The organism is Fretibacterium sp. (assembly GCF_057312375.1).
The window spans coordinates 55,226-95,916 of record NZ_DBHLDX010000002.1 but is presented as its reverse complement, the minus strand read 5'-3'; the positions used below and the strand labels follow the sequence as shown (position 1 = coordinate 95,916).

General features: G+C 65.3%; 31 protein-coding genes. 4 read left to right on the top strand and 27 right to left on the bottom strand.

The window, feature by feature from the left end; all coding sequences use genetic code 11:
• Window positions 1-211 (bottom strand): hypothetical protein (locus ACO41U_RS01020; protein ID WP_485941110.1); only part of this gene is annotated, 211 nt, incomplete at its 3' end.
• A 242-nt stretch (window positions 212-453) separates the two neighbouring features.
• On the bottom strand, window positions 454-873 hold the full coding sequence (locus ACO41U_RS01015) for a hypothetical protein (protein WP_485941109.1): 420 nt from the start codon (window positions 871-873) through the stop codon (window positions 454-456).
• A 301-nt stretch (window positions 874-1,174) separates the two neighbouring features.
• On the opposite strand from ACO41U_RS01015, the gene ACO41U_RS01010 reads away from it, so the two are divergent.
• Window positions 1,175-3,772, top strand: a complete 2,598-nt coding sequence (locus tag ACO41U_RS01010; protein WP_485941108.1) for a winged helix-turn-helix domain-containing protein — start codon at window positions 1,175-1,177, stop codon at window positions 3,770-3,772.
• 30 nt (window positions 3,773-3,802) lie between these two features.
• Here ACO41U_RS01010 and ACO41U_RS01005 read toward each other — a convergent pair whose 3' ends face one another.
• The 6 genes from ACO41U_RS01005 to dapF form a co-directional block, all read right to left on the bottom strand.
• Window positions 3,803-4,108 (bottom strand): FtsB family cell division protein, encoded by a 306-nt coding sequence (locus ACO41U_RS01005; RefSeq protein ID WP_298777546.1) that lies wholly within the window; start codon window positions 4,106-4,108, stop codon window positions 3,803-3,805.
• A gap of 4 nt (window positions 4,109-4,112) precedes the next feature.
• Window positions 4,113-5,831, bottom strand: a complete 1,719-nt coding sequence (gene argS, locus ACO41U_RS01000) for an arginine--tRNA ligase (protein WP_485941107.1) — start codon at window positions 5,829-5,831, stop codon at window positions 4,113-4,115.
• Window positions 5,832-5,851: 20 nt separating this feature from the next.
• On the bottom strand, window positions 5,852-7,741 hold the full coding sequence (locus ACO41U_RS00995) for a hypothetical protein (RefSeq protein ID WP_485941106.1): 1,890 nt from the start codon (window positions 7,739-7,741) through the stop codon (window positions 5,852-5,854).
• Window positions 7,742-7,744: 3 nt separating this feature from the next.
• A complete protein-coding gene (secA, locus tag ACO41U_RS00990; RefSeq protein WP_485941105.1) occupies window positions 7,745-10,588 on the bottom strand; it encodes a preprotein translocase subunit SecA in 2,844 nt (947 codons plus the stop codon).
• A gap of 131 nt (window positions 10,589-10,719) precedes the next feature.
• Window positions 10,720-11,595: a YitT family protein gene (locus tag ACO41U_RS00985; protein WP_485941104.1), complete on the bottom strand. Its 876-nt coding sequence runs from the start codon at window positions 11,593-11,595 to the stop codon at window positions 10,720-10,722.
• 23 nt (window positions 11,596-11,618) lie between these two features.
• A complete protein-coding gene (gene dapF, locus ACO41U_RS00980) occupies window positions 11,619-12,482 on the bottom strand; it encodes a diaminopimelate epimerase (RefSeq protein ID WP_485941103.1) in 864 nt (287 codons plus the stop codon).
• A gap of 253 nt (window positions 12,483-12,735) precedes the next feature.
• On the opposite strand from dapF, the gene gyrB reads away from it, so the two are divergent.
• Window positions 12,736-14,670: a DNA topoisomerase (ATP-hydrolyzing) subunit B gene (gyrB, locus tag ACO41U_RS00975; RefSeq protein WP_485941102.1), complete on the top strand. Its 1,935-nt coding sequence runs from the start codon at window positions 12,736-12,738 to the stop codon at window positions 14,668-14,670.
• A 118-nt stretch (window positions 14,671-14,788) separates the two neighbouring features.
• On the opposite strand, the gene ACO41U_RS00970 is transcribed toward gyrB, so the two are convergent.
• The 19 genes from ACO41U_RS00970 to mraZ form a co-directional block, all read right to left on the bottom strand.
• On the bottom strand, window positions 14,789-15,757 hold the full coding sequence (locus ACO41U_RS00970; RefSeq protein WP_485941101.1) for a Gfo/Idh/MocA family oxidoreductase: 969 nt from the start codon (window positions 15,755-15,757) through the stop codon (window positions 14,789-14,791).
• A gap of 155 nt (window positions 15,758-15,912) precedes the next feature.
• Window positions 15,913-16,695: a purine nucleoside phosphorylase YfiH/LACC1 family protein gene (locus tag ACO41U_RS00965; RefSeq protein WP_485941100.1), complete on the bottom strand. Its 783-nt coding sequence runs from the start codon at window positions 16,693-16,695 to the stop codon at window positions 15,913-15,915.
• Window positions 16,688-18,040: a bifunctional folylpolyglutamate synthase/dihydrofolate synthase gene (locus tag ACO41U_RS00960; RefSeq protein WP_485941099.1), complete on the bottom strand. Its 1,353-nt coding sequence runs from the start codon at window positions 18,038-18,040 to the stop codon at window positions 16,688-16,690. The genes ACO41U_RS00965 and ACO41U_RS00960 overlap by 8 nt, the downstream gene beginning before the upstream one ends.
• 88 nt (window positions 18,041-18,128) lie before the next feature.
• A complete protein-coding gene (locus ACO41U_RS00955; RefSeq protein WP_485941098.1) occupies window positions 18,129-18,959 on the bottom strand; it encodes an SPOR domain-containing protein in 831 nt (276 codons plus the stop codon).
• A gap of 30 nt (window positions 18,960-18,989) precedes the next feature.
• Window positions 18,990-20,207 carry a cell division protein FtsZ gene (gene ftsZ / locus ACO41U_RS00950; RefSeq protein ID WP_298782059.1) on the bottom strand — a complete coding sequence of 406 codons (1,218 nt, stop codon included), beginning with the start codon at window positions 20,205-20,207 and terminating at the stop codon, window positions 18,990-18,992.
• A gap of 372 nt (window positions 20,208-20,579) precedes the next feature.
• A complete protein-coding gene (gene ftsA, locus ACO41U_RS00945; RefSeq protein WP_298782061.1) occupies window positions 20,580-21,854 on the bottom strand; it encodes a cell division protein FtsA in 1,275 nt (424 codons plus the stop codon).
• Entirely contained in the window at window positions 21,855-22,616 is a 762-nt protein-coding gene (locus ACO41U_RS00940; protein ID WP_485941097.1) for a hypothetical protein, read from the bottom strand. It lies immediately after the preceding gene.
• 35 nt (window positions 22,617-22,651) lie between these two features.
• Window positions 22,652-23,575, bottom strand: coding sequence for a UDP-N-acetylmuramate dehydrogenase (gene murB / locus ACO41U_RS00935; protein WP_298782065.1), 924 nt, complete (start codon window positions 23,573-23,575; stop codon window positions 22,652-22,654).
• A 122-nt stretch (window positions 23,576-23,697) separates the two neighbouring features.
• Window positions 23,698-25,095, bottom strand: coding sequence for a UDP-N-acetylmuramate--L-alanine ligase (murC, locus tag ACO41U_RS00930; protein WP_485941096.1), 1,398 nt, complete (start codon window positions 25,093-25,095; stop codon window positions 23,698-23,700).
• Window positions 25,096-25,144: 49 nt separating this feature from the next.
• A complete protein-coding gene (locus tag ACO41U_RS00925; RefSeq protein ID WP_485941095.1) occupies window positions 25,145-26,203 on the bottom strand; it encodes a UDP-N-acetylglucosamine--N-acetylmuramyl-(pentapeptide) pyrophosphoryl-undecaprenol N-acetylglucosamine transferase in 1,059 nt (352 codons plus the stop codon).
• Window positions 26,204-26,219: 16 nt separating this feature from the next.
• Entirely contained in the window at window positions 26,220-27,386 is a 1,167-nt protein-coding gene (locus ACO41U_RS00920) for an FtsW/RodA/SpoVE family cell cycle protein (protein ID WP_298782071.1), read from the bottom strand.
• Window positions 27,383-28,768, bottom strand: coding sequence for a UDP-N-acetylmuramoyl-L-alanine--D-glutamate ligase (gene murD, locus ACO41U_RS00915; RefSeq protein WP_485941094.1), 1,386 nt, complete (start codon window positions 28,766-28,768; stop codon window positions 27,383-27,385). Before murD ends, ACO41U_RS00920 begins: the two co-directional genes overlap by 4 nt.
• Window positions 28,769-28,888: 120 nt before the next feature.
• Window positions 28,889-29,833, bottom strand: coding sequence for an MraY family glycosyltransferase (locus ACO41U_RS00910; RefSeq protein WP_298782076.1), 945 nt, complete (start codon window positions 29,831-29,833; stop codon window positions 28,889-28,891).
• Window positions 29,830-31,236, bottom strand: coding sequence for a UDP-N-acetylmuramoyl-tripeptide--D-alanyl-D-alanine ligase (locus tag ACO41U_RS00905; RefSeq protein ID WP_485941093.1), 1,407 nt, complete (start codon window positions 31,234-31,236; stop codon window positions 29,830-29,832). The genes ACO41U_RS00910 and ACO41U_RS00905 overlap by 4 nt, the downstream gene beginning before the upstream one ends.
• A 16-nt stretch (window positions 31,237-31,252) precedes the next feature.
• Complete coding sequence (locus ACO41U_RS00900) at window positions 31,253-32,731, bottom strand: UDP-N-acetylmuramoyl-L-alanyl-D-glutamate--2,6-diaminopimelate ligase (RefSeq protein ID WP_485941092.1); 1,479 nt, start codon at window positions 32,729-32,731, stop codon at window positions 31,253-31,255.
• Entirely contained in the window at window positions 32,728-34,401 is a 1,674-nt protein-coding gene (locus tag ACO41U_RS00895; protein WP_298782082.1) for a peptidoglycan D,D-transpeptidase FtsI family protein, read from the bottom strand. The genes ACO41U_RS00900 and ACO41U_RS00895 overlap by 4 nt, the downstream gene beginning before the upstream one ends.
• Window positions 34,402-34,447: 46 nt before the next feature.
• On the bottom strand, window positions 34,448-34,834 hold the full coding sequence (locus ACO41U_RS00890) for a hypothetical protein (RefSeq protein WP_298782084.1): 387 nt from the start codon (window positions 34,832-34,834) through the stop codon (window positions 34,448-34,450).
• Window positions 34,835-34,973: 139 nt separating this feature from the next.
• A complete protein-coding gene (rsmH, locus tag ACO41U_RS00885) occupies window positions 34,974-35,879 on the bottom strand; it encodes a 16S rRNA (cytosine(1402)-N(4))-methyltransferase RsmH (RefSeq protein WP_485941091.1) in 906 nt (301 codons plus the stop codon).
• A complete protein-coding gene (mraZ, locus tag ACO41U_RS00880; protein WP_485941111.1) occupies window positions 35,866-36,294 on the bottom strand; it encodes a division/cell wall cluster transcriptional repressor MraZ in 429 nt (142 codons plus the stop codon). Before mraZ ends, rsmH begins: the two co-directional genes overlap by 14 nt.
• 275 nt (window positions 36,295-36,569) lie before the next feature.
• Between mraZ and ACO41U_RS00875 the strand changes: the two genes are divergently transcribed.
• Window positions 36,570-38,222 carry a Na/Pi cotransporter family protein gene (locus ACO41U_RS00875; protein WP_485941090.1) on the top strand — a complete coding sequence of 551 codons (1,653 nt, stop codon included), beginning with the start codon at window positions 36,570-36,572 and terminating at the stop codon, window positions 38,220-38,222.
• A gap of 3 nt (window positions 38,223-38,225) precedes the next feature.
• Window positions 38,226-40,508 (top strand): penicillin-binding protein 1C, encoded by a 2,283-nt coding sequence (gene pbpC / locus ACO41U_RS00870; RefSeq protein WP_485941089.1) that lies wholly within the window; start codon window positions 38,226-38,228, stop codon window positions 40,506-40,508.
• Window positions 40,509-40,691 lie beyond the last annotated feature (183 nt).

The window sequence follows — 40,691 nt, the reverse complement described above, 5'->3', positions numbered from 1 at the left end:
ACCGGAACTTGCCGTCGTTCGCCTTCATGAACTTCAAGAACGATTCCTTCACGATGCCGCGCGAGCCGGTCGTCTCCATCACGATGTCGTCGATCTTCCCCAGCGGCTTGCCGTTGATCAGGACGGACGCCGCCGCGTCCGACGGCGCGCCGTGGAGCAAGACGATCCCCGCCATCCCCGCGCACAGGGCGCAGGCCCGCGCCAGAGGCAAAATCCTTCCGAGGCCAGTTTCTTTCGAGCCCCCGGGCCTTCGCATTTCCCGTGAACTGAACAATCTCCGCACCTTCCCCCACCTCAACTTCATAAAAGATAACGGCAGGTACAGCGCAAACCGCACGCCATACCTGCCAAGAGCCCCATCCAAACGTTACGGCTTCAAAGCCCGTCCACAATATGCCGGGGACATCCTTTAAATTTCAGACGGCCCCAGATGGAACGTCCCCCTGCTAAGGGTTACTTTTCCTGTATGGAGTCGATGAGGGCCTCCAACTTGGGGTTCTGCCCCGTGATGACGAGCATCAGGTACTTATCGTCCTCCGTGCTCAGGATCGCCTTGCTCTCCACGCCGGCCTCGTTCTTGAAGGTGAACGTATACACGTCGTCCTCGAGGACCGGCTCCGACCCCTTCAACGCCTGCGCGAAGCCCGCAGCCAGGTCCTTGGGCTCCTTTCCCTCCCGATCCTCCATCGTGATGCTCAACGCCGCGGACTTGTCGTTGGCCACGACCGCCACGGTTGCACCGTCCTGCGTCGCAGTCCAGTCGTCCGGGACATCCACGGTGAAGTCCTTAAAATCCTGCACGGCCGCGAAGGCCGCAGCGGAGAACGCGAGGACCGCCAACACCGACAAAACACCGATACGCTTGCTCCACATTCACAAAAACTCCCTTCCCCATAGCGAGGTTGAATAGACAGGGGGTCGATCCCCTTATCCAGAGTATTCTATGCCCCACCCGGATAGGGGTCCATGACCTGAGGTCAGGATTTTGAGGTAAAAAAGCGGCTTTCTTTTGAAAAAGAAAAAGTTTTTGGTTGGGCATCCAGTTCAAAGAGCCATCCCCGGTTTCCTGCGCGCTCTTGTATAATTGTGAGCATAAGAAACCTTTGCAGGAGAGGTACTCCATCTTCAAGAGGGCTTCCATGCCTTTGAAGACCGAATTTTAAGGAGGACGCTCATGTCCGAGGAACATTTTCTTCCGCCCTGTGCAGGGAAGGGGGTCCTGCCCCGCGCGAGGGTGAACGCGATTCTGGAATCCGCAAAGGAGCGAGGAGGGCAGTGGATCTACGTGGGGGCTCCGGGCGGATTCGGAAAGAGCCTTGCCGTTTCGCAGTGGCTGGCCCCGCAGCGCAACAAGCACGCCTGGATCACGCTGGACCCCTACGACAACAACGAGGGCCGTTTCGTCCGCAAGTTCCTTGGGGGCCTCGCCTTCGCCCAGAGGGCGAACCGAAGGCTGGCCCGGGCCGCAGAGCGGGTACGGCCCCCCTTCCTGGACTCCCTGTTCGACGCTCTGGACCTGCTCCTCCCCAACGAAAAAAAGTACGTCCTGGTCCTGGACGACCTCCACCACCTGCGGGACGGGGCGGTACTGCGGGCGTTGCCCCTGCTCCGAAAACGCCTCCCCGCCGGCTTCACCGTCTGCCTCCTGAGCCGGAACGAGCCCCCGGACGTCTTCCTGGACGCCATCCTGAAGGGCGGCATGACCGTCCTGGACGCCCGCGACCTGGCCTTCGACGAGGAGGAACTGCGCAGGCTCCTGCTGCGAAACGGTCTCTCCCCCAGCCAGGCCCTCGACCTCCTGAGGCGGACCGCGGGCTGGCCCATAGCGGTGGAGGCCCTTTTGATGGGGCGTGGAGCGCCGGGAGAGGCTGGAGGAAACAAAGAAATTTCCCCCCACGAAACGCTGCACGGGGAAGAGCTGCTGCGCCGCTACCTGGACGTCCACGTCTGGAGCGGTTGGGACGCCCAGGTTCAAGACTTCCTGATGCAGGCCTCCCTGCCCGACCTGCTGGACGGGCAGCTGTGTCGCCGCCTGACGGGACGTCAGGACAGTGCCGAAATCCTCGAATCCTTGTCCCGGAACCTGGCCTTCGTCTCCAGCCTGGGAAACGGGCGCTACCGTCTGCACGACCTCTTTCGTGACTTCCTGAGGGAGAAGCTCGCCGAAAACTGCCGTGTCGAGGAAATTCACGCTCTGGAAAAAAAGGTGGCCGACGCGCTCTTTGAGGAGGAGGACTATTACGCCGCCGCGGCGCACTACATCCGATGTTCCGATTCCAGGGGACTGTCCGCCTGCTGCGCGGCCTTTCGGCGGATCGCCGCCTTCAGTTCGATCGAGGATCGCATCGCGTTCTTCAAGGAATGCGTGATCGGCGGACGTGAGGCCCTTTTTGAGGGGAACCTTCCCATCATGGCCCAATGCGCGTTCGTGTACTACGTGGAGGGGGATGCCCGGAAGTTCCTCCGGCTTATGGATAAGATCGAACGAGAGCTGGAACGGCGAAGCCAGAAGGGCGATTCCTGCGAGAAGGCGGACAGGGACGCGTTTCAGTTTTTCTGGGTGCTTCGGGCCCTGGACTTCCGAAGGCCTATCGACCGCTATACGGACGATTTCCTGGCGGGACGAAAGGACCTGGAACCCTTCCTGGCCGATGGACCGTTCTGGGTGGGGACCTTCACCGCGGCCATGCCCGTGCTGCACCGGTCCTTGATGGACCAGTCGGACCTGGCGCGGGGCCGCAGCCTCTACGCCCAGGCCGCAAGAAGGCGAAAGGCCTTTACCTCCCTTTTGGGAAATGAGCACCTGGTCGTGCTGGAGTGCCAGCTTGCCGGGATACTCTACGAGAGCAGCCGTCTCCCTGAGGCCTGCTTCCGGGCTCTGAGGGCCCAGGAGATGATGGAAACGACGCCCTGCAGGGCGGAGGTGCGGTTCGCCGCCGACCTGATCCTGTCGGCCATCCTGAAGGGGATGGGGCGGACGGATGAGGCCGCCAGGATCGAGGCGGAAACGGAACGGCGCATCGAGAGGGAAGGCCTCCTGTCCCTGCGTTCCAGCCTCAGGGCCTGGCGCTATGCCTCCCGCATCGCCGGCGGAGATGAGACGGCGGCGCGGGAGTGGCTGGATTCCTACGCTGCACCCCTGTCCGACAGTTTGCCCCTGTATCGGATGCACCAGCATTTCGTCACAGCCCGGGCGCTGCTCGCCATCCGTGAGGATGCCCTGGCCGTGCTGTTCGGGGAGAAACTGCTGAAGCTGGGGATGAGTTTTCGGCGCCGACTGGACATGATCGAGGCCTCTTTGTTGCTCTCGATCGCTTACAGGAACCTGGGAAACCGCAGGGAAAGCCTCTCCTGCATCAGGAGGGCGCTCAAGATCGCGGCGCTCTGCAATTTCTCGAGGCTCTTCATCGACGACGCGCCCGTCCTCGCCCCGATCCTGGACGCCCTGCTGCGGACTCTCAAAACGCGCAAGGCACTCTGGATCGACTTCGCGGTCCGGGTCCGGGCGGCCATGGCCGGGACCGATACGGCGCCTCTGCCTCCATCGAAAGTGGAGGCAGAGGCGGTCCCTGCCCTGAGCGACAGGCAGGTTCGGATTCTGGAACTTCTTGAAAAGAACGCGAGCTACGGGGAGATTGCGAAGGCCCTGGGGATTGCCCACAGCACGGCAAAATACCACGTCCTGAGGCTTTACCGCGCCCTGGGCGTTTCAAGCGCCGCCGGGGCCCTCGCCCGCGCAGACCGCATGCGAGAGGACGACCCCAGCCTGTGACGCGGTGCTCCGGGACAGGCAGAGGACGCCTCAGGGCAGATCGCCGGACGGAACGCCGGGGCTCGCCAGCAGGATGACGCGCTCGCCCGAGGTCACAAGGTTGTACTGCTCGCGGGCCAGGTGCTCGATCCCCTCCCGCGTCTTGTAGAAGGACACCTTCTCCTCGTAGTTTCTGACGTTTTCCTTCTTCTTCTGAAGGAGGTCCTCCCGCTCGTCGATCGCGCTCCGGATCTGCTCGATCCGGCTCACTTCAAAGGCGTAGTGCGTCACCATGATCAGCGCCAGGACGCCAAGCAACGCGATCAGGGCGATCCGCCTCAGCGGGGGCATCGCCATGGCGCTACATCCGTTCCGGAGCGCTGACCCCAAGCAGGCCCAGGCAGGTGGCGAGGACGATGCGCACCGCCTCCGCCAGGCGCAGGCGGCCGTGCTCAACCTTCGCGCTCTCTCCCAGGATGCGGTTCGTGTTGTAGAAGGAGTGGAACGCCCCCGCCAGGTTCAGCGCGTAGGCCGCCACCATGTGGGGCGCCAGGTCCGCTGAGGCCCCGGCCATCTCCACCGGGAAGACCGCTAGCGTTTCGGCCAGGGCCCGCGCATCCTTGTTGTCAAACAGCAGGTCGGGAAGGGGCGTCCCGTCCCGTCGCAACTCCGCCGCATCGCCGCCGCGCCCCTCCCACTCCCGAAGGATGCTCGATATGCGGGCATGGGCGTACTGGAGGTAGTAGACGGGGTTGTCGCTGCTCTGCTTCTTCGCCAGGCTCAGGTCGAAGTCCAGCTGGCTGTCGCTGCGCCGCATGAGGAAGAAGAAGCGCGTCGCGTCCACCCCGACCTCGTCCAGGACCTCCTTGAGCGTGACGAACTCGCCGGCGCGCGTCGACATGCCCACGAGCTTCCCGTCGCGCTTCAGGGACACCAGCTGGATCAGGAGGGCCTTGAAGTCGCCGGGGGCCCGGCCCATCGCCTCGACGGCCGCCTCCATGCGCGGGACATAGCCGTGGTGGTCCGCGCCCCAAACGTCGATGACCCGGTCGAACCCCCGACGCACGAACTTGTCATGATGGTAGGCGACGTCGGAGGCGAAGTACGTCGGGACGCCGTTGCTCCGGATCAGGACCCGATCCTTGTCGTCCGCGAAGGCCGTTGACTTGAACCACAGCGCGCCGTTCGCTTCAAAGGCGTAGCCTCGCTCCTTCAGGTCCTCGATGGCGTGGCTCACCTGGTCCCGCTCGTAGAGCGACGCCTCGGAGAACCAGCTGTCGAAGAGGACCCCAAAGCGCTCCAGGTCCTTGCGTATCCCATCGAGGATTTGGTCCGCTGCGTACCGTTCAAACCAGGGGAGGCTCTCCGCGAGGGGAGTGGCGAGGAAGCGGTCCCCCTCCTCCTTCCGGATCTGCTCCGCCAGTTCCAGCAGGTAGTCGCCCTTGTAGCCGTCCTCCGGCAGCGGGGCGAGCTCCGACTTGCCGCAGACCTCGAAGTAGCGGGCCTGTGCGGACCTCCCCAGCGTCTCGATCTGCAGCCCGGCATCGTTGAGGTAATACTCTCGTTCCACGTTCCAGCCCGTGAAGCTCAGGATGCGCGCCACGGCGTCGCCGACGGCCGCGCCGCGGCCGTGGCCGATGTGCAGCGGCCCCGTCGGGTTGGCGCTGACGAACTCCACCTGGACCTTGCGGCCGTGGCCCATGTCCACCGCCCCGTAGCGCTCCCCCTGCTGCAGGACCTGCGACGCGGCTTCGGCAAACCACCTGGGGGAGAGGAAGAGGTTGATGAACCCCGGTCCCGCAACCTCCACCCTGTCAAGCAGGTCCCGGCACCCCTCCTGCAGGGAGCCGGCGATCCGGACCGCAATGTCGCGCGGAGGCATCGAGAAGGCCCGCGCCAGCTGCATGGCGACGTTGCTGGCCCGGTCCCCCTGGTCCGCGCGCCTGGGGCGTTCGAGCTCAAAGGACAGGGCCTCCGGCAGCTCCTTTCCGCACTCCTCGGCCGTCCTCAGGGCTGCGGAGCGCAGGGCCCGAACCAACGCAGCCTCCGCTGCGTTCAACCTGGAAAAATTCTCGTCCATTCTCATCGTTCCTCCCAAAGTCAGCGCTTCAACTGCACAGGAATATGCCTCTCTGCGAAGGCCTTCCACAGGCCCACGCAGCGCCGGAGCAGCGCCAGATCGCCCTCCGCCACCCTGAGCGTATCGACCTCGCACCGAGCCGAGCCCACCACCCGATGACGCCATGCCTTGCAGCTGTCGCTGTAGTTGATCCTGTCCGGCGTCCGCTTCGTCTCCCCCTCATCGAGGATGCGCTCCGCGCTGCGGGGTAACCCGATCGTCCACCTCTGCTCCAGGACGAAGGGGAAGCGCAGCTCAAGGGGACCGGACTGCCCTCCCAGCGCGCTGAAGGCCTTCGGCAGAAAGGCCGGCGGCACCGCCAGCAGGCCACTCCCGCCGATCCCGGCCACGCCGGGCTTTTCCTTCAGGGCAAAGGAGAGCTCCAGCCCCTCCCCGCTCCGCCGGCACTGGACGTCCTCGTAATGGCGAAGGTCGGGGAAGAGCTCCAGCAGGGCGGCGCGCGCCTCCGTCTCCGCGGGGGACTGCTGCGGCAGCAGGAAGGAAATCCAGGCTCCCCGAAGGAGCAGGCGCACGGCGCCGGTCAGTCTCCCCTGCTCGTCCATCTTGAGCTCCATGGCGGCGAACAGGCGGTTTGCCGCTGCCCTGGAGACGGGCACCTCCTTCCGCGACAGGCTGCCGTCGACGGAGAGGCCGAAGACCCGCTCCCCCTGCAGGGACACGGAGGACCCTCCGTCAAAGGGGGCACTCATGTCGTAGAAGACGCTGTCCCGCGTCCGCTGCTTTCCGTGGAACGCGGGGAGCTCCAGCAGGGCGTCCTGCAGGAGCTCACGGGACAGGGGGGGCTCCTCCTCAGGCTCGACGGGAAGGCGCCACCTCATGGGCGCGTCCACCCCTTCCTGCGCCAGCCAGGCCTTCGCCAAAAGCAGCTTTTCGTTCCGGGTCCAGGGCGCCGCATCCGGGACCTTTCGCCGGGTCCCATCGGGCAGGTGAAGCTCCGGCTGAAGGAAAAGCCAGTTGAGGAGCCCCTTCACGCCCTCCTCGGCGGACCTGCGAAACCCTGCCCTTGCGGCGTCCGGCGCGTTGGGGAGCTCGCCGGCATCCGAACGCATCAACCGGATCAGGCCCGCTCTCTCCCGCCTCATGCTGAAGGCCAGCCCCGACCTCCGGGAGCGCACCAGCCCCTTCGACTCGAAGGGTGCGGCGTTGATGACGCGCCAGCTGTAGACGGCCTCCTGAGGGGTCCGTCGGACCTCCGGCTCCAGCTCCTGGGGGAAGGCGCGAAAGACGACGGACTGGGACGGGAGGAGATGCACCTCCACGTTGGACTCCCAGACGGGAAGAGACTCCTGCAGCCAGACGAGGTCCTCAAAGGCCAGGGCATCGGGCGCTACGTCCCGCCAGGCGATCGCCAGGATGAAGGGCTCCGGCAGGTCTCGGAAGCTCACGGCCCGGAGCCCGCCCTCGTCAACCGGCGTCACGTCCCGGAGCTTCTCTCCCGTGTCGAAGGAGTAGACGCAAGCCTGCAGGACCTCCGCCCGTCCCCCTGCGGGGTCCGGGATACGCCAGGTCAGCCAGCGGTCGTCCAGGCCCCTGCGGCCCAGGATGACCCACAGGTGCGTCCGCTCCATCCCTCCCTTGTCGCCCCGTCCAAAGACCTCCCGGCGCAGCCAGACGATCCCCTGGGCGTCGGGGTAGGTGGTGAAGTCCGGGTTGAGCTGGCGCATACGCGCGACGCTGTACTCCGGCACCTCCCCGTCCTGCGCTGCGGCGGGCAGAGCCAGGGCGGCTGTCAGCAAGAGCCACGCCGCCAGGAGCCGGCACAGCCTCGTTCCAACCCCACAGGCGGGGCCGCGAGGGGTGGCTCGCGTTTTGCCGGGGACGGCGGCGTTCCCATCGAAGCACATCTCCATCCCCTAGAGCCCCTTCCCGCAGCAATGCTTGTACTTCTTCCCGCTCCCGCAGGGGCACGGGTCGTTTCGCCCGATCTTCGTCCCTCGGCGCACGGGCTGGCGTTTCTCGCCTCCCGGCTGGGGCAGCGGGTCCTCTCCCCTGCCCTCCGGGCTGAAGCCCGGAAGCTGAAAATCCCGGCTCTCGGAAACGCGCCGCTCCCTGGAGGGCCCCTCCGCAGAGACGACCTGCACGCGGAAGATCTGCTCCGCGATGGCCTCCTTGACCCGCTCCATCATCTCCTGGAACAGGTTGAAGGACTCGAACTGATACTCGATCAGTGGGTCCTTCTGGCCGATGGCCCGGAGCCCGATCCCCCGGCGCAGCTCGTCCATGGCCAGCAGGTGATCGCGCCAGGCGTTGTCCAGCGTGTTCAGCAGGACGTACCGCACCAGGCCCTCCGCCACCTCCGGCGGCAGGGTTGCCATCTTCCGGTCGTAGCGGGATTCGATTTCCTTCAGGATCTCCTCGCGCACCAGCTCCAGCCCGGCGCGGCTGTCCACCCGCGCCACCTCGTCCCCGCTCCCCGCCCCGAAGAGGGCACGGAAGCGCGCCTCGGCCCTCGCCGGGTCCGCCTCTCCCTCCTCCGGGAAGTAGTGGTCCAGGATCGACGAGGCGACGCCGTGGACCACGTCCCGACCGTAGGCGACGACGTCCTCGTCCGTCAGGATCATGTGCCGCTCGTGGTAGACCGCTTCTCGCTGCTGGTTCATCACGTTGTCGTAGGCCAGGAGCTGCTTTCGGATGTCGAAGTGCATCTCCTCGACCTTGTGCTGCGACGATTCGATGATCCTGGAGAGCATCCCCGACTCGATGGCCTCCCCGTCCGTCATCCCCAGCTTCCCCATCAGGCCCTGAATGCGCTCGGAGCCGAAGAGGCGCAGCAGGTTGTCCTCAAGGGAGAGGTAGAAACGGCTGCTGCCCGGGTCGCCCTGACGGCCGGACCGCCCGCGCAGCTGGTTGTCGATGCGGCGGGACTCGTGCCGCTCCGTCCCCACGATCGCCAGGCCGCCCAGCGCCGCCACCTTCTCGTGCTCCTCGCGGCAGGCGGCGGAGAAGTCCGCAAGGCAGGCGTCGTAGGCCTCCTTGATCCTGGCGAAGAACCCCCGCAGCCGCCCGGCGATCTCCGCGCCCTCGGCCGCGTTGATGTGCTGCTCCTTCAGGTAGTTCGCCGCCAGGTTCTCCGTGTCCAGGTTGGAGTAGCGCACGAAGTACTCGTAGACGCTCTCCTCGTCCAGTCCGCTCCCGCCCCAGTCGATGTTGGGTCGGGTGGTCAGGAGCTTCTCCCTGGCCAGAAACTCCGGGTTCCCTCCCAGCATGATGTCCGTGCCGCGGCCCGCCATGTTCGTGGCGACGGTCACCGCTCCCTCGTGTCCCGCCTGGGCCACGATGTGGGCCTCCTTCTCGTGGTGCTTCGCGTTCAGCACCTGGTGGGGCACGTGGCGGGCCTTCAACAGCTTGCTGACCCGCTCCGAATTCTCGATGGAGGTGGTCCCCACCAGGACGGGCTGTCCGCGCTTGTGGCACTCCTCCACGTCGTCCGCGACGGCGTTGAACTTCTCCACCATCGTGCCGTAGATCACGTCGGGGTTGTCCTTTCGGATCATCGGGCGGTGGGTGGGAATCGTCACCACCTGCAGGCCGTAGATCTCCTTGAACTCCTCGGCCTCCGTAGCGGCCGTTCCCGTCATGCCCGCAAGCTTTCTGTACATGCGGAAGTAGTTCTGAAGGGTGATCGTGGCAAGCGTCTGGCTTTCGCGCCCCACCTTGACGCGCTCCTTCGCCTCGATGGCCTGATGGAGCCCGTCGGAGTAGCGGCGCCCCACCATGAGACGCCCCGTGAACTCGTCCACGATCACGATCTCCCCGTCCTTCACCACGTAATCCACGTCGCGGGTAAAGAGGCGGTGTGCCTTCAGCGCCTGCACGATACGGTGCGCCAGGTCGGAATGTGCCGCGTCGGAGAAGAGCCCCGGCAGCTTCAGGGCGTCCTCGCAGCGCTGGATACCCGCTTCCGTGACGGCGATGCTGCGCTCCTTCTCGTCCTTTTCGTAGTCGGCCCCTTCCTTGAGCTGGCGGGCCACGCCGTCCGCCTTCACGTAGAGATCGACGTTGTCGTCCGAGGGGCCTGAGATGATGAGGGGAGTTCGGGCCTCGTCGATGAGGATGGAGTCCACCTCGTCCACGATGCAGTAGGCGTGCGGGCGCTGCACCATCTGGTCCGCGCGCATCACCATGTTGTCGCGCAGGTAATCGAAGCCGAACTCGCTGTTCGTGCCGTAGGTTATGTCCGCCCTGTAGGCCTCGTAACGCTCCTCGGCCGGCATGTAGGGGTAGATCACCCCCACGGAGAGCCCCAGGAAATTGTAGATGGGAGCCATCCAGGCGGCGTCGCGCCGAGCCAGGTAGTCGTTCACGGTCACGAGGTGGACGCCCTCCCCCTTCAGGGCGTTGAGGACGACGGCCAGGGTCGCCACCAACGTCTTGCCCTCGCCGGTCTTCATCTCGGCGATGTGCCCATCGTGCAGGGCCATGCCGCCGATCAGCTGGACATCGTAATGGCGCAGGCCGATCGTCCTCCAGGACACCTCGCGGGCCAGCGCGAAGACCTCCGGCAGGAGCTCGTTCAGGTCCGCCCCCTCCCGCGCGCGCGCGCGCAGCTCCGCTCCGAGGGTCCGCAGCTCCTCGACGCTCCTGGCCTCCATCGCGTCCGACAGGGCGTTGACGTCCTCAACCTGCGCGCCGTACTTCCTGAGGGCGCGGTCGTTGGGGTCCAGCCCCAGCATCTTCCTTAAACTCTTCCACAGCATTCAGGCAGTCACCTCAAAATGATGATAATATCGTCAAAAAATACAGAAGTACGGGCGCGGCCCCCTGAGCTCCTGGGCACCGGCAGCTTTCCTCCTGCCATTATAGCCCACAGGACGCCGCTGCGCCCCGGCTACAGGGAGCGCCAGTTCTTGAAGCCCTGCCCCAACACCTCCGAGGCGTCGCAGATGGAGACAAAAGCGTTGGGGTCCTTCTCCTTGAGGAAGCGCTTGAGGTTCGCCACCTGGCGCGGTCCCAAAAGGGAAAGGAGCACCGGGCGGGACTCACCCGTGTAGACGCCCCGGCCGTCGAGGCGGGTCACGCCGCGGCCCGTCGCCGTGATGAAGCGGCTGACCTCGTCCGGGATGTTGGTGATGATGAGCGCCTGCTTGCGCTTGTCGAAGTTTCGGGTCATGTTGTCCAGCATCACCCCGCAGATGTACACGCTGACCACGCCGTAGACCACCGACTCAAGGCCCACCACGCCCAGGGAGAACGCCAGGATGACGACGTTGTAGATGATGGAGAAGCGACCCACCTCCAGGTCGTAGCGTCGGCGCAGGACTGCGGCCGCAATGTCGAAACCTCCGCTGGAGCCCCCCACGTTGAACATCGCCCCTATGCTGACGCCCTTCAGGAAGCCTGAGATCACCGCCGCCATGAACTTGTCCTCCGTGATCGAGAACGGAAAGCGCGAGAAGACCGCGAGGAAGCCGGAGAACACGGCAACGGAAAAGACCGTCAGGGCCAGGAAGTGCAGGCCCAGGTCCCTGCGCCCCCAATAGATCAGCATCAGGTTGACGCCGACGATCATCCAGTTGGGAGAGAGCCCGAACAGGTAGTTCGTCAGCACCGCGATGCCGGGCACCCCGATGTCCGGAAAGCGATAGGGCAGCGTGCAATACGCCACCGCGAAGGCATAGACGACGTTCGCCAGGACCAGGACCAGGAGGGCCCGCCATTCCCTGGCGCACAGCTGCCGCAGGGAGCTCAGAGTTTCCTTTGCCATTCCCATTCTTTTCCCTCGTATTCTCAAGCGTATTTTTTCGGAAGCGCCGGGCGCCAACAGCCGGCGTCGAAGGCCTCCGGCAGGAGCCGGACCTCCGCGATCATCAGCGCCCCTCCCTCAAGCCTCGGCTGCACGACGTCCGCCCCCACCCACGTGAGGCTCACGTCGTTCAAGCCGCCGGGGTTCAACACCCGGACCTCGTCCCCCACGACCTTCATGAGGCGCCCTACAATGGCGCTCGCCACAGACCCCGTCCCGCAGGAGAGGGTGATGTCCTCCACGCCCCGTTCGTAGGTGATGACGTCGAGCACTCCCGCCAGTAGGTGGGCGAAGTTCACGTTGGTCCCCTCCGGGAAGAGGTCCCGTCGGTTGCGGATCGCGCGTCCCAGCAGAGCGTACTCCGCGATCGACCGGCGGCGTTCCTGCTCGAAGATCACCACGTGAGGCACGCCCACCACAAGGAAGGAGTAGGTGAGGTCACAACCCTCCACGGAGGCGTAGGCCCGCAGCACCGCCGACGCGGTGTTGACCGGCGCCAGGTCCAGGGCGACGCGGTCCCCCCTGACGGCCGCGTTCACGTCGCCTCCCAGCGTTTCAAAGGTCATCTCCCGTCCCGTGATCCCCCGCTCGAAGGCGAAGCGCGCCGCGCACCGGGCGCCGTTGCCGCACATCTCCCCCTCGGAGCCGTCCCGATTGAACAGGCGCATCCGAAACGCTGTGCGCTCCGAGGGCTCCAGCACGAGGAGGCCGTCCGCCCCCACGGACTCCCTGCGCCGGCAGACGGCCCGCGCCGTCCGGGCGAGGGTCGAAGCGTCCATCGCCAACGACAGGTTGTCCATGACGAGAAAGTCGTTCCCGTTTCCGTTCATCTTCAGGCAATCAATCATTTTAGCCACCTCCGAGCCGACGGCCGCAAGACGCCTGGCAAGCCCTGAGAATGCGTCGTCTTTTGCGGGAACTCCCCTTCCGAAGCTCCTCAAATGCGGTATAATAAATCAGTTGGACCTCTTTGCCAACGTCGCTTATCAAGCAATTTATCATAGCAGGCCCGCGGAAGAAAGTGCTGAGTAAAACTACACGACACGGCCTTTCCGCCAAGAGGAAGCCCAGCCGCCTGCCGGTCGCGATTCAGGAGGGAACATGGACAATAGAACGCAGGGGATGCAGAGCGCCATCAACGACTACAACGCCAACAAGATCAAGGTCCTTGAGGGGTTGGAGGCGGTGCGCAAGCGTCCGGGGATGTACATTGGCGATACGGGGCCTAGGGGGCTTCATCACCTGGTCAACGAGGTGGTCGACAACTCCATTGACGAAGCGATGGCCGGCTTCTGCACCCGAATCGACGTGACCGTCCACAAGGACGAGAGCGTTACCGTCCAGGACGACGGCCGCGGGATCCCGACGGACCCGCACCCCTCGAACGGACGGCCGACCTGCGAGGTGGTGCTGACGCGCCTGCACGCCGGCGGCAAGTTTGAACAGGGCGCCTACTCGGTGTCGGGAGGCCTTCACGGCGTGGGCGTTTCCGCCGTCAACGCCCTCTCGGAGTGGTTCGAGGTCACCATCGCGCGAAACGGCATGGAGCGCACCCAGCGCTTTGAGCGCGGCGTGCCCGTCACGGACCTCTCGGAGGGCGTGCCCGTCGATTGGCAGGGCACGAGGATTCACTACCTCCCCGACAAGGAGATCTTCGAGGACGTCCACCACTCCCTGGAGACCCTCAAGAGCCGCTTCATGGAGCTGGCCTTCCTGAACGCCGGGGTCCGCATCTTCGTCACCGACGAGCGCAACGGTGAGAGCAGGGAGTACCACTTCGAAGGGGGCGTCAGCGCCTTCGTTCAGTACCTGAACCGAGACAGGACGACGCTCTTCGCTCCCCCGGTCGTCATATCAGGCGAACGAAACGACATCAAGGTGGACATGGCCCTTCAGTACAACGACGAGTATCAGGAACGCATCCTCACCTACGCGAACCTGATCCACACGGTGGAGGGCGGAACGCACCTCATGGGCCTGCGCCAGGCGCTGACGCGAGCCCTCAACGAGGCGGCGCGCAGCGGTAAACTGCTGAACGACAAGGAGGACAACCTCTCGGGCGACGACTTGAAGGAGGGGCTGACCTGCGTCCTCTCCGTCAAGCTCGTGGAGCCTCAGTTCGAGGGACAGACCAAGACGAAGCTCGGCAACAGCGACGTGCGCGGCGCGGTGGACTCCGTCGTCTACGAGGGGCTCCTCTCCGTCATCGAGGAGCGGCCCGACCTCGTCCGCCCCATCGTGGACAAGGCGCTTCGGGCCCGCAGGGCGCGCGAGGCGGCCAAGAAGGCCAAGGAGCTGGTGCGCAAGGGTGCCATGACGGGGATGAACCTTCCGGGCAAGCTGGCGGACTGCTCCTCCAAGACGCCGGAGAACTCGGAGATATACATCGTCGAGGGGGACAGCGCCGGCGGCAGCGCAAAACAGGCGCGCGACCGCACCTTTCAGGCTATCCTGCCGCTGCGGGGCAAGATATTGAACGTCGAAAAGGCGCAGGAACACAAGATGCTTCAGAACCGCGAGATCCAGACGATCATCACGGCGCTGGGGTGCGGCATCGGCACGGAGTTCAACGCGACGCGGCTCCGCTATCACAAGATCATCATCATGACCGATGCCGACGTGGACGGCGCGCACATCAGCACGCTGCTCCTGACCTTCTTCTATCGCCACATGCCGGAGCTCCTGACGGAGGGGTACATCTACCTCGCCCAACCGCCGCTCTACCGCGTGCAGAGGGGCAAGCAGGTCCACTACTGCTACACGGAGAAGGAGCTGCGCCAGCAGGTGGACAGCGCACCGGACCCCGACAAGGTGGGCGTGCAACGCTACAAGGGGCTCGGCGAAATGAATCCGGAGCAGCTTTGGATGACGACGATGGACCCGGCCAACCGCATCCTGAAGAAGGTGGAGCTGGACGACGACCTCCTGGCCGACGAGTACTTCGACATCCTGATGGGCGAGAGGGTGGAGCCGCGCCGGGAGTTCATCACCACCAACGCCAACTCGGCCAAGAACGTGGACCTCTACGCCGGTTGACGCGCGAGGGGTTCACCTGCAAGGTAAAAGTGACGCGCTCCGGCGGAAAAATCTGCCGGAGCGCGTCAACGTTTTTTCTGGATTTTGAGCCGGGGCCTGCGGGGAGGGCCGACGCCGCTCAGGCCGTCGCCCGTTCTCCCGACGCCGCCGCCCCGTCGTGGATCTGCCTCAGCACCTCGATGGCGACCTCAAGGGCGCGCTTGCCGTCCCGAATCCCCACCAGGGGCTGCCGCCTGTCCCGGACGCAGCTCACGAAGTGGGCCAGCTCCAGCTTCAGCGGCTCGTTCTTGGGGAAGATCGGGCTCTCGAGGATCTCCATCTGTCCGTCGCTGCTGCTGACGCAGCGGTTGATCTGCACCGTCTGCGTTTCGTAGTTTACCGTGATCTGGCGCTGGCGCTCCATGATCTCCAGCTGGCGCAGCTTCTTCTCCGACACGCGGCTGACCAGGATGTGGGCCACCACCCCATTTTCAAAGGTGATCTGGGCGTCCGCGATGTCCTCGTGCTCCGTAGAAACGCAGGCCCCCGCTGCAGCGATGCGGGCGATGGGGGACGGGACCAGGGAGAGGACGATGTCGATGTCGTGGATCATCAGATCCAGCACGACCCCCACGTCGTTGATTCTCGGCGAGAAGGGGCCGATGCGTTTGGACTCCAGGTAGACGGGCTTGTGGGCCGTCTGGGAGATGTAGCGGATCGCGCTGTTGAAGCGCTCTATGTGCCCCACCTGAAGCACCAGGTCCTTCTCCGCCGCCAGCCGCAGCAGGTCCTCCGCCTCCTCGGGGCGGGTCGTGACCGGCTTCTCGATCAGGACGTGAAGCCCCGCCTCCATCGCTCGCTTTGCGATCTCATAGTGCAGGCTCGTTGGAACCACGATGGAAACGGCGTCCGGCGCCTGACGGTCAATGAGCTCCTCCAGGCTCCCATAAGCGGGGACGCCCAGATGAGCGCCTATTGAACGCGCCCTCTCCGGATCGTTGTCGGCGACCCCCACCAGGCGCGCGTCCAAAAGCTCCGTATAGACCCGCGCGTGGTGCTGTCCCAGGTGCCCCACCCCAATGACGCCAAACCTCTTTATCGATTCCATAACGTCACCTTCCAGACGAGATACAAAGTGTTCGTGCCGTATGCGCGGCAGCTGTGTCGTCCCCTGTTTATCTTTATCCCCGCTTCGGCGTCCTTTGTGGCGCACCGCCGCTCCAAAACGCTCCCAAAAAATGAAATTTCTTCGCGGTGCAGCGGTCAGAGCAGTCGAAGGTGCAGGAACATCCGGTCCTCGCGGTCCCCTCCGCGGTAGGAGTAGCAGCGTCCGTCGGAGGCCGTGTCCATCCCCGCAACGTGAACCCGGTCCTCAGGGACCCCGCACTCCATCAACTGCCGTCGAATCTCGCCCGCGATATCGAAATGGAAGCTCTGTCCCATCCTATCGACGTTCTCCGGATGGAAGGCGCTGAGACCGCGCTGCGTCCACTCCTCAAGCGTTCGGGGGTAGCTTCTGCCGGCGATGCAGGGGCCGATCCACGCGGAGGCGGAGGCCGCCGCTCCCCGCCCCATCGAACGCTCGACCTCCAGAAGGCCCGATTGCGCGATGTTCTGGACCGTGCCCTTGTAGCCCGAATGGAGGATCAGCGCCCACGGGCCGTGCCGCCGTGCCCACTCCTCCGAGGGGAGCAGGAGGACCGGGGCGCAGTCCGCGAAGCGCAGAGAGGCGTCGAGGTCGCTGCGCGTCAGCAGGATGCCGTCCGCCTCCACCTGCGCCGGCAGAGCAACCTCAGGAGCGGCCTTCAGAATTCGGACCCCATGCACCTGGCGGGGGGCGACCAGGGACCGACCTTCGTCGAGGAAGTCCGGCGCGAGGCGATCGCGGATCGCCGCGGCGCGCCCTCCCGTTTCCGCGAGCAATGGGCCGCGCATAAAGAGGCGGGCGGAGGCAAAGGAGCGGGCCGGCAGGAACTCCAGGACGTTCTGACCCTGCGGAAGGCCCAGCCGAAAGTGCTCCCGGTCGGTTGCGCGCTCCTCAAACACGGCGGGGTCCTCCGTCCTCAAGCGCTTCCTGCAGCCTGGGCCGTACCCACCCGATCAGGTAGAGGCTGCCGCAGACGAGCACGACCTCGTTCTCCCGACGGGCCAGCGCCGCTGCCTCCAGGGGCGAGGCGAAGGACCGGGGCTCATTGCGCCAGGGAATTCCCGCCGACGCGCTCAGCAGGTCCTGAGCCGGGAGGCACCGCTCCATGTCCGGCACCTCCGTGGCGTAGAGGGCTGGGGACAGCGCGCTGAGGAGCGAGAGGCACCCCCGATAGTCCTTATCCCGCATCGCCGCGTACACCACGCCTAGCCTCTTGCCCTTCCAAAGCTCCCTGGCGCTCTCGACGAGCCTTTTCACCCCGTCCAGGTTGTGCCCCCCGTCCAGGACGACCGTCGGGTCGTGGGCGATGACTTCGAGGCGCCCGGGCCATCGGGCCTCCTCGATCCCCTGCAGGATAGTCCGTTCCGCCAGCCCCGGGAACCTGTCCCGAACCTGAGCGAGGGCCAGGAGCGCCAGCGAGGCGTTCGACAGTTGGTAGCGCCCCGGCAGACGGGTGCGGACGCGGTCAAGACGGAGGAGCGGAGAGCGAAAGTCGAAGGTGCAGCCCGACTCGTCCATCAGGACGTCCTCCAACCGAACCTCCTCGGAGACGACGTGAGGCAGCGCGCCCACCCTCCCGCAGAAGGCCTTGAAGAGGGGGATCAGCGCCGGGTTGTCGCCCATGAAGCAGGCAGGAATGCAGGGCCTCACCACGGCGAACTTCTCCCCGGCGATCTCCTCCAGGGTGTTCCCCAGAAACTCCATGTGGTCCATGGAGATGGAGGCCACGACGGAACACACGACCTGCCCCAACAGGTTCGTCGCGTCCAGCCGGCCGCCCAGTCCCGCCTCGACGACTCCCACCTGCGCCCCCTCCCCTTCGGCCAGCAGGAAGGCCGCTGCCGTCACCAGTTCAAAGTAGGAGGGAGGGTCCTGCGCCAGAAGGCCATCCTCCCGCACCGGCGCAACCACCTCCCTGACGGCAGCCAGCCACTTTTCGCCCGCAATCGGTTTTCCGTCGATCAACAGGCGCTCCGCGGGGCTCTCCAGGTGGGGGCTGCTGTAGAAGGCGGTCCTGTAGCCCGCGGCCCGCAGCACCGACGCCAGGAACGCGCAGGTGGACCCCTTTCCGTTGGTGCCCACGACGTGCAGGGCCGGCCACCGATCCTGTGGACTCCCCAGGAGGTGGAGCAGCCGCCCGATCCGCTCCAGGCCGGGGCGGATCCCCTGAGAGGCCGCACCGTTCAAAATTTGTTCCATCTCCAAAAACGCCGCAGCATCCGAAGGGTTCATTGCACGATTCATCGGACCACTCCCTCGCTTCCGACAAAGGATTCCAACAAAAAAGCTCCGGGGGACTTCACTCCCCGGAGCAAACGTGAGATATCACAAATTAACGCTGGGCCGGTGGGATGGCGTAACTCTGTGGGAATCCCAGCTTCTTGAGCTGCAGGATAGCCGCATCCGCGGATTGTTTTGTATTTCCGGCCTGTACCCAGACCTTATGGAACCTCGGTCCAGAAAACACCGTCGCCTTGTACCCGGCCTTCGTCAGTTTTGCAACCGTTTCCTGCGCAATTCCCTTCGAGGAATAGGCTCCCACTTGAACGCGCCACACGGCCGTTCCCTGCTGAAGGGGCTTCTGAGGCGCGGGGGGCTTTGGCTTTTGCTGCGGGGCCGGCTTGGGCTGCGGAGGCTTGACAGGATCAGGCTTAACCTCCGCCCGGGGCTTCCTCTGCCCCTGAGGAGGTGAAGCCTCCTTCTGTTTCACCGGCGTACGGTCCACCTTCACCATGCCCGCTCCAGCGTCCTTAGAGGAAGTGGTCGCTGGGAGGGGTAATGGGGTGGGGCGGGCCGTAGTGTCGCCGTAGGGGATGACCGTAACGTCCAGGGGCAACGGGGCTTTGGGGTTGGAGAGCAACTCCGTCCCCCCGTCGGCGCTGTTCGTTCCGATCCTCGTGAGATCGGCCTGCGGAACCTCCTCCACCGTGGGAACCTCGGCATCGGTCGAAGATGTCGTCCCCGAAAGGGGCTCCTCCGCCTGCGGGGGAAGGACCTCCGAGGAGAAGGCCAGGCCATTGACAAAGAAAAGTTTCCCGGCAACCACAAGAAGGCCGATCGCCACAACTCCGACGAACGGCAGGATGATATCTCCGAAGGAGAGGATAAACCCCTTCTTCTTGATCTCCCTATGTCTTGATCGCCTCGTGATCCTTCTCTTCAACGGTGCTGCTCTCATTCCTCGCCCCTTCCGTTACTCCTTAGGGCGCCTTCTGAAGATGGCGGGCTGGTCGTAGGGCATCTTGGGCAGGCCTCGGAACGGCGCCATCTCATCCTCGCTGGGGGACTGCAGCCTGGTCTCCTCGAAGCTCCCGCGCTCCTGCCTTCCGAAGATCGTCCTCGCGTGGGACGTCTGCTGCGTTCCCTCGTTCCTGGCGGCCGGCTTTTCGGGCACTCGGTTGGAGGAGGGCGCCTTGCGCCCCAGGGCCCGTCCCTCCGGGAACCCCGTCGCAATAAGGGTCACGCGGACCTTGCCGCCCATCTTCTCGTCGATGACGTGCCCCCAGATCACCTCCGCCTCGGGGTCCGCCGTCGATTTGACGACCTCCGCCGCCTTGGACATCTCCATCAGGGTGATGTCCGGCCCCGTCGTCACGTTGAAGAGGACGCCCTTCGCCCCCTCCATGGGCACCGACATCAGCGGGGACTTGATCGCGGCGCGCGCTGCCTGCTCCGCCCGGTTGTCGCCGTCGCTCTCCCCAATCCCCATGATCGCCGTCCCGGCGTTGGACATCACCGTCCGCACGTCCGCAAAGTCCAGGTTGATGAACCCCGGCTGGGTGATCAGGTCCGTCACACCCTTGACGGCCTGGTAGAGCACCTCGTCCACCATCGCGTAGGCCTCCGTCAAGAGCATCTTCTCCGCGTTGCCCAACTGAAGCAGCCGGTCGTTCTCCACGATCAAAAGGGCGTCCACGCACTTTTTGAGGTTTTCAATGCCGCCCTGAGCCGTCTTGAATCGCTTCTGCATCTCAAAGTTGAACGGCAGGGTGACGACGCCGACCACGAGGGCCCCCGATTCCTTGGCAGCCGCAGCGATCACCGGCGCAGCTCCCGTCCCCGTGCCGCCGCCCATTCCGGCGGTCACGAAGAGCATGTGCGCGCCCTCTATGTGCTCTTTAATGCACTCCAGGGACTCCTTCGCGGCCTCCATGCCAACCTCCGGGTTCGCGCCGGCTCCAAGCCCTCCCGTCTTCTTCTCGCCAAGGATAATGTGGTTGTTCTTCGGGGCCCGGTTCAAGGCCAGCGCCTTGGCATCCGTGTTGGCGGCGATGAACTCCACGCCCTCCAGGCCGGATTCAATGATGTGGTTCAGAGCGTTGCCGCCTCCGCCGCCCACTCCAATGACGATGATATTCTCCCGCTGCTTCATCGAATCGTCGGAGAGCTCAAACATCTGTCCCTGATCCATCTGCCATCCTCCCAGCTGCTTTTACTTCGACATTCATCCGGTGCCCCGGCCTGTTGCAGGCGGCAGGAATTCTTTTCGAAATCAACAAATCCCCAGCCCCGCGCCATACACGACATCACGCTATGCGGCACACTGCATCCCATTCTATGTTAATTAGAGGACGAACTCACCCGCCGTGCCACAGGAAAAATACAGAAATTCCAGAGGAAGCGCTGATCAATCTTAAAAATGATCAAGGATCATCAAACGAAGGGGTTCCTTCAGCGCTTCCCCGAAGGTTCCCCCACGCGCTTCGTGCGGCCTCGGTGAAGTTTCTGGCGCTCATGGGGACCCGTACGGTTTATCGTCCTCAACCACTGGGCCAGTGTTGCCCTAGAAGAGGTCCTTGAATTTCCTGGCAAGCCCGCCGAGAAAGCTCCTCAGGTTTTCCGCCGTCGGCTCCGGCTTCTGGGAGTCCGTCATGGGGTCGTTCAGGTACTCGGTCGACAGGCGAACGTCCTCGGAGTTGGGCTCGACAAAGAGGTGAGAGTAGCTGTTGCGGTAGGTGTTGTAGCGCAGGAGCCCCGCCGCGCTGACGTAGGAGGTGTCCTCTCGTCCGGGCGGCATCGCGTAGATGGGGTGAGCAACGCGAACCTTCATCTGCAGGACCTCCCCAAGCATCTCCACGATGCCCGGCGTCTTGGCCACTCCACCGGACAGGATCACCCCGCCGGGGAAGAGCTGCGGACTGCAGTCCGCAAGGGCCACCCGGACGTAATCCATTAAGAGCTCCTCAATCCGGGCGCCGATCACCTGGATGGCCATGTCGATGTCGATGCCGTCCCGCCGGAGAGATTCGTCGTCCTCCATGAAGATGCGCTTTTTGACGTCTTCGGCATCCCGCAGGGAAACGCGAAGGACGGTGGCCAGGTCGCTCGTGATGTGTTCTCCCCCGATGGGGATGCTCATGATCTTGAAGGGACGACCCCCGCGATAGAGGACGAGCCCCGTCGCGCCGCCGCCGATGGAGAGCGAGATGCAGCCCATCTTCATCTCCTCCTCCATTACGGACCCCAGCGACGCGGCCAGGGGCTTCAGCACAAGCCCCTTCACCCGAATTCCCGCCCCCTCCTGAACACAGGTGAGGACGTTCTGGGTATAGGTCATGGGGACTGAAACCGTCTGAAGCATGATCTCTAGGCGTTTCCCCGTCATGTTCAGGGGTTCGTCCACGGGACGGCCATCCAGCTCATAACGCACCGGGATCGTATGGACCGAAAAGGTGTTTTTGGGGAGTTCAAGGCGGCTTTGAGCGGCCTCAATCGCCCTCATGAGGTCCGCCTCCTCGACGCGCCTCGGCTCCCGTCCGTCCAGGGCCACCATTCCCTCCGTCATCACGCTGTTCACGTCCAGCGAATTGAAGGCAACGATCGCGGAGTTGATGCGCTGGTTCGTGATGTTCTCCGCCTCCCGCAGCGCCCGCTTGACGGACTGGGTCGCCTCCTTCAGGTTGACGATGACGCCCTTGGAAAGGCCGTGAGAGGGGGAGTAGCCCATACCGATCACCTGTACAGCCTCCGGGTAGCGCGGGTCCTGCTCCGCCACAATCACGGAGATCTTCGTGGTGCCCACGCTAAGTCCGACTAAGGTATCCGACTCCCTTTGCAATTACTTCAAACTCCCTTCTTCTGGCCCGCCCGGCAAATCTCTCAACAGGATCTTGCCCTTATACGTGGCATCGATCAGGTGATTTCCGCCCTCTTTCGAGAGTTTTGAAAAGAGTTCTTCAAGCCCGACGCCCAGGTCCTGCCCCTCATATTTTTCAGGCTGTATCAAGAGCTCAAAAAGCTGTTTTTCGCGCCTGAGCTTCAGGCGAAACAGATCCGCCCCCGCCCTGCGGTCCCAGGCGATGTCCTGTACCGCACGAAACCATTCGTACCTCTGGTATTCGTCCAGGAATCCGGCGAGCGCATCCAGCGACATCGGAAAGTCAAAGACACCGGAGGGAGGCCGTTCTCCGTCCTCCTTCAGCTGGGGCAGGCGCCACGTCGGGCCCAGCCCCAAGTCAGCACTCGCCATGTGCCCCTGCGCCTCCGCGACGTTCCACATGCGCCCTTCCCGCGAAACGCACCACAGCTGGTCGTACCACCGCACCTTCAGCCACGGCGTCAGCCGCTTGATCGCGGTCGCGAACCTTCCGACCCGCGGCATCGTCGTGACCACGGACACCGGTATGTCCCGTTCCAAAAACTGCTTTAGCCCCTCCGCGTCCTTCAAAAAGTACGGCCAGAAGCGAAAACAGCGCGACGGGAACACCGACCACAGCCGCTCTTCCAAGGCAGGGTCCTGAGCGTCCACCCGGTAGCCGCTCAAGGGCATCCACGCCCTGTATTCCACGAGGCGCCAGAGGCCGCCCAGGAGCAACGACATCAAAAAAACCCTCGACCAGCGCACGCCCTTTCTCCCTAGCAGGCACTCTGTATATCAAGCCCGATCACGCGGACCTCAGGTTCGAGGCGGACCCCCGTCCTTGCAAGCACCGTCGCCTGACAAAGCTGCATCAACGACAGGACGTCGGACGCCGTCGCGCGCCCCTCGTTCACGATAAAATTCGCGTGACGCTCGGACACCCTCGCTCCTCCGACGGACATCCCCTTGCAGCCGCACCGATCGAGCAGACGCCCGGCGCTCTCGCCGGGGGGGTTCTTAAAGCTGCACCCCGCGCTGCGGGCCCCGATGGGCTGCGCGCTTCGCGCCTCACGAAAACGAGCCAGCTCCGACTCGATCCGTTCCCTTCCCGCTGGATGAAGGAGCATCCGGCAGCCCAGGAAGACCCGGCCGGCCTGAGTCAGCGAAAAGCTGCGATAGGCAGCGACGAACTCTCCCTCCTGCCACTCCCTCAAGGAGCCGTCCCGCTCAAGGGACGTCACCGCGGTCATGAACTCCCCCACGCTTCGTCCTCCGGCTCCAACGCTGCCGGCGATGGCACCACCCACCGTACCGGGGATCCCGGCGACGAACTCCAAGCCGCCGAGGCCTTGCCGCACCGCCTCGGTGAGCACGGCGGAGAGCGGATGTCCGGCCTGCGCCTCCACGACCGCCTCCCCCTCCGGCGCCCTGCGCCAGACGGCCCCGTTCCACTTTCGCATGGAGAGGACTACGCCGGGGATCAACCCATCGGCGAACAGGACGTTGCTCCCCCCTCCCAGCGCGTGAACCGAAACCCCAAAACGGGCGCTCGTCCGGCAGACGGCCTGGAGGTCCTCAAGGCGGGAGGGCTCGACGTAGTACTCTGCGCTCCCTCCAACGCCGAGCGTGGTGAGCGGCGCCAGGGGCCTCTGCCGCTCCACGGGACAGCTTAAACTTCTCTCCAGCTCATCCGCAAACATTCCCGCTCCTCATTCACAAAAGACATTATATCCTAGTCGGTCGAATCGGGGCGCAACAATCGTGCGAATCGGCCACAAACTCTCCCGTAGAACGCGGAGGTTCGCCCTGAATGCGTCATGGGTCAGCCCTTGTTCCAGTTCCCCAATCCTTCGAGGAATCGTTCGCCCACTTGAAAGACGTTTCCCGCGCCCATCGTGAGCACCAGGTCCCCATCCCGCGAAAGCGCCTGCACCGCCCTCAGCGCGTCGTCCTCGTCCCTGCAGAAGGCGATGCTCTTCCCCGCCCTCCGGAGCTTCTCGACGATCGCCTCGGCCGAGACCTGCAGGGGGGGCTCCCCCGCGCTGTAGATGGGCAGCAGGAGGATCTCGTCCGCCCCGGCCAGGGCTGCCGTCAGGGGCTCCACCAAGGCCGCCGTTCGCGTGTAGCGGTGCGGCTGGTAGAGCAGCAGGATCCGCCGGTCAGGGTATATCCCCCGAAGTGCGGCCAGCGTTGCGGCGATCTCCGTCGGGTGGTGGGCGTAGTCGTCGATGACGGTGACTCCGCCGAGGGTCCCCTTCGTCTGAAGGCGCCGCGCCGCCCCGTGAAAGTCCCTCAGGGTCGCTGCAGCCTCCTCGAAGGGGACCCCCAGGACATCTGCCGCGGCCAACGCAGCCAGCGCGTTCAGGACGTTGTGCTCCCCCGAAACGGAGAGCTCAAGGGGACCAAGGGGCGTTCCCTTGCGGCACACGCTGCAGGACATCCCCCCGGCCGCCCTGGGGACGAGGTCGAAGGCCCCCCAGTCCCAGGACCTCCCCCAGCCGTAGCGCAGGATCGGGCCCTGCACCCCCTCAAGCATCCGCTGGGCTCCCTCGTCCTCGGCGCAGACGATGAGCGGTGCCCCCGCCTTGCGCCCCGAGGCAAAGCGCGCAAAGGCCTGGACGACGTCCTCAAGGGAGGGGAAGTGGTTCACGTGGTCCCAATCGACGTTGGTGACGATGGAAACGGCGGGTCGAAAGAGCTCAAAGGAGCCGTCGCTCTCGTCCAGCTCCGCCAGAAAGAGGCGTCCCTCTCCCAGGAGGGCGCTCGTCCCCATATCCCGCATCTGAGCTCCCACGTAGAGGGTGGGGGCGAGGCCGGCGCGGGACAGGATGAGGCTGAGCATGGACGAGGTCGTCGTCTTCCCGTGCGTTCCGGCCACCCCCACGCCCGAAGCTGCGTTGAAGAGCCAGCTCAGCGCCCTGCCCCGTCCGACGGTCCGGACCCCTCGCGCTCTCGCGGCCTCAAGCTCATCGCAGGCTTCGTCGACGGCGCTGGAGTAGATCAAGAGCTGGGGGTCGAAGCGCTCGACGTGGTCGCGCGAGTGCCCCAGCATGCACTCCATCCCCAGGGCTTCCAGCTCCTGAACCGAGGCCCCTCGGCTCAGGTCGCAGCCGCTGACCTGAAACCCCATCCCGGAAAGCAGCTTCGCGAGGGACGCCATCCCCGCCCCTCCCATGCCCATGAGGTGGACCCTTTCCACTCCCTCAAGTTCTGTCACCATATCAAGAACGCCTTTCTTTACAGCTCACTTGAACGCCCGGCAATCGCCATCAAAGTCCTGCGGCCCGTGCGATCGCCACCGACGCGGCGTCCTCGCCCACAGGGACCGAAGCCCTGCCGCGCTCCAGAAGGTCCTCGATCACGCCCGCAAGGGGCAGGGCATCCCCCTCCCTCCAGAGGACGCCTCCCCCCGCCTCGACGAAAGAAAGGGCGTTGCGCGCCTGGTGCCCGTCTGCGGCCTGCATCCAGGGGACGGCCACTGTGGGGAGGCCCCACCTCAGGGCCTCCGCCAGGGTGGAGGCACCCGCACGGCAGATCAGCGCATCGCAGAGCGAGTAGAGGGGGTCCACGTCCCATCGGCGCCCGACGAAGTGGACGCCCTCTCGGACGGCTCCCACGGGAGCATCCCCCAGGAGGACGAACTCCACGGGCACAGCTCGGCCTTCAAGGGCACCCGCAGCCCTCAGCGCTTCCTTGAGCAGCGCGGCGCTGCCCAGGGAGCCGCTGATGACCCCGACGACACGGGCCCCCTCCTTGAGCGACAGGCCAAGCCGCCGCTCCGCCTCCGCACGGGACAGACGGTGCGGCGTTCTGACGGGGATCCCTGTCAGAACGTGAGGGCCATGAAGGCCCAGACACTCCTCCCATCCGGCGGCGATCACCGCCCCCAGCCTGGAGGCCAGCCGCGTCACCCGGCCCGCTACGGCGTTCTGCTCGTGGAACACCACCGGGATCCCGCGGAGGTGGCAGAGCAGGAGCGGGGCAAAGGAAACGTAGCCGCCAAACAGGAAAGCGGTCTGAGGGCGCACCTCGGCCAGGCAACGCGAAACCTCCCTGAAGGAGGAGATCAGGGCGAGGGAACGCCTCAGGACCTTCAGCGGGGACCGGACGCCGAGGGGGGACCCCTCCAGGGAAAGCCGGATGGGAGTCACGCCGGCGGCGGCGTAGATCTCCGCCTCAAGGGGCCTGGAGCCCGACAGGTAGGAAACCGCCGCGCCGCGGTGCCCCTCAAGCCACCGCCCGAAGACGAGGGCTGGAAAGATGTGCCCTCCCGTCCCACCGGCGACGATCAACACGCTCTTCGCGTCTCCCCCGTTCCTTGCACACATCAAACGCCCGCCTCCATCAGCTCTCCCGCCGCGCCTGACGTCCCGACACCTCAGGAAGCTCTTCCATCCCCAGTTCCCGACCGCGCAGCGTTCGATCGACCGCCATCAAGACCCCCACCTTTGCCCACATGAAGAGCAGCGAGCTCCCTCCGGCGCTGATGAAGGGGAGTGGAACCCCCGCCAGCGGCATCAGCTTCATCACGCCACCCAGGTTCAGGAACATGGGGCACACCACCGACGCCGCCATCCCCAGGGCGAGCAGGGAAAGAAAGGGGTCCTCGCTCCGCCGGTAGATCCGGTACGCCCTCCAGGTCCACAGCGCGTACAGCGCAAGGAGGAAGGCCGTCCCCAATAGGCCGAACTCCTCCCCTATCGCAGGAAAGACGTAGTCCGTCTGCGCCTCCGGGAGGTAGCGGTCCTCCTGCAGCCCCTTTCCGATCCCCACGCCCGTAAGGCCGCCGTTGGCAAAGGCCACGAGCCCCTGAATGATCTGAAATCCCTTGCCGGTGGGGTCGGACCATGGGTCCCAAAACGCATAAAATCGCCTCATGCGATAGGGTGCCTGCCAGATCAGGAACGCAATCAGGAAAAAAGCCAGGATGCCCCCCAGCACGGGGTACTTCCACCCCCGACTCTCCACGTGCATCAGGCAACAAACCCCGATCACCACAAGCGCCCCTCCCAGGTTGGGCTGCAGCATGAGGGGAAGCACCGAGAGGAAGATCACCAAAAGCGTCGGGCGCACAAAGGCATCAAGCCCCTCCCGGCGCGACGCCGTCATCCGATCGGCGAGAAAGATGGGCATGGTGAAGAGGAGGACCTCAAGGGGCTGAAAGTTGAAGCCCAAGAGGCTGATCCAACGGCGCGCTCCGCCGGCCCTCAGCCCCAGGCCGGGGATCAGGGTGCCCCACAGGAGCGCAAGGGACACCAACCAGAGAAGCCCACAGTGCCGACGCAATGCCTGAGGCGAAAACATGACGCAGCAGACCATGGCCGTCATTCCAAGGCCCAGAAACTGAAACTGTTTCAACGGAAGGGCGTAGGGGTTACCGCCCGTCATGCTGTTGCGCAGGGAGAGGGACGCGATCATCACCAACCCGCAGAGGCTCAGGATCATGGGGATGCCCCAGATCAGGAACGTCCCCCTCTGCCTCAGTCCCTTCCCGTCGTCGTTCGGCTTCAATTCGGCTCCTGCAGGCCGCGGACGATGGAGCAGAAGTGGTCCCCCCTCTGCCCGTAGTTCTCGTACATGTCCCAGCTGGTGCAGGCTGGGGAGAGCAGGACCGTCATCCCGGGACGGGCCAGGGCTCGGGCCTTTCCGACGGCATCCTCCATATCCTGCGCCAGGGTCACCGCCGTGAAGCCCGCTCCCTTCAGCGCCGCCGCGATCGCATCCCGCTCCTCCCCCAAGAGGACGGCGGCGTCCGCTTCCCGCAAGACACCCTTCGCAAGCTCCGCGTAATCCTCCCCCTTCCCGCGACCTCCCAGGATGACGACCTTCCGGCCGGGGAGGGCGGTCATGGCCGTCACCGAAGCGGCGATGTTCGTCCCCTTGGAGTCGTCCACGTACAGGACGCCATCGACGACTCCAGCCCGTTCACAGCGGTGGGGCAGCGGGAAGAAACCCTTCAGAAGCGTTGCCGCGTCCTCCTCCAGGCCGAGGAGGCGGAGGGCAGCCATGCTCATGGCCACGTTCTCCAGGTTGTGACCCCCAAGGAGCGTGGTCTCCGAGTACCGAAAGAGCGGCGCCTGCTCCCCCTTCAGGCGCAGCGTCGCCCCCTCCTCTCCCATGAAGATGTGTCCCGCCATCTCGTGCTCTGGCCTCTCCTCCCAGCTCAGGGTGATGACGAGCTCCTCTCCCTCGGCCTTCAGGGCCTCTACGTCGCGGTCCTGCACGATCCCCCACCCAGAAGGGGCGCGCAGCGACAGTATCTTCGCCTTCGCCGCAACGTAGGCCTCGTAGCTGCCGTGCCAGTTGAGGTGGTCCGGGGCAAGGTTGGTGACGATGGAAACGCAGGAGGAAAGCGTGTGGGCCCACTCCAGCTGAAAGCTGCTGAGCTCCAGGACCACGGCGTCGAACTCCCTGCCCGCAAAGACCGAGGCTGCCCTGCCCAGGTTCCCTCCGACGGCGACGTTGCGATGCGCAGCGTTCAACATGTGCCCGATCAGGGCGGTCACGGTGCTCTTGCCGTTGCTCCCCGTGACGCCGATCAGCTTGCCTCGAAGCTGCGGGATCACGAAGTCCAGCTCTCCAATGAGGGGCGTCCCACGCTTTCGGGCCGACAGGACCACCTCGGAGGTCGGCGGGATGCCAGAGCTGAGCAGCATGGCGTCCGCCTCAAAGGCCCGCTCCGTGTGCCCGTTCTCCTCCCAGGCGATCCCGTTCCGTGAGAAGAGCTCCGCGACCTCTGCGGACACCCCCTTTTGTTCCGTCACGAAGACCCGCGCCCCGATGCGGGCAGCCAGCAGCGCAAGCTCCCGCCCGCTCACCCCGGCGCCCACGACCGTCAGGCGCTTGCCCTTCCAATCGGAAGAATCCTGCAATTGCTGCAACTGATTATCCATCACGACAGAAAATTCACCTCTCGTGCGCCGCGCTGCCGCGGCATCAAAAAACAATCGAAAACCGCTCTTCTTTCGGCAAATCCTCCGGAGCGGCTCGTTTTGCAACCCTGCCGGCAGCCGCTAACCCTCGCCCCCGATGCAGAGCAGGAGCAGCGAAAGCCACGCGGTTCCGACGGCCTGAACGAGCCAGAAGCGCGTCGTCACGAGGCTCTCATCCCAACCCATCCGCTGAAAATGGTGGTGGAGGGGCGCCATCAGGAACACGCGCCGGTTCAGTTTGCGGATCGTGAAGATCTGGATGGCCGACGTGAGCATCTCGATCCCAAACAGGAACCCCACCGGGAGCAGGGCCAGCAGCCGACCGTTCGTCACGCAGAGCCCGGCCAGAGCGCCGCCGAGAAAGTGCGCCCCCGTGTCCCCCATGAACGTGCGCGCCGGGCGCAGGTTGAAGAACATGAAGCCGGCGGTCATGAAGAACAGCATGGACACCGTCGCGACGTTGAACTCGGACGCCGGGATCAGAAGGGGCAGGGCCGCCAGGGAGATCATCGTACACCCTCCCGCCAGGCCGTCGAGGCCGTCCGTTATGTTGACCGCGTTCAGCATCCCCACGCACCCGATGAAGATCAGGGGGGCCAGGAGCGGCCAACCGAGGTCGAGTCCCGGCCAAAGGCCCGCGCGTCCCGTCAGAAAGACCAACAGGACCCACAGGCCGCAGACGACGAGCTGTACCTTGAGCTTCGTCATGCTGCGTAAGCCCTCGCTGGAACGGCTGAAGAACTTCAACCCGTCGTCCAGGAGGCCAATAAAACCTCCCGCCAGGGGAAGGGACCAGAAAGTCAGCGACTCGACGCCCCAGGTCAAGGCCAGGCCCAGCAGTGCCAACACCAAGAACACCGCGCCGCCCATCGACGGCGTAGCGGCCTTGACCTCCACGTCGATGCCCACCCCGTAGCTCTTCTGCGCCTGCGTCAGACTGACGCGCCGCTGAATGTGAAGCCAGACGTACTGCAGAACGAGGCTGAGGCAGAAGAAGGCCATCCCCCACAAGGCCGCCCGCGTCATGAGGCGGCTCCCCCATGCTCCACAGCGAGGCTCTGCACGACGTTCTGAAGGCCGAGGCTGTTCGACCCCTTGACCAGGAGGCCCGTCCACGACGTCCCGGCGGCGATCTGGAGCGCTTCCTGCCAATCCCGAACGAAAGCGAACCCCGGACGCTCCGACAGCGCGCTCCTCCAGGCGTCCCCCACCAGGACCACGCTCTCCAAACCATTCAAAAGGGGCTCCAGCGCTCGGTGATAGTGGAGCGTTTCCCGTCCCATCTCCCGCATCTCTCCCAGGATCGCCATCTTTCCCTCGACCTGCAGTCCCCCAAAGGTCGCTAAAGACGCCCGCATCGACGCGGGGTTCGCGTTGTAGGCGTCGTCCACCAAAAACCTCCTGCCGCCGTCCAGCGACAGTATCCTGCCCCGCCCCTCAAGGGGCTGAAAGCCCCTCAACGCCTCCGCGCACTCCGCAAGCTCGATCCCCTTGAGCCCGCCGAACGCCGCGGCAAAGGCGAGGGGCAGCGCGAGGTGCGTCCCCCAGACCCCGGCGCTGAAGCGCGCCGTCGCCCCGTCCCGGTTTCTCAGGTGAAAGGTGAGCTCCGGCCGATTGCCCCGCATCTCAAAACGGGGGGCCTCGATGCAACAATCGGCTCCGTCGCCTCCTATCGAGAGCGTTTCCGCCATCCCCCCCACGCCCAAGGCCGCACCGCGCAGGGGAAGGCAGTCGAAGTTGTAGAGGAAACGCCTCAGCCGCGGGGAGCGGACGATCTCCATTTTACCCCTAAGCACCCCTTCCAGGGAACCGAATCCCTCAAGGTGAACGGGAGCCACTTGAGTGATCGCGGCCGAGGTCGGCGGAAAGAGGTTCGTCAATTCCAGGATCTCCCCCGGCTTGTTGGCGCCAAACTCCAGGAGCAGCACCTCCGCGTCCTGCGGCATGGCGAGGACCGTGCAGGCGCACCCGATCCTCGTGTTCAGGCTGCGGGTAGCGGCGTGCAACCTGAATCGCCCTCTCAGCACCTGCTGGAGGGCTGCGCGGGTGGTGGTCTTTCCCACGCTCCCCGTGACGGCGACCACCTCAGGGACCTCCAGGTGCCTCAGGTAGGCCGAGGCCAGCCGGGCCAGGTCCTGCTCCGGCTCCTCCAACTCAACGCAGGGAACGGACAGCTCGTCGGGCCTCTTCCCCCGGCGGACGACGATCAGCCCCGCCCCCCGCTCCAGGGCCTGGGGGACGTACCGGTGGCCGTCCACGCGCTCTCCCTCCAGGGCGACGAAGGCCCCACCGGGCTCCACGCAGCGGCTGTCCGTCGCGACGTGGGCCGGGAAGGGGCGGCCTGCGGCCTCCTCCGGCAGGGACTTGCCGATGAGGGCGAACATCTCCCCAAGCGACGGCCTCTCCTTCAACGACTTCAACGACTTCAACGACGGACGCCCCCTCTCAAGCCCGAAGCCACGCCTGCACCGTTTCAGCGTCGTTGTAGGGCGTCCTCTTGCCGCACCTCTCCAGGTATCGCTCCGGCCCCTTCCCCGACACCGTCAGGACGTCGCCCCCCGACAACCGTTCAAGTCCGCGGCGCACCGCCTCCCCGCGGTCCAGGATCACCTCGTGGGACGCTCCGTCCCGAACCTCTGCGATCCCCGCCTCGATCTCGCCCGCGATCTTTGCGGGGTCCTCGTCCCGCGGGTTGTCCATCGTCACGATCACGTGGTCCGCCAGCTCGCCTGCGACGCGGCCCAGGGCGGGGCGGTTTAAGGGGTAACGCCCGCCGCCGTGTCCGAAGACCGATATCACCCGCCCCTTCGTCAGGGCTCGCACCGTGGTCAGGAGGCTCTTGAGGGCGGCCGGAGTGTGCGCGAAGTCGACGAAGCAGCAGGCCCCGTTGGGCAGCACGTAGCGTTCAAGGCGCCCCGGTACCTGCGGGGTGAGGGCGACCCCGCGGACGATGGCCTCATCGCTGACCCGGCCGCGCAGAGCCGTGACCGCGCAGAGGACGTTCCAGACGTTAAACTCCCCGGACAGGGGGCTCATCAAATCCAGCGGACTCAAGCCGCGCATCTCCACGCGCATCTCCGTCCCCTGGAGGGAGGTGCTCCACCGGCTCACGCGGGCAAACGTGTCCTCCGCCGCCATGGAGAAGCCCCTGAGGTGCTCCGGCGCCTCCTCCAGGAGCCGCCGCCCGTAGGGGTCGTCCCCGTTGACCGCCCCCAGGAAACCGGGCTTCACATATCGGGTGAACAGCAGGCGCTTGGCCTGAAAGTAGTCCTCCATCTCCTTGTGAAAGTCGAGGTGCTCCGGGTTGAGATTGGTGAAAATAGGGACGTCGTAGCTCGCGCCCCGCAGCCGTCCCAGGGTGAGCCCGTGGGACGAGGTCTCCATGACGCAGGCCGCGCACCGGTTCCGTACCATGTCCGCAAGCCGGCGCTGGACGACGCAGCTCTCCGGCGTCGTGCGGGTCGCATCGCGCTCCACAGCGCCGTCGCTCTCCACGATGGTCCCCAAAAGCCCCGTTCGGATGCCCGCCGCCTGCAGGATGCTGCGCAAAATGTAGGTCGTCGTGGTCTTGCCGTTGGTTCCCGTCACGCCGACCATCAGGAGCTTCTCCGCGGGCCTGTCGTAGACGGCTGCCGCAGCGTCCCCCATGACGTCTCGCACCGACGGGACGACGATCGCGGGCAGGCCGACGCCAGGGTCCCGTTCGCAGAGCAGGGCCAGGGCCCCTCGTTCCCTGGCCTCCGCAGCGTAGTCGTGGCCGTCGCTTTTCTCACCGCGGATACAGCAGAAGAGGGTGCCCTCGCTCACCTGGCGACTGTCCGACGCCACGTCGCCGATCGACGGGTCCTCCGCTGCGTTTCTGACTTCAAGGGACGGCGTCCGCCCTCGAATCGCGGCGAGGACCTCGGATAGTTTTATGCTCATAGGGACCCCTTCCTTTGTGCGTAATATTCGAGTTCCGCCATCTCCTCGACGATGGCCCGAAAGGGAGGCGCCGCAAGCTCGCCGCCGTAGTAGCGTCCCCCGGTCGGCTCCCCGATGACGAGGAGCATGAGGTACTTCGGGTCCTCGTAGGGCCAGAAGCCGATGAAGGAGGCCACGTACCGGTGGCGGCTGTACTTTCCGCCCTCCGGCACCTGAGCGGTGCCCGTCTTCCCCGCCAGCCGGGTGACCTTCGTTTCGGCCCTCTTGCCGGTGCCCTCGACGACGGCGTCCCGCATCGCCTTTCGCAGCCACCTTGCGGTCTCCGGCGTCAGCACCTCGCGCAGAACGAGGGGCGAGCCCTCGTAGACCGTTTCCCCTACGGCGTTGGTCGCCTTCTTCACGATGTAGGGGCTCATCAGCCTGCCGCCGTTGACGATGGCGGCCGTCGCATTGATCAGCTGCAGCGGGGTCACCGCCAGCCCCTGGCCGATCGCGATGTTGGCGGGCACGACGCCGCGCCACTGTTCTGGAAAGGGGACGATGCCCTCCGCCGCCGCCGGCAGTTCGATGTCGCTCTCCTGCCCGAACCCCATGGCCCTGAGGTTCTCGTACATCTTCGCCTTCTCCGCCCGAATCCCGATCTGCGCCATGCCCACGTTGGAGGACTTGATGATCAGGTGGGCGGTGTCGATCCTCCCCATGGCCTTGGAAGCGGCCTCGGCCACGTACCCGTCCGCCACCTTCAGCCGCGCCGGGCAGTTGAACGTCTCGTTCGTCCGGGCCCAGCCGTTCTCCAGCGCGATCCCCATGACGAGCGGCTTGAGGGTGGACCCCGGCTCGTAGCCCCGACTGATCGCGTTGTTCGCGAGGACCTCCGGAGCCAGGCTCCTTCGATCGCCCGGGTCGAAGGGAGGCCAGCTGGCCATGGAGAGGATCGCCCCCGTCCACGGGTCCATGCAGACGGCAGCCGCCCATTTGGCGCCGTTGTCCTTCGCCGTCTTGAAGAGGTGCTTCTCGACGACGTACTGCATCCTGCTGTCAACGGTCAGGGTCACCACGGGCGTCGTGCGCCTTTGCCTCGATACGTCGTTGACGAGGACGGCGGACTGAGCGCCCGGCCGGCGGACCAGGATGCGGTACCCCGGCGGGTTGTAGAGCGTGGAGTCCCAGGCCTGCTCGATCCCCGCAAGCCCCCGGTTGTCGATGTCGCAAAAACCCAGAACGTGAGCCAGGAGGGACTGGTTGGGATACCTTCGGTCCTGCTCTCCGATGTCGAGCAGCGCCCTCAGGTTGAGCGCCCGCAGTTCCGCCCCCTCTTTCGGGGACACCTTTCGGCGCAGCCACATGAATTGAGAATCCCCCGCCTGTGCCAGCCGCGACAGGAGGTCCTCGGACAGCGCCCCCTGCAACGTCAGCGCCTCCTCGGAGGTGAGCAGGCTGGGGTCCACGGCAAAACTCGACACGGGCTCGGAGATCACGAGGGCGTTCTCCCGTTCGTCTTGGATGATCCCCCGGTCCGCCCGCATGGGGACTCGCCGCCAGTATTGGTGCTGGGACTGCTGGATGATGCGCGGGTTCGGGAAACAGTGACGCTCGATCAGCGTCCCTCCCATCAGAAGGTACAGGACGGCGAACGGGAACCAGGGGCTGATCAGATGCCGTTTCCGCAACGTTCTTCCACCTTGGAGGCTAGGACTCGCGCAGGACGGCCCCGCGTCACCGTCGCTCCCCGCCCCAGAGCCAGGCCAAGCTGGCGCGCCACCCGGCGTCGTCGGGACCGGGCGCGAGCCTTCCCGCGGCGGCCAGCCGTTCCTGAGGCCCGACCGACAACGCCTCGACCCGCAGCACCTTCTGCATCCCCAGGCGCTCCTTGCAGTAGGTGTAGATATTGATCGGAGCGACGAGAGCAGACAGTTCCTGCTGCAGCCGAGTTTCCTCCGCAACGTACTGCTGTATGGATTCGTTGATGGAATCGAGTTGATAGGCCAGGCGCGCCGCGTGGAAGCGCAGGAAACCAAGAAGGGCGATGAGGAGGAGCCCTCCTCCCGCCCACAGGATCAACGCGATCCCTCGCCTCGAAGAACGATCCCTTACCTTCTGCATACGAGATTCCGCCCCACTTTCATCCCTGTATCGTCTGCGGTCAACGTCCCTGGCCCGCTCTCCACGCGCTCGGGCTGCGTCCACCGCACTCATCTTCCCTGAATCGACTCGTAAGCCGGACGTTCCCTGCGGCGGGAAACTACCCGCCCCGCAAAAAGCGAAAGGCCCGAAGCTTTGCGCTCCTCGACCGGTAGTTGCGCGCCCGCTCCTCCTCTTGGGGCAGGAGCGGATGCCGCGTCAGTGCGCGGCCCAGCCCCTCCTCCTTCTCCCAGCTCCGAAAGCGGCGCTTCACGATCCGGTCCTCCAGCGAGTGGTAGGACACCACCACCGCCACGCATCCCTCTCCCGCCAAAGCCGGCAGGGCCGCCAGCATGGACTCGATCGCCGAAAGCTCGTCGTTCACGAAGATGCGCAGCGCCTGAAACACCCTCCGCGCGGGATGGGTCCCCATCTTCCTTTGAACGGGGGCCGGCAGGACCTCCCGGATCAGGGCCACCAGCTCCCCCGTCGTCTCAAGCCGCAGCCCCCTGGCCCGACGCTGGATCACGCCGGCGGCAATGCGGCGGGAGTGACGCTCATCGCCGTACTCCCAGAAGATCCGCGCCAACTCGTCGGCGCTCAGGCCGTTCAGCACCTCCGCGGCGCTGGGGGCTCCTCCGCCTGGGTCCATCCTCATGTCCAGCGGGCCGTCCTGCTGAAACGAGAAGCCCCGCGCAGCCTCCGTCAGCTGCAGGTTGGAGACGCCGAGGTCGAACACGAACGCATCGAAGGGCGCCTCCCCGCCCAACGCCCCTGCGATGTCCCCAAAGTTGGCGTGTACGGCGCAAAAGCGCGGCGCAAAAGCGGCCAGGCGCTCCTGCGCCAGGCGCAGCGCATCCGGGTCGCGGTCCACCCCCCAGACCCGCCCATCGGGGAAGGCCCGGAGGATCGCCTCCGAATAGCCGCCCAGCCCCAGGGTGCCGTCCACGATTCGCGGCGCCCTGCGCAGCCCCTCGCTCAGGAAGGAAAGGACCTCCGACAACAGGACCGGCTCATGCGTCTCCATTCATTTCCCCTCCCGCGAGCTCCTGCAGAGCGTCAAACCCCGCCTGGCAGTACTCCGCCCAGGCGGTGCGATCCCAGACCTCCGCGTGGTCGTTCACGCCGTTGACCACCAGTTCCTGCCGGATCCCGGCGTAGTCGCGCAGCACCGCCGGCAGCAGGATTCGCCCTGCCCCATCCGGGGCCAGATCGTGGGCGCTCGCCAGCACGATCCGCTGAAGCCGGCGGGCCTTGGCGCTGCTCATGAAGGACTCCGCATCCATCCACCGAATGAGCCTTTCCCACTCCGCTTGAGAATAGAGGGAGACGCAGCGCTCCATCCCGAAGGCCGCGATCACCGTCTCGCCCAGTTCATCCCGAAACTTCGCAGGAAGCACCAAGCGGGACTTTGCATCCAGGCGATGTTCAAAGGTCCCCATCAGCACCCTGGACCGTCTCCTTCCCCTCGACGTTTCTCCCTCTTTCTACCACTACGCACCACTTTATTACACTCAGGACCACTTTATCACGTAGTTGAAATAACTTAAGAGCCCTAAGGCTTAATAATGCTAATTCCAAAGTCCCCTTCGGGGAAGGAGGCCTCATTGTGAACGCGGCCGCGGCCTTTGCCCCGCGACGACCGCAGAGCCCGCAAAACCGAGGACGTGGTATACTTACGTCACGGGAAGAAGATTTCTTTTTGGGGGTACGGCTTGTGAATTGGTCAACGTTGCTGCGCGTCGCCGGGGGGGTCGGGCTGTTCCTTTACGGCATCAAGCTCATGAGCGAAGCCCTTCAGTTCATCGCGGGCGACCGAATGCGCCACCTGATAGGGACCCTGACGAAGACGCCCCTCCGGGGGATATTCGTCGGCATCCTCGTCACGATCCTGATCCAGAGCAGCAGCGGAACCACGGTGATGACCGTCAGTTTCGTCAACGCGGGGCTGATGACCCTGAAGCAGGCCATCGGCATCATCATGGGGGCCAACATCGGGACGACGATCACCGCCCAGATCATCGCCTTCAGCATCCAGGACATGGCGCTGCCCTTCGTCGCCGTCGGCGTGGCGATGGTCATCTTCGGGCGAACCAAAAAACTGCGCTACTTCGGCAACGGCGTCGTCGGCCTGGGGCTCCTCTTCATGGGGATGCAGACGATGGAGGCCGCCACCTCCTTCATGGCGTCGCGGGGGGACCTGCTCCTGTCCCTCAGCCGCAGTCCCATCCTGGGCGTGGCTGCAGGCGCGCTCATCACCATGATCGTCCAGTCGAGCGCCGCCACCATCGGCCTGACCATGGCCATGGCCTCCCAGGGGCTCATCGGCATCGACGCGGCCATCCCCATCATCCTGGGCGACAACATCGGCACCACCATCACGGCCGTCTTGGCGTCCATCGGGACGAACCGCTCCGCCAAGCAGGCGGCGGCGGCCCACGTGCTCTTCAACTTCCTGGGCGTCGTCATCTTCCTCCTCTTTCTGCCGCTCTACAGGGCTCTGGTCCTCCGCTCCGCCTCGGACGTGGGACGCCAGATTGCGAACGCGCACACCATCTTCAACGTCGTCAACACCTTCCTGTTCTTTCCCTTCGTCTCCGTCTTCGCCCGCATGATCGAAAGGGTCATCCCCGAGCAGGGCGCCAATCACGCGGGGCACGCCCTCTACCTGGACCCCAAGCTCATCGCCGCCTCCGCCACGGCGGCGGTCGAGGCGGTCAAGGACGAGCTTCTGCGCATGGGGAGCATCGCGCAGGGGATGCTTGCCATCGCGCGGAACGCCTACGTGCCGGGCGCCCGCGTCGCCGAGCTGACCGAGGAGTTCGCCTCCAGGGAGAGGCAGGTCAACGCGATCAACCGGGCCGTCGCCTCCTACGCCTCTGAGATCTGGCAGAAGGGCGTGTCCGCCGACATCTCCACCGTCCTGGGGTGCTACGTCAACGCGGCCGCGGACCTCGAGCGCATCGGCGACCACGTGGAGAACCTGATGGAGCTGGCGGAGCTGTTGAACGGCTACCTCTCGCAGTCCGCCCTGACGGAGTTCGGGAGCATGCTGGACACGGCCGATCTGGCCCTCTCCACGGCCCTCTCCTCCATCAAAAACGAGGACGTCTCCCAGGCGGATCGCGTCATCAACGACCTTGAGAACCGAATCGACGATCAGGAGAGGCAGTACCGCAAAAATCACATCGAGCGCCTGAACCGCGGCCTGTGTGACCCGGAAAGGGGCGTGGACTTCATCGACCTCCTCGGCAACCTGGAGCGCATCGGGGATCACAGCCACAACATCGCCTACTACACCCACGACATCGTCAAACTCTCGGCCGCCCCCGTCCATCCGGCCCAGTACGCCGGCTCTACGCTGTCCTGAACCATGCTGAAGGCATTCCCTGTCAAGAAGGTCCTGCTGTCCCTGGGGCTCTTCCTGCTGGCCGGAGCGGCGGCCCTTGCCGCGCTCTGGCAGAGCATCCCCCTCGACCTGCAGCGCTTCGACTCCCCCAGCGCCTCCCCCGCGCTCTTCGACTGCGAGGGGAAACTCTTTCACCTTCGCCTCTCGTCCGAATCGGAGTGGCGCCTCCCCATCCCCCTCGCTGAGATGGGACCATGGCTTCCCCGCATCGCCGTGGGGGTCGAGGACGGACGATTCTACAGCCATCGGGGCATCGACCTGATGGCCATCGCGCGGGCGGCCGCCCAGAACGCGATGGCGCGCCGGGTCGTCTCGGGCGCGTCCACCATCACGAGCCAGCTCATTCGCCTTGCCGTCTCGGAGCGCGAGACCGCGGAGGGGGCCTCCAGCCTAGTGCGCCGGCCCCGCACCCTCGCCACGAAGGTGAGGGAGTTCATCCTGGCGCTGAAGCTGGAGCGCGTCCTCTCCAAGGAACAGATCCTCGAGCGCTACCTCAACCTCGCCCCCTTCGGCGGGAACATCCGGGGCGTTCAGGCGGCGTCCCTGATCTACTTCGGGAAGCCCGCCTTCAGGCTCTCCCCCAGCGAGGCATGTCTCATGATCGGCATGTTGAAGGGTCCGACGCTCTACCGCCCCGACACGAGGCCCGCGGCCGCGCGGGAGCGGAGGGACGCCATCATCCGCCTCATGGAGCGGAAGGGGGTGTTCACCAGGGAGGCGGCGGAACGCGCCCTCCTGGAGGAGCTGCCCCGGAGCCGGACGGCGCCGCCGCTTCGGGCCTGGCACTTCGCGGAGATGGTCCTCGGCAGCCGGCCGGGAATGGAGGGAAGCGTCGTGACCTCCCTGAGGCTGGACCTTCAGACGCGGCTCGAGTCCATCCTGAAACAGGCAACCCGCGAGCTTCCCCAGGACATCACGCTGGCCGCCGGCGTCGTGGAGAACAGCACTGCACGCCTCGTCGCCTGGGTCGGCAACGCCCGGTTCGGCGGCAGGGGTACGGGAGCCTGGGTGGACTGCGGGCTGGGGCTCCGCTCCCCCGGCTCGACCCTGAAGCCCTTTGCCTACCTCTCAGCCATCGACCAGGGGCTCCTGACCCCTGCCTCTCTCCTGGCGGACTCCGCCATGGCCTTTTCGGGACGCGCACCGCGCAACTTCGACCTGCACTACCGCGGGGCCGTGAGCGTTCGGACGGCCCTCTCCGAGTCCCTCAACGCCTCAGCCGTCCGGGTTCTGAGGATGGCGGGCCCTAATCGCGTCCTGCATCTGATGCGGGAGGCCGGGCTGCGACACCTGTCGCAGTCTGCCGCGCACTACGGCGACTCCCTCATCCTGGGCGGCTGTGACGTCACCCTCATGGAGGAGCTGGAGGCCTTCACGGCCCTGGCATCGCTGGGACGGCACCGTTCCCTCTCCCTGCTGAAGGACGACGCTCAGGTTCCGGAGACGCGCATCGCGTCGGAGGCAGCCTGTTGGATCGTCTGTGACATCCTCAACCATCGCGGGCCTCTCTCCACCCTCCCCAAGGGGACCCTGGGGGTGCGATGGCAGGCGGCCCTGAAGACGGGGACCTCCTACGGCCTGCGGGACGCCTGGACCGCCGCCTGGACCCCAGACTTTACGACCGTGGTCTGGATCGGCAGGCCCACCGGGGAGTCCTGGCCGGGGCTTGTCGGCATCAGGGCAGCAGCCCCCGTCGCCATGCGCATCCTGCGGGCCGTTTCCCCTAACTCCGGGTGGTACGACAAACCCGACGCCCTGGCGCTGCGCAGGGTCTGCTCGCTCTCGGGCCAGCCCCCAACGGCGGCCTGTCCCTCCACTCAGCTCGACTGGTTCATCGAGTCCGTCACGCGCACCGTCCCCTGCCCCCTTCACACCATCAAGGCAGGGCAGACAGCCCTCCTCCTCCCGCCGGAACTCAGCGCTCCGGACACGCCGCTCAGCCGCATCAAGCGGAGCGCCGAGCTGAAGATCGTTTCGCCCATCTCTGGCGCCACCTACTTTACCGCTCCATTCGACCGCGAAAGGCGGATCCCCATGAGGGCAGAGGGAGGGGTTGAGCGCGTCCATTGGTATTTGGACGGGCAGTACATGGGTTCTTCAAATCCCCGAGAGACGTTCTTCCACGGCGTTCCGGACGGACGACACGTGATCGGAGCCGCGGACGAGGCGGGACGAAGCAGCGTGACGGAGGTTTCTGTCGTGACCCCAGGAAAAAGACAAAACGCGCCGGCGCCACGGCTGAATTAGCTCGCAAACACGAACCGGGACGCTGACGCGGCACTCGCGTTAGATCGCATTAGAAAGCGCGCAGCGCGCTGGAGTAATCTACATTTTTAAGGAGGTCTTTACATGAAAGACAGGGAAAGAACGCACAAGGAAGTCGGTTTGGTCGGCGCAGTCCTCATCCTCCTGATGATCCTCTTCATCATG

Coding starts and splice junctions, on each gene's coding strand:
- ACO41U_RS00960 (WP_485941099.1), bottom strand. CDS start 18,040: ATGAATCGTGCAATGAACCCTTCGGATGCTGCGGCGTTTTTGGAGATG.
- ACO41U_RS00925 (WP_485941095.1), bottom strand. CDS start 26,203: ATGTGTGCAAGGAACGGGGGAGACGCGAAGAGCGTGTTGATCGTCGCC.
- ftsZ (WP_298782059.1), bottom strand. CDS start 20,207: ATGGATCAGGGACAGATGTTTGAGCTCTCCGACGATTCGATGAAGCAG.
- rsmH (WP_485941091.1), bottom strand. CDS start 35,879: ATGGAGACGCATGAGCCGGTCCTGTTGTCGGAGGTCCTTTCCTTCCTG.
- dapF (WP_485941103.1), bottom strand. CDS start 12,482: ATGATTGATTGCCTGAAGATGAACGGAAACGGGAACGACTTTCTCGTC.
- secA (WP_485941105.1), bottom strand. CDS start 10,588: ATGCTGTGGAAGAGTTTAAGGAAGATGCTGGGGCTGGACCCCAACGAC.
- pbpC (WP_485941089.1), top strand. CDS start 38,226: ATGCTGAAGGCATTCCCTGTCAAGAAGGTCCTGCTGTCCCTGGGGCTC.
- ACO41U_RS01015 (WP_485941109.1), bottom strand. CDS start 873: ATGTGGAGCAAGCGTATCGGTGTTTTGTCGGTGTTGGCGGTCCTCGCG.
- ACO41U_RS00900 (WP_485941092.1), bottom strand. CDS start 32,731: ATGAGCATAAAACTATCCGAGGTCCTCGCCGCGATTCGAGGGCGGACG.
- murD (WP_485941094.1), bottom strand. CDS start 28,768: ATGGATAATCAGTTGCAGCAATTGCAGGATTCTTCCGATTGGAAGGGC.
- murB (WP_298782065.1), bottom strand. CDS start 23,575: ATGTTTGCGGATGAGCTGGAGAGAAGTTTAAGCTGTCCCGTGGAGCGG.
- ACO41U_RS00985 (WP_485941104.1), bottom strand. CDS start 11,595: ATGGCAAAGGAAACTCTGAGCTCCCTGCGGCAGCTGTGCGCCAGGGAA.
- ACO41U_RS00995 (WP_485941106.1), bottom strand. CDS start 7,741: ATGGAGATGTGCTTCGATGGGAACGCCGCCGTCCCCGGCAAAACGCGA.
- ACO41U_RS00970 (WP_485941101.1), bottom strand. CDS start 15,757: ATGGAATCGATAAAGAGGTTTGGCGTCATTGGGGTGGGGCACCTGGGA.
- ACO41U_RS00910 (WP_298782076.1), bottom strand. CDS start 29,833: ATGACGCGGGCGGCCTTGTGGGGGATGGCCTTCTTCTGCCTCAGCCTC.
- argS (WP_485941107.1), bottom strand. CDS start 5,831: ATGGACGAGAATTTTTCCAGGTTGAACGCAGCGGAGGCTGCGTTGGTT.
- gyrB (WP_485941102.1), top strand. CDS start 12,736: ATGGACAATAGAACGCAGGGGATGCAGAGCGCCATCAACGACTACAAC.
- mraZ (WP_485941111.1), bottom strand. CDS start 36,294: ATGGGGACCTTTGAACATCGCCTGGATGCAAAGTCCCGCTTGGTGCTT.
- ACO41U_RS00940 (WP_485941097.1), bottom strand. CDS start 22,616: ATGTCGTTGCTCCTGGGCGGCCTCTGGCGCCTCGTGGAATACAGGGCG.
- ACO41U_RS01010 (WP_485941108.1), top strand. CDS start 1,175: ATGTCCGAGGAACATTTTCTTCCGCCCTGTGCAGGGAAGGGGGTCCTG.
- ACO41U_RS01005 (WP_298777546.1), bottom strand. CDS start 4,108: ATGGCGATGCCCCCGCTGAGGCGGATCGCCCTGATCGCGTTGCTTGGC.
- ACO41U_RS00890 (WP_298782084.1), bottom strand. CDS start 34,834: ATGCAGAAGGTAAGGGATCGTTCTTCGAGGCGAGGGATCGCGTTGATC.
- murC (WP_485941096.1), bottom strand. CDS start 25,095: ATGGTGACAGAACTTGAGGGAGTGGAAAGGGTCCACCTCATGGGCATG.